General features: G+C 56.8%; 53 protein-coding genes and 3 tRNA genes (1 of these 56 running past the window's edge). 38 read left to right on the forward strand and 18 right to left on the reverse strand.

Annotation, left to right across the window (positions count from 1 at the left end; genetic code table 11):
• Nucleotides 1-31 precede the first annotated feature (31 nt).
• The gene (gene yjeM / locus BN3796_RS07205) at nt 32-1534 is read left to right on the forward strand and encodes a glutamate/gamma-aminobutyrate family transporter YjeM (RefSeq protein ID WP_061707703.1); all 1503 of its coding nucleotides are present in this window, start codon (nt 32-34) and stop codon (nt 1532-1534) included.
• Nucleotides 1535-1616: 82 nt separating this feature from the next.
• On the opposite strand, the gene mscM is transcribed toward yjeM, so the two are convergent.
• The 3 genes from mscM to rsgA all read right to left on the reverse strand — a co-directional run bounded on the left by mscM (nt 1617) and on the right by rsgA (nt 7078).
• Nucleotides 1617-4940, reverse strand: a complete 3324-nt coding sequence (gene mscM, locus BN3796_RS07210) for a miniconductance mechanosensitive channel MscM (protein WP_061707704.1) — start codon at nt 4938-4940, stop codon at nt 1617-1619.
• A 16-nt stretch (nt 4941-4956) separates the two neighbouring features.
• Nucleotides 4957-5928: an archaetidylserine decarboxylase gene (asd, locus tag BN3796_RS07215; RefSeq protein WP_061707705.1), complete on the reverse strand. Its 972-nt coding sequence runs from the start codon at nt 5926-5928 to the stop codon at nt 4957-4959.
• A gap of 97 nt (nt 5929-6025) precedes the next feature.
• Nucleotides 6026-7078 carry a small ribosomal subunit biogenesis GTPase RsgA gene (gene rsgA, locus BN3796_RS07220; RefSeq protein WP_061707706.1) on the reverse strand — a complete coding sequence of 351 codons (1053 nt, stop codon included), beginning with the start codon at nt 7076-7078 and terminating at the stop codon, nt 6026-6028.
• 107 nt (nt 7079-7185) lie between these two features.
• Here rsgA and orn point away from each other — a divergent pair, with 107 nt between their 5' ends.
• From orn to BN3796_RS07240, 4 genes are all read left to right on the forward strand, one after another.
• Entirely contained in the window at nt 7186-7731 is a 546-nt protein-coding gene (gene orn, locus BN3796_RS07225) for an oligoribonuclease (protein ID WP_061707707.1), read from the forward strand.
• Between the two features lie 203 nt (nt 7732-7934).
• Nucleotides 7935-8010: transfer RNA gene (locus tag BN3796_RS07230), tRNA-Gly, on the forward strand.
• Between the two features lie 50 nt (nt 8011-8060).
• A tRNA-Gly gene (locus BN3796_RS07235) sits at nt 8061-8136 on the forward strand.
• 50 nt (nt 8137-8186) lie between these two features.
• Nucleotides 8187-8262 (forward strand) — tRNA-Gly (locus BN3796_RS07240).
• A 269-nt stretch (nt 8263-8531) separates the two neighbouring features.
• Here the strand turns inward: BN3796_RS07240 and queG are convergent.
• Nucleotides 8532-9671, reverse strand: coding sequence for a tRNA epoxyqueuosine(34) reductase QueG (gene queG, locus BN3796_RS07245; protein ID WP_061707708.1), 1140 nt, complete (start codon nt 9669-9671; stop codon nt 8532-8534).
• Between queG and nnr the strand changes: the two genes are divergently transcribed.
• The 14 genes from nnr to rlmB all read left to right on the forward strand — a co-directional run bounded on the left by nnr (nt 9670) and on the right by rlmB (nt 25452).
• Nucleotides 9670-11220 carry a bifunctional ADP-dependent NAD(P)H-hydrate dehydratase/NAD(P)H-hydrate epimerase gene (gene nnr, locus BN3796_RS07250; protein WP_061707709.1) on the forward strand — a complete coding sequence of 517 codons (1551 nt, stop codon included), beginning with the start codon at nt 9670-9672 and terminating at the stop codon, nt 11218-11220. The two genes, queG and nnr, sit on opposite strands and share 2 nt — an antisense overlap.
• A complete protein-coding gene (gene tsaE, locus BN3796_RS07255; RefSeq protein ID WP_061707710.1) occupies nt 11189-11650 on the forward strand; it encodes a tRNA (adenosine(37)-N6)-threonylcarbamoyltransferase complex ATPase subunit type 1 TsaE in 462 nt (153 codons plus the stop codon). The genes nnr and tsaE overlap by 32 nt, the downstream gene beginning before the upstream one ends.
• A 16-nt stretch (nt 11651-11666) precedes the next feature.
• Nucleotides 11667-13010, forward strand: coding sequence for an N-acetylmuramoyl-L-alanine amidase AmiB (amiB, locus tag BN3796_RS07260; protein WP_061707711.1), 1344 nt, complete (start codon nt 11667-11669; stop codon nt 13008-13010).
• A gap of 9 nt (nt 13011-13019) precedes the next feature.
• Nucleotides 13020-14861 (forward strand): DNA mismatch repair endonuclease MutL, encoded by a 1842-nt coding sequence (gene mutL / locus BN3796_RS07265; RefSeq protein ID WP_061707712.1) that lies wholly within the window; start codon nt 13020-13022, stop codon nt 14859-14861.
• Nucleotides 14854-15804 carry a tRNA (adenosine(37)-N6)-dimethylallyltransferase MiaA gene (gene miaA, locus BN3796_RS07270; protein ID WP_061707713.1) on the forward strand — a complete coding sequence of 317 codons (951 nt, stop codon included), beginning with the start codon at nt 14854-14856 and terminating at the stop codon, nt 15802-15804. The genes mutL and miaA overlap by 8 nt, the downstream gene beginning before the upstream one ends.
• An 89-nt stretch (nt 15805-15893) precedes the next feature.
• A complete protein-coding gene (gene hfq, locus BN3796_RS07275; RefSeq protein WP_061707714.1) occupies nt 15894-16202 on the forward strand; it encodes an RNA chaperone Hfq in 309 nt (102 codons plus the stop codon).
• 72 nt (nt 16203-16274) lie between these two features.
• A complete protein-coding gene (gene hflX / locus BN3796_RS07280) occupies nt 16275-17555 on the forward strand; it encodes a ribosome rescue GTPase HflX (RefSeq protein ID WP_061707715.1) in 1281 nt (426 codons plus the stop codon).
• A gap of 64 nt (nt 17556-17619) precedes the next feature.
• Nucleotides 17620-18879, forward strand: coding sequence for an FtsH protease activity modulator HflK (gene hflK / locus BN3796_RS07285; RefSeq protein ID WP_061707716.1), 1260 nt, complete (start codon nt 17620-17622; stop codon nt 18877-18879).
• Between the two features lie 2 nt (nt 18880-18881).
• On the forward strand, nt 18882-19886 hold the full coding sequence (hflC, locus tag BN3796_RS07290) for a protease modulator HflC (protein WP_061707717.1): 1005 nt from the start codon (nt 18882-18884) through the stop codon (nt 19884-19886).
• A gap of 70 nt (nt 19887-19956) precedes the next feature.
• Complete coding sequence (locus BN3796_RS07295; RefSeq protein ID WP_061707718.1) at nt 19957-20154, forward strand: DUF2065 domain-containing protein; 198 nt, start codon at nt 19957-19959, stop codon at nt 20152-20154.
• A 103-nt stretch (nt 20155-20257) separates the two neighbouring features.
• Nucleotides 20258-21556 (forward strand): adenylosuccinate synthase, encoded by a 1299-nt coding sequence (locus tag BN3796_RS07300; RefSeq protein WP_061707719.1) that lies wholly within the window; start codon nt 20258-20260, stop codon nt 21554-21556.
• Nucleotides 21557-21755: 199 nt separating this feature from the next.
• The gene (nsrR, locus tag BN3796_RS07305; RefSeq protein WP_061707720.1) at nt 21756-22181 is read left to right on the forward strand and encodes a nitric oxide-sensing transcriptional repressor NsrR; all 426 of its coding nucleotides are present in this window, start codon (nt 21756-21758) and stop codon (nt 22179-22181) included.
• 38 nt (nt 22182-22219) lie between these two features.
• Nucleotides 22220-24652 carry a ribonuclease R gene (gene rnr, locus BN3796_RS07310; RefSeq protein ID WP_061707721.1) on the forward strand — a complete coding sequence of 811 codons (2433 nt, stop codon included), beginning with the start codon at nt 22220-22222 and terminating at the stop codon, nt 24650-24652.
• Nucleotides 24653-24720: 68 nt separating this feature from the next.
• Nucleotides 24721-25452: a 23S rRNA (guanosine(2251)-2'-O)-methyltransferase RlmB gene (rlmB, locus tag BN3796_RS07315; protein ID WP_061707722.1), complete on the forward strand. Its 732-nt coding sequence runs from the start codon at nt 24721-24723 to the stop codon at nt 25450-25452.
• A 91-nt stretch (nt 25453-25543) separates the two neighbouring features.
• Here rlmB and BN3796_RS07320 read toward each other — a convergent pair whose 3' ends face one another.
• Nucleotides 25544-26833 (reverse strand): MFS transporter, encoded by a 1290-nt coding sequence (locus BN3796_RS07320; RefSeq protein ID WP_061707723.1) that lies wholly within the window; start codon nt 26831-26833, stop codon nt 25544-25546.
• Nucleotides 26834-27025: 192 nt separating this feature from the next.
• On the opposite strand from BN3796_RS07320, the gene BN3796_RS07325 reads away from it, so the two are divergent.
• Complete coding sequence (locus BN3796_RS07325; RefSeq protein ID WP_061707724.1) at nt 27026-28648, forward strand: isovaleryl-CoA dehydrogenase; 1623 nt, start codon at nt 27026-27028, stop codon at nt 28646-28648.
• Between the two features lie 45 nt (nt 28649-28693).
• On the opposite strand, the gene yjfN is transcribed toward BN3796_RS07325, so the two are convergent.
• Nucleotides 28694-28981 carry a DUF1471 family protease activator YjfN gene (gene yjfN, locus BN3796_RS07330; RefSeq protein WP_061707725.1) on the reverse strand — a complete coding sequence of 96 codons (288 nt, stop codon included), beginning with the start codon at nt 28979-28981 and terminating at the stop codon, nt 28694-28696.
• A 136-nt stretch (nt 28982-29117) separates the two neighbouring features.
• Nucleotides 29118-29426 carry a biofilm peroxide resistance protein BsmA gene (bsmA, locus tag BN3796_RS07335; RefSeq protein WP_061707726.1) on the reverse strand — a complete coding sequence of 103 codons (309 nt, stop codon included), beginning with the start codon at nt 29424-29426 and terminating at the stop codon, nt 29118-29120.
• Between the two features lie 158 nt (nt 29427-29584).
• On the opposite strand from bsmA, the gene yjfP reads away from it, so the two are divergent.
• The gene (gene yjfP / locus BN3796_RS07340) at nt 29585-30310 is read left to right on the forward strand and encodes an esterase (RefSeq protein WP_061707727.1); all 726 of its coding nucleotides are present in this window, start codon (nt 29585-29587) and stop codon (nt 30308-30310) included.
• Here the strand turns inward: yjfP and ulaR are convergent.
• Nucleotides 30307-31062, reverse strand: a complete 756-nt coding sequence (gene ulaR / locus BN3796_RS07345; protein ID WP_061707728.1) for an HTH-type transcriptional regulator UlaR — start codon at nt 31060-31062, stop codon at nt 30307-30309. The genes yjfP and ulaR overlap by 4 nt on opposite strands.
• A 109-nt stretch (nt 31063-31171) precedes the next feature.
• Nucleotides 31172-32236 (reverse strand): L-ascorbate 6-phosphate lactonase, encoded by a 1065-nt coding sequence (ulaG, locus tag BN3796_RS07350; protein WP_061707729.1) that lies wholly within the window; start codon nt 32234-32236, stop codon nt 31172-31174.
• A gap of 360 nt (nt 32237-32596) precedes the next feature.
• Between ulaG and ulaA the strand changes: the two genes are divergently transcribed.
• Genes ulaA through BN3796_RS07380 form a run of 6 tightly spaced genes read left to right on the forward strand, consistent with a single transcriptional unit; the run spans nt 32597 to nt 37006 of the window.
• A complete protein-coding gene (ulaA, locus tag BN3796_RS07355; protein WP_061707730.1) occupies nt 32597-33997 on the forward strand; it encodes a PTS ascorbate transporter subunit IIC in 1401 nt (466 codons plus the stop codon).
• Between the two features lie 11 nt (nt 33998-34008).
• A complete protein-coding gene (gene ulaB / locus BN3796_RS07360) occupies nt 34009-34314 on the forward strand; it encodes a PTS ascorbate transporter subunit IIB (protein ID WP_003856022.1) in 306 nt (101 codons plus the stop codon).
• A gap of 9 nt (nt 34315-34323) precedes the next feature.
• A complete protein-coding gene (gene ulaC, locus BN3796_RS07365; RefSeq protein ID WP_061707731.1) occupies nt 34324-34791 on the forward strand; it encodes a PTS ascorbate transporter subunit IIA in 468 nt (155 codons plus the stop codon).
• Nucleotides 34792-34803: 12 nt separating this feature from the next.
• A complete protein-coding gene (gene ulaD / locus BN3796_RS07370; RefSeq protein WP_073885149.1) occupies nt 34804-35457 on the forward strand; it encodes a 3-keto-L-gulonate-6-phosphate decarboxylase UlaD in 654 nt (217 codons plus the stop codon).
• Between the two features lie 9 nt (nt 35458-35466).
• Nucleotides 35467-36333: an L-ribulose-5-phosphate 3-epimerase gene (locus tag BN3796_RS07375; RefSeq protein WP_061707733.1), complete on the forward strand. Its 867-nt coding sequence runs from the start codon at nt 35467-35469 to the stop codon at nt 36331-36333.
• Complete coding sequence (locus tag BN3796_RS07380) at nt 36320-37006, forward strand: L-ribulose-5-phosphate 4-epimerase (RefSeq protein WP_061707734.1); 687 nt, start codon at nt 36320-36322, stop codon at nt 37004-37006. Before BN3796_RS07375 ends, BN3796_RS07380 begins: the two co-directional genes overlap by 14 nt.
• Nucleotides 37007-37141: 135 nt before the next feature.
• On the opposite strand, the gene yjfY is transcribed toward BN3796_RS07380, so the two are convergent.
• Entirely contained in the window at nt 37142-37417 is a 276-nt protein-coding gene (yjfY, locus tag BN3796_RS07385; RefSeq protein WP_061707735.1) for a DUF1471 family protein YjfY, read from the reverse strand.
• Between the two features lie 340 nt (nt 37418-37757).
• Here yjfY and rpsF point away from each other — a divergent pair, with 340 nt between their 5' ends.
• The 5 genes from rpsF to BN3796_RS07410 all read left to right on the forward strand — a co-directional run bounded on the left by rpsF (nt 37758) and on the right by BN3796_RS07410 (nt 40277).
• Nucleotides 37758-38153 carry a 30S ribosomal protein S6 gene (gene rpsF / locus BN3796_RS07390; protein WP_061707736.1) on the forward strand — a complete coding sequence of 132 codons (396 nt, stop codon included), beginning with the start codon at nt 37758-37760 and terminating at the stop codon, nt 38151-38153.
• Between the two features lie 6 nt (nt 38154-38159).
• Nucleotides 38160-38474: a primosomal replication protein N gene (gene priB, locus BN3796_RS07395; protein WP_061707737.1), complete on the forward strand. Its 315-nt coding sequence runs from the start codon at nt 38160-38162 to the stop codon at nt 38472-38474.
• 4 nt (nt 38475-38478) lie between these two features.
• The gene (rpsR, locus tag BN3796_RS07400) at nt 38479-38706 is read left to right on the forward strand and encodes a 30S ribosomal protein S18 (RefSeq protein ID WP_000135199.1); all 228 of its coding nucleotides are present in this window, start codon (nt 38479-38481) and stop codon (nt 38704-38706) included.
• A 41-nt stretch (nt 38707-38747) separates the two neighbouring features.
• Entirely contained in the window at nt 38748-39197 is a 450-nt protein-coding gene (gene rplI / locus BN3796_RS07405; protein ID WP_039077786.1) for a 50S ribosomal protein L9, read from the forward strand.
• A gap of 150 nt (nt 39198-39347) precedes the next feature.
• Nucleotides 39348-40277 (forward strand): DMT family transporter, encoded by a 930-nt coding sequence (locus BN3796_RS07410; protein WP_061707738.1) that lies wholly within the window; start codon nt 39348-39350, stop codon nt 40275-40277.
• Nucleotides 40278-40324: 47 nt separating this feature from the next.
• On the opposite strand, the gene BN3796_RS07415 is transcribed toward BN3796_RS07410, so the two are convergent.
• Entirely contained in the window at nt 40325-40951 is a 627-nt protein-coding gene (locus BN3796_RS07415) for an OapA family protein (protein ID WP_061707739.1), read from the reverse strand.
• A gap of 228 nt (nt 40952-41179) precedes the next feature.
• Here BN3796_RS07415 and fklB point away from each other — a divergent pair, with 228 nt between their 5' ends.
• Together fklB and cycA are read left to right on the forward strand one after the other, a co-directional pair.
• The gene (fklB, locus tag BN3796_RS07420) at nt 41180-41800 is read left to right on the forward strand and encodes an FKBP-type peptidyl-prolyl cis-trans isomerase (protein ID WP_061707740.1); all 621 of its coding nucleotides are present in this window, start codon (nt 41180-41182) and stop codon (nt 41798-41800) included.
• Between the two features lie 302 nt (nt 41801-42102).
• The gene (gene cycA / locus BN3796_RS07425) at nt 42103-43512 is read left to right on the forward strand and encodes a D-serine/D-alanine/glycine transporter (protein ID WP_061707741.1); all 1410 of its coding nucleotides are present in this window, start codon (nt 42103-42105) and stop codon (nt 43510-43512) included.
• Between the two features lie 87 nt (nt 43513-43599).
• Here the strand turns inward: cycA and ytfE are convergent, their stop codons facing one another.
• The gene (ytfE, locus tag BN3796_RS07430; RefSeq protein WP_061707742.1) at nt 43600-44262 is read right to left on the reverse strand and encodes an iron-sulfur cluster repair protein YtfE; all 663 of its coding nucleotides are present in this window, start codon (nt 44260-44262) and stop codon (nt 43600-43602) included.
• 239 nt (nt 44263-44501) lie between these two features.
• Between ytfE and BN3796_RS07435 the strand changes: the two genes are divergently transcribed.
• A complete protein-coding gene (locus BN3796_RS07435; protein ID WP_061707743.1) occupies nt 44502-46151 on the forward strand; it encodes a methyl-accepting chemotaxis protein in 1650 nt (549 codons plus the stop codon).
• A 323-nt stretch (nt 46152-46474) separates the two neighbouring features.
• Here the strand turns inward: BN3796_RS07435 and BN3796_RS07440 are convergent, their stop codons facing one another.
• The 3 genes from BN3796_RS07440 to BN3796_RS07450 form a co-directional block, all read right to left on the reverse strand.
• Complete coding sequence (locus tag BN3796_RS07440; RefSeq protein WP_061708817.1) at nt 46475-47440, reverse strand: DMT family transporter; 966 nt, start codon at nt 47438-47440, stop codon at nt 46475-46477.
• Nucleotides 47441-47515: 75 nt separating this feature from the next.
• Nucleotides 47516-48340 carry an AraC family transcriptional regulator gene (locus tag BN3796_RS07445; protein ID WP_061707744.1) on the reverse strand — a complete coding sequence of 275 codons (825 nt, stop codon included), beginning with the start codon at nt 48338-48340 and terminating at the stop codon, nt 47516-47518.
• Between the two features lie 84 nt (nt 48341-48424).
• Complete coding sequence (locus tag BN3796_RS07450; RefSeq protein ID WP_061707745.1) at nt 48425-50368, reverse strand: bifunctional 2',3'-cyclic-nucleotide 2'-phosphodiesterase/3'-nucleotidase; 1944 nt, start codon at nt 50366-50368, stop codon at nt 48425-48427.
• Between the two features lie 179 nt (nt 50369-50547).
• Here BN3796_RS07450 and cysQ point away from each other — a divergent pair, with 179 nt between their 5' ends.
• Nucleotides 50548-51288 carry a 3'(2'),5'-bisphosphate nucleotidase CysQ gene (cysQ, locus tag BN3796_RS07455; protein ID WP_061707746.1) on the forward strand — a complete coding sequence of 247 codons (741 nt, stop codon included), beginning with the start codon at nt 50548-50550 and terminating at the stop codon, nt 51286-51288.
• Here cysQ and BN3796_RS07460 read toward each other — a convergent pair.
• Complete coding sequence (locus tag BN3796_RS07460; protein ID WP_061707747.1) at nt 51282-51839, reverse strand: YtfJ family protein; 558 nt, start codon at nt 51837-51839, stop codon at nt 51282-51284. The two genes, cysQ and BN3796_RS07460, sit on opposite strands and share 7 nt — an antisense overlap.
• 323 nt (nt 51840-52162) lie before the next feature.
• Between BN3796_RS07460 and BN3796_RS07465 the strand changes: the two genes are divergently transcribed.
• Nucleotides 52163-52369, forward strand: a complete 207-nt coding sequence (locus BN3796_RS07465) for a DUF1107 domain-containing protein (protein WP_004387562.1) — start codon at nt 52163-52165, stop codon at nt 52367-52369.
• A gap of 170 nt (nt 52370-52539) precedes the next feature.
• Here the strand turns inward: BN3796_RS07465 and BN3796_RS07470 are convergent, their stop codons facing one another.
• A complete protein-coding gene (locus BN3796_RS07470; protein WP_061707748.1) occupies nt 52540-53877 on the reverse strand; it encodes a hemolysin family protein in 1338 nt (445 codons plus the stop codon).
• Nucleotides 53878-54076: 199 nt separating this feature from the next.
• Nucleotides 54077-54718 carry a peptide-methionine (S)-S-oxide reductase MsrA gene (gene msrA / locus BN3796_RS07475; protein ID WP_061707749.1) on the reverse strand — a complete coding sequence of 214 codons (642 nt, stop codon included), beginning with the start codon at nt 54716-54718 and terminating at the stop codon, nt 54077-54079.
• Between the two features lie 223 nt (nt 54719-54941).
• Between msrA and tamA the strand changes: the two genes are divergently transcribed.
• On the forward strand, nt 54942-56595 hold the 5' portion of the coding sequence (gene tamA, locus BN3796_RS07480; RefSeq protein ID WP_061707750.1) for an autotransporter assembly complex protein TamA. 80 nt of this gene lie beyond the right edge of the window; the window shows 1654 of its 1734 coding nt (coding positions 1-1654); its start codon is at nt 54942-54944; its stop codon lies off the right edge, out of view.

Below are 56595 nucleotides of genomic sequence, written 5' to 3' on the forward strand. Positions count from 1 at the left end.
CGCGGCGGCTACACACCTAACGGATAGTACTATGAACCAGTCACTAAAAAAGATGACCCTGACCGGGCTCATCCTGATGATATTTACTTCAGTTTTTGGCTTTGCCAACAGCCCCTCCGCGTTTTATCTGATGGGCTACAGCGCCACGCCGTTCTATATCGTTTCCGCCGTGCTCTTTTTTATCCCCTTTGCCCTGATGATGGCGGAAATGGGGTCGGCGTACCGCAAGGAAGAGGGCGGGATTTACTCCTGGATGAATAACAGCGTGGGACCACGTTACGCCTTTATCGGCACCTTTATGTGGTTCTCCTCCTACATCGTCTGGATGGTAAGCACCGCGGCGAAAGTCTGGGTGCCTTTTTCCACCTTCCTGTTTGGCTCTGACCAGACGCAGGTCTGGTCGCTGGCAGGGCTCAGTTCAACGCAGGTTGTCGGTATTCTGGCCGTCTGCTGGATGCTGGTGGTGACGGCGGTGGCTTCTAAAGGCATCAACAAAATCGCCCGCGTCACGGCGGTAGGCGGAATTTCGGTGATGTGTCTTAACCTGGTTCTGCTGCTGGCGAGCATCGCGATCCTCTGTCTGAACGGCGGTCATTTTGCCGAAGAGGTCAACTTTGCCGTCTCGCCGAATCCGGGCTACCAGTCTGGTCTGGCGATGCTGTCGTTTGTGGTCTTCGCCATCTTTGCCTATGGCGGGATTGAAGCGGTCGGCGGACTGGTGGATAAAACCGAGAAGCCAGAGAAGAATTTTGCCAAAGGCATTATCTTTGCGGCGATTGTGATTTCTGTCGGTTACTCGCTGGCGATCTTCCTGTGGGGCGTGAGTACGAACTGGCAACAGGTGCTCGGCAACAGCACCACCAACCTTGGCAATATCACCTATGTGCTGATGAAAAGCCTGGGGATGACGCTGGGGCAGGCGATGCACCTTTCTCCAAACGCGGCGACCACGACGGGCATCTGGTTTGCACGTATCACCGGGCTTTCCATGTTCCTCGCCTATACCGGAGCCTTTTTTACGCTGATCTACTCTCCGTTGAAGGCGATTATTCAGGGGACGCCGAAAGCGCTCTGGCCCGCGTCGATGACGCGTCTGAACAGCGCCGGAATGCCAGCCAACGCCATGTGGATGCAGTGCCTGCTGGTCTGCCTGTTTATCCTGCTGGTATCGTTTGGCGGTGATACCGCGTCGGCGTTTTATAATAAGCTGACGCTGATGGCGAACGTCTCCATGACGCTGCCCTATCTGTTCCTGACCATCGCGTTCCCGTTCTTCAAGGCGAAAGCAGATCTGGAGCGTCCCTTTGTGATCTTCAAAACCCGCGCCTCGACGCTGGTTGCCACCACGCTGGTGGTGTTGCTGGTCACTTTTGCCAACATCTTCACCGTTATTCAACCGGTGATTGAGGCGGGCGACTGGAACAGCGCCCTCTGGATGGTCGGCGGGCCGGTCTTCTTCTCCCTGCTGGCGATGGGAATTTATGAGAATTACCGCCGTCGTTTAGCCCAGCAGCCGCAGTGGGCGATGGAGTAACTATCAGCTTCTGATATGTCACCCGAATTTGTTCGAGTGACGGGTGAAGGAGAAAAAAGCCGGTCATCTGACCGGCTTTTTACTATAAGCTTCCTGCCGGGCGACTTTTCGCCGCAGAGGTGAGGGTTCTCCCCGTTTTCTTTCCATCCAGCGTCTCCAGCCGCATCTGGAACGGCGGGAACGGCATATCGATACCGTGCTCGCGGAAGCCTGCCAGAATCAGCTGATGGATCTCATGACGCAGCGGCATACGGTGGACCATTTCGGCGGCGTAAATACGCAGTTCGAAGATCTGGATCCCCTGTTGCAGATCCACCAGGAAGACCTCCGGCGGCGGGTTATCAATCACCAGCGAGCAGCGTTCCGCAGCGGTATAGAGAATCTGCGTGACCTCTTCGCTATTGGCATCCGAAGGCGCCGGAACGGTCAGTACCACGCGCGTGACGGAGTCAGAGAGCGACCAGTTGATAAACTGCTCGGTAATAAAGGCCTTGTTGGGCACGATAATCTCTTTCCGGTCCCAGTCGCTGATAGTGGTGGCGCGCGTGTTGATTTTGGTGATGCTGCCGGTGAGATCGCGGATCGTTACCGTATCGCCAATACGAATCGGCTTCTCAAAGAGAATAATCAGGCCCGAAATAAAGTTGGCGAAGATCTCCTGTAAACCAAAACCAAGCCCCACACCGAGCGCGGCGACCAGCCACTGCAGCTTCGACCATTCGATACCAATCATCGAGAAGCCCACCAGGCCGCCAAACATCAGGATCAGGTACTTGGTGATGGTGGTAATGGCATAGCCGGTACCAGGCGTGAGATCCAGATGCTGTAACAGCGCCAGCTCCAGCAGGGCAGGGAAGTTACGCACCAGCTGGGTCGTAATAATCAGCACCAGAATGGCGATTAGCACCGCGCCGAGGGTGATCGGCTCCAGGCTTTCTACCCCCTGAACCGTCGAGGTAACGTCCCACAGGGTAATGTTTTCCAGAAAGCCGAAGGCGGAATGAATTTCTGACCAGAGGAAGATCACTGACAGCAGAGCAATCAGCATCAGGATAGAGCGTACCAGCCGCAGCGACTGGGTACTGATGGCGTCGAGATCCAGCTCCACATCGTCCACCTCCGCGGCGCCTTCCGTACTGCTGGTGCTGTGTGGCTCCTCCTCGCCGCGCGCTCGCTGGGCAAGAATTTCAGCCCGGCGGTGTTTAGCGCGGTCAAATGCCAGACGGCGACGCTGAATCAGCATCCAGCGGCGGATAATGTGATAGACCACCAGCAGCAGGAACCAGATTGCGACCGAGGTCTCCAGACGCGCCAGCAGCGCCTGGGCGGTAGCCAGATAGCCGACCGCCGCCGCCAGGATCGCCGCCAGCGGGGCGCTGAGCAGCAGGTTCCAGAGCATGTGGTTCGCCATGTTATCGCCGCTGCCTGTTTTATCGAGATAGAGGGGGATTCCCGCTTTCTTCAGGCTCAGCGTCACCACTGCCAGGGCGCCGCAAATCAGGATAAAGCAGAGGCGGCCCAGCGAGCCGGAAAATTCTCGATCGTTGAGGTTATCAAACATGATGAGCGCCATGATCAGCGGCACAATAAGCCCGATACTCATCAGGTAGTAGCGCATCGCCCGTGCCACGCGATGGCGCGGCCAGCCGAAATGGGCGATAAACAGGCCGTTGGGGCGGGCAAAGGTGGCTAAAATCATCACCACCCACAGCAGCGGCACGGTGGCGGTGACGCCATCGCCAATCGCTACCGCCAGCGGCCAGGGCCAGGCTTCCCGTAAACCGTAACCCAGCGTCATCCACAGTACCGGCAGCGGCGAGGCGACCAGAATCGACCAGAAAACGGTGCGCAGAGTCAGCCAGAAGTGATCCTGGGTGACTTTGCCAACGCGGGCGCTGGAACGCTCCAGAAACTGGGTAAAGTGGCGGCGCGAGTAGATACTGAATCCGACCAGAATTAACGCCCCCAGCAGCGGGAAAATGGTCTCTTTGCTGGTGAGCATCATCACGCTGGCCCGGCCAAGCTGGCTGAAGGTATCCAGCGAAATCAGGCGGCGCAGATCCTGCACGATATCAATCGGCCAGGAGATGGTCATCGGCCGTACGTCGGAGGTCCAGAAGAGGTAACGATGCGTCGCCTCGTTGACCTCGTTAAGCGCATCCTCAAGCTGGCTGTTGGAAACTTTCAGCTTGGTCAGCTCCAGGATCAGCGTATCGCCACCCTGGAGCAGCGTGGTGAGCAGTTCGCGTTGGGTACGCAGCTGCGCCTCCAGAATGCGGTTTTGCTCACTGCTTAACGGTTTGCCGTCCGCCTGACGGATCTGGCGAAGCTGCGGCTGTTTGTTGAGTAAATCTTCATAACGCAGGCGCTGCACGCGCAGCTGCGCCATTTCGGTATCCAGCTGCTGCGGTTTTGGCATCTCCGGCAGTCGCGCGACCTGAGCACGAAGCGCTTCGCCCAGCAGATTAGAGGAGCCAAGCCACTGGGACTGTTCGCGCAGGGTATTGAGCGCCTGACGAACCTGAAGCGTCTGATTGGTCGCCTGCCGCTGCTGCGAGGCGACCAGATCCATACGCTGGGCCTGCTGGTTGAGCGCGGCGGAGAGTTCACGGTTGATTCTGAACTGTTCGACAATCCCTGCCGGCAGGTTGGCGCTGCTCTCTGCCAGCAGCTCGGTGCTCTCCAGCGCCCGTTCCGCCTCACGCTGGCGCTGGCTGTTGAGCTGGTTACGCAGCGCCTGCAGATAGGCATCAAGCTGTTCGCTCTGCTTCTGCGCCAGTTCCGAACGCATACGCGCCAGCTCCTGACGGTTATTGGCAGAGAGCTGAGCCAGCTCAAGCTCATCCACCAGCGCTTTGAGTTTAGCGGACTCCGCCTGAATACTCAGGCTTTGCGCCTGGGTCAGCGGCGTGTTGCCCGCCTGCGCGCCTGCGCGGCGCTCCACCTCGTTGAGCTGGCGGCGAGCCTCTGTCTGCTGCTGGGGAAGCTGGCTTAAGGAGTCGGCGATTTCCCGCGCGCGCTCCTGCTCCTGCTGCGCCAGGCGGCTCTTCTCCAGCAGTTGGCTGCTGACCTGCAACATCTCCTGGTTCAGGGCATCGGAGCTCATGCCCTCCGGTATCTGGCGCGGCTCGTCGCGCAGGTTGCTGAGCTGCGTGCGCAGCGTCTGGGAAAGTTTAGGGAAGTTGTCGATAACCTGCTGATACTGGCGGGCGCGCTCAAGGGAGCCTTTTCGCTCCTCAAGCGCGTTCAGGGCGGCCTGGAGAGACTCGACAACCTCCGGCTGTGCCGGTTTCGCCGCCTTTGCCTGCTCCAGCTCCTGGGTGATCTGTTTAGCGTCGGGCGCCGTCGCAGCAAGCGCCCCCATGCTGAGGCACCAGGCCATCAGAACAATGATAATCGGGCGCACGTCAGCGATCCTTTCGTTAAACTTCGTCTTTTTTGTCGTCTACCAGCGGGCTGGCATCGTGTTCCGCTTCGATCTCCTCGACCGGCAGCGGCGCAGGCTCTGCGGCGGCAGGGGCCACGAACGTATCGGTAGAGATCGCCAGCGGCTGGCCGATCCTGGTGACCGACAGGCTCTCAAGCTGCCCGACAAGATCCACTTTACCCGGAGCAAAGAGGTTAATAACGGTCGAGCCAAGCTTGAAGCGGCCCATCTCCTGACCTTTCAGCAGCGCCACGGAACCGTCGCTCTCCCCGGCAGGCCAGGTCCAGCGTTTAATTACCCCTTCACGCGGCGGCGTAATGGTACCCGCCCAGACGGTTTCGATGCTGCCTACGATGGTGGCGCCCACCAGAATTTGCGCCATCGGACCAAATTCCGTATCAAACAGGCAGATAACACGCTCGTTACGGGCGAACAGGTTCGGTACATTTCGCGCAGTCAGATGGTTCACGGAGAAAAGATCGCCAGGCACGTAGATCATCTCGCGCAGAATGCCGTTGCAGGGCATATGCACACGGTGATAGTCGCGAGGTGAAAGGTAAGTGGTCACAAAAGTGCCGTTGCGGAATTTATCCGCCATCAGGTAATTACCGGCCAGCAGCGCTTCCAGGCTGTAGTTGTGGCCTTTAGCCTGCAGGATCTTATCCTCTCCGATTTTACCGAGCTGGCTGATAACGCCGTCGGCGGGCATCACCAGCACGTTCGGATCGGTGTTGAGCGGACGCACTTCGTCACGCAGGGGACGCACGAAGAAGTCGTTAAAGGTGCGATAGCTGGCGGTATCGGGCTTCTGCGCCTCTTTCATATCGACCTTGTAGTATTTCACGAACAGGTCGATGACCAGTTTGGTCAGCCAGCCTGCTCGTTTGCTTGCGCCCCAGCCCGCCAGGCGAGTGAGCCACAGTTTCGGCAGAATGTATTGAAGCGAAAGTTTAAATGAGTTTAACAAGGTAGCCTCCAGGCCAATTTATGTCGTTCCTGATCCGGCTGAAAACAGCCGGAACCTGAAAAAAAGGGGACGATTTTAGCGATGCTTAGCTTAGATGTCAGTCGTCAGATTCAGAAAAGCTTTTACGCGTTTTTACCTGCGCCATGCTCTCGAGAATGCGGTGATAATTTTCAAAACGGGTTTCCGCAATTTCACCGTTTTCAACCGCTTCGCGGATGGCGCAGCCTGGATCTGTATCGTGTTTACAGTCACGATATTTGCAAGCCCCTAAATAGTCATGAAATTCGACAAATCCATTGAAGATTTGTTCCGGTTCCAGGTGCCAGAGCCCAAATTCCCGAACGCCCGGAGAATCAATCACATCGCCGCCGTGCGGGAAGTGATAGAGCCGCGAGGCGGTGGTGGTGTGTTGACCCAGCCCGGAGTTGTCCGATACGTCGTTGGTCAGGATCTCCTCCTGCAGGCCGAGCAGCTTATTCAACAGGCTCGATTTACCCACCCCGGACTGCCCGGCAAAGATACTGACGCGGCCGGTCAGCGCCTCTTCCAGCGGCTTAAGGCCGTCCTGGCTGTAGCTGGAAACCATCAGCACGCGATAACCAATATCGCGATAGATATCCATCTGCTCGTTAACGAACGCCATCCCTTCATTGTCCAGCAGGTCGATTTTGTTCAGCACAATCAGTGGCTCGACGTGGAGCGTTTCGCAGGCAACGAGGTAACGGTCGATAATATTGAGCGAAAGCTCGGGCAAAATAGCGGAAACGATCACGATCTGATCGATATTCGCGGCAATCGGTTTTACGCCGTCGTAGAAGTCAGGGCGGGTCAGTACCGAGGCGCGCTCGTGCACCGCTTCCACGATCCCCTTGACCGCTACCCCTTCCGCCGCCGCTTTACCGGGGCGCCAGACCACGCGATCGCCGGTGACCAGCGAACGGATGGTGCGACGAATATTGCAGCGGTGTACGCCGCCGTCAGCGGATTCCACGTCGGCATGCATGCCGAAACGGCTAATCACCACTCCTTCAGCCGGATCGCCAAACAGGTTATCGTCGTAGTCGGCCTTCTCCGCAGTGGTTTTAAGGCGGCGCTGATGGTTGGCTTTCACGCGGCGCTGCTGCCCTTTGGAGAGTTTATTTTTACTCAATCGTGCTGGCTCCTGGTCGCCCGTAACGGGCAAAACCTCTATGATACACACTAATTAATACTAGTTAACCTGCCGAGGCGGGTTAAGCGAGAAGGGGGGAAAATAGCATGAGTGCAGATGAAAACAACCTGATTTGGATCGATCTGGAGATGACGGGCCTGGATCCCGAGCGCGATCGCATTATTGAAATCGCCACCCTGGTGACCGATGCCAACCTCAATGTGCTGGCCGAGGGGCCAACCATTGCGGTCCATCAGTCCGATGCGCAGCTGGCGCTGATGGATGAGTGGAACGTGCGTACCCACACCGGCAGCGGGTTGGTGGAGCGGGTGAAGGCAAGCACAATGGGCGACCGCGAGGCGGAGCTGGCGACCCTCGCGTTTCTCAGAGAATGGGTTCCTCAGGGGAAATCCCCGATCTGCGGTAACAGCATCGGGCAGGATCGCCGCTTCCTCTTCAAATACATGCCGGAACTGGAGGCCTATTTCCATTACCGCTATCTGGATGTCAGCACTCTGAAAGAGCTGGCGCGCCGCTGGAAGCCGGAAATCCTGGCGGATTTTAAGAAGCAGGGAACGCATCAGGCGATGGACGATATCCGCGAATCGGTGGCGGAGCTGGCTTATTACCGCGAGCATTTTATTAAGCTGTAATTTTAGTTGGCCGGGTGGCACCTTTGCCTTACCCGGCCTACAGTCATGGATGTGATGCGAAAATGCGCAAGGCGATGAATATTTCGTCGGTTGAACGAAATTTTTAAAAAATCGCTTTGCAGGGGGTTGCAGCTAAAAGGATTTCTCGTATAATGCGCCTCCCGTAACGACGCAGAAATGCGAATTACGACAGCAACAAATTTGCGGGAATAGCTCAGTTGGTAGAGCACGACCTTGCCAAGGTCGGGGTCGCGAGTTCGAGTCTCGTTTCCCGCTCCAAAATTTGACCGAAGTTTAAAAAGTATCGCAAGATACGCAGCATCACCTAAGCGGGAATAGCTCAGTTGGTAGAGCACGACCTTGCCAAGGTCGGGGTCGCGAGTTCGAGTCTCGTTTCCCGCTCCAAAATTTGACCAAAATTTGAAAAGTATCGCAAGATACTTAGCGTCACCTAAGCGGGAATAGCTCAGTTGGTAGAGCACGACCTTGCCAAGGTCGGGGTCGCGAGTTCGAGTCTCGTTTCCCGCTCCAAATTCTCTCCTCTCTAAATTATCCACAGCAGAAATGCGCTGGCTGGGTGATTTTGTGTCGTTTCAGACATACTCTTTTAAACAGAGTTATCCACAGGTTAATACTTTTTACCCACCCCTAAAAAAACTTCGAAGGGTGAATGAAGTTTGCGTAACCAATTGAAATAACTATATATAATTAATCCAAAAAATGACGGCACGATCGCTTGATTCCGCTGTAAACCCCGATACTGCCTGAGTTTCTAATTTTATTCACAGCCTGTGAATATATTACGCATCGCGCACAAGCCCTTTTTCCACCACCCGTACCAGACGCTGTTTCTTCGGCAATTGCACCTCTACTACACAAGCATTTCGCTTCTCAATTTGCTGAGCAATCGCCCATTCTATGTGTTCATCGAGAAGTGGGTGCTCACCCCGACGGCTTTCCAGCGCCTGAATATTGGCTTCGCTCCAGGGGGCGTTCCCAAGGGCGACCGCGATATTGCGCAGCCAGCGTAAATGGCCGATACGGCGAATGGCGGACCCTTCAGTCACTTTCAGAAACCGGGCTTCGGTCCAGGCGAAAAGCTCAATAAGCGGCGGCGAGTGCAGCGCGGCGCGCGGGCTAAAATCTTCTTCGTCGGTCAGCTGTGAATAGCGATTCCATGGACAGATGAGCTGGCAGTCGTCGCAGCCATAGATACGGTTGCCGATGAGAGGGCGAAACTCCTCGGGAATTGCCCCTTCCAGCTCGATTGTCAGATAGGAGATACAGCGGCGCGCGTCAACGACATACGGCTCAACAATGGCGCCGGTCGGGCAGATGGTCATGCAGGCCACGCAGCGCCCACAGCCTTCCTCTACCGGGCCATCCACCGGCAGGGGGAGATCGATCAGCAGCTCTCCCAGGAAGAAAAACGAGCCTGCGTCGCGGCTAAGAATAAGTGAGTGCTTACCTGTCCAGCCCAGTCCCGCTTTTTCAGCGATCGGCCTTTCCAGAAGAGGCGCGGAATCGACAAAGGGTCTAAAATTCAGCGAAACGCAGTGCTGCTGTATCTTCTCGCCCAGCTTTTTTAGCCGGTTTCGCAGAAGCTTATGATAATCGCGCCCCAGCGCATAACGGCTGACATAGCCGAGCTCAGGGTCTTTTAGCGTGCGGGCAAAAGCCGCGTTGGCGGGGAGATAGTTCATCCGCACGCTGATCACGCGCAGCGTACCGGGAAGCAGTTCGTGCGGACGGGCGCGCATCATGCCGTGGCGGGCCATCCACTCCATCTCGCCGTGGTATTGTTTATCCAGCCATGCCTGCAGTTTCGGCTCGCTGGCGGAAAGATCGGTATCAGTGATACCTACTTTCTGAAAGCCAAGCTCGGCGCCCCATTGTTTAATGTTTTGCGCTAACTGATTGAGATCGAGGGGCTGTGACATGACGGACCATACTGTGAAGAGAAACCCTGCCAGTATACCACACTCCATCTGGCCTGCGGATGCTCTCCGCCAGGCCGAGAAAGAGGCGGCTGACACGCTGGGTGTTACCCTTTATGAACTGATGCAGCGTGCGGGCGAGGCGGCTTTTCGCGTGGCGCGCGACGCTTATCCCGATGCGCAGCGCTGGCTGATCCTCTGCGGGCATGGCAACAACGGCGGCGATGGCTACGTTGTCGCGCGTCTGGCCGTGGCGGCGGGTCTTCAGGTCACGCTGCTGGCGCTGGAGAGCGAGAAGCCGTTGCCGGAGGAGGCGCAGGCAGCGCGTGACGCCTGGCTTAACGCCGGCGGTGAGATTCACTCTTCTGGCAGCGTCTGGCCGGAAGAGGTGGATCTGATTATCGACGGCCTGCTCGGCACCGGGCTGCAAAACGCTCCCCGCGACCCGGTTGCCGCCCTGATCGCCCGCGCCAACCAGCATCCGGCCCCTATCGTTGCCCTTGATATCCCCTCCGGCCTGATTGCGCAGACAGGCGCGACGCCCGGCGAGGCGATCGCTGCCGCCCATACGGTAACCTTTATCGCGCTTAAGCCCGGCCTTATCACCGGTAAGGCGCGGGATTTTGTGGGTAAGCTGTACTATGATGCGCTCGGTCTGGAGAGCTGGCTGGCTGGCCAGGAAACGGTGATTTCACGCTTCGATGCTTCGCAACTGGCGCAATGGTTCCCCCCGCGCCGCCCTACCTCCCATAAAGGCGATAACGGAAAGCTGGTCATTATCGGCGGCGACCACGGTACAGCCGGCGCGATTCGTATGACGGGCGAAGCGGCTTTGCGTGCAGGCGCAGGCCTGGTGCGAGTACTCACTCGCATAGAGAACATCGGCCCTATTATTACCGCCCGTCCGGAGTTGATGGTGCATGAGCTGACGCCGGAAACGCTGGAAGAGAGCCTGAACTGGGCGGATGCCGTGGTAATTGGCCCCGGTCTGGGGCAAGGTTCATGGGGTAAACAGGCGCTGCAAAAGGTGGAGAATTTCCGTAAACCGATGCTCTGGGACGCCGACGCGCTGAACCTTCTGGCATTCAATCCTGATAAACGTCACAATCGCATTCTGACGCCGCATCCCGGCGAAGCGGCACGCCTGCTGAACTGCAGCGTGGCAGAAATTGAGAAGGATCGCTTACTTTCTGCGCAGCGTCTGGTAAAACGTTATGGTGGCGTGGTGGTCCTTAAGGGGGCTGGCACGGTGGTCGCGTCGGAGTCGGGCGCGACAGGCATTGTGGATGCCGGCAACGCGGGGATGGGCAGCGGCGGGATGGGCGATGTGCTCTCCGGTATTATCGGCGCATTGCCTGGACAGAATCTTAACCTTTATGATGCAGCCTGCGCTGGCTGTGTCGCCCATGGCGCGGCGGCAGACAGGCTGGCGGCGCTGTACGGTACGCGCGGTATGCTGGCGACCGATCTTTTTGACGCGCTACGGCGCGTTGTTAACCCGGATGTAGTTGACGTAGACGATGACAAACAGAGTGATTCCCTTAGCCGATGAGCAGGCAACCTTAGATCTTGGTAAGCGCGTGGCGCAGGCCTGTGAAGGCGCAACCGTCATTTATCTTTATGGCGATCTGGGTGCCGGAAAGACCACCTTCAGCCGCGGCTTTTTGCAGGCGCTCGGCCACAACGGGAACGTAAAAAGCCCGACTTATACTCTGGTTGAGCCTTATACGCTCGATTCATTAATGGTGTATCACTTCGACCTCTATCGTCTTGCGGACCCGGAAGAGCTGGAATTTATGGGGATCCGCGACTATTTTGCCCACAACGCCATTTGTCTGGTGGAGTGGCCGCAGCAGGGGGCGGGGGTTCTGCCTGAGCCGGATGTCGAAATTCATTTAGACTATCAGGCCCAGGGGCGTGAGGCGCGCGTCAGCGCGGTTTCTCCTCTGGGTAACGCCTTACTGGCGCGTTTAGCAGATTAAGCTACAGGATGACGGGATGATCACTCGCGTAAAAAAATGGTTGCTTGCGGCAACGGTGTTGCTGTGCGCGCAGGCTGGCGCAGCAAATTTATCCGATATTCAGGTTTCCAATGGCGACAGTCAGGCCCGTATCACCTTCAGCTTTATGGGCGATCCTGACTACGCCTTTTCGCAGCTCGATAAGCGCAGCGTCGCGCTGGATATTAAACAGACCGGCGTAATTCAGGGACTGCCGCTGCAGTTCAGCGGCAACAACCTGGTGAAAAGCATCCGTTCCGGCACGCCTAAAGATGCACAGTCGCTGCGTCTGGTGGTCGACCTGACGGAAAACGGCAAAACGCGCGCCGTGAAGCAGCAGAACGGCGCGAACTATACCGTGACGTTCACTATCAACGCCGATGCGCCACCTCCGCCACCGCCGCCGCCCGTCGTGGCCAAACGCGTGGAGAGGCCGGTAGTTGCCCCGGCGCCGCGTCCCGCTGAACCCGCGCGTAATCCGTTTAAATCGCAAAACGATCGTCTTACCAGCGTAACCAGCAGCAATACGACGATCCGTCCGGCGGCGCGTAGCCGTACGGTCAGTTCAGGGGACAAAGTGATTATCGCGATCGATGCCGGGCATGGCGGGCAGGATCCCGGCGCGATTGGTCCCGGCGGTATTCGGGAGAAAAATGTTACCATCGCTATCGCCCGTAAGCTGCGTACGCTGCTTAACGACGATCCGATGTTTAAAGGGGTGATGACCCGCGATGGCGACTATTTTATTTCCGTCATGGGCCGCTCCGACGTCGCCCGTAAGCAGAACGCCAATTTCCTGGTTTCCATTCACGCTGACGCCGCGCCGAATCGCAGCGCCACCGGCGCCTCGGTGTGGGTCCTCTCTAACCGCCGCGCGAACAGCGAGATGGCGAACTGGCTCGAAGAGCATGAGAAGCAGTCGGAACTGCTGGGCGGAGCAGGCGATGTGCTGGCGAACAGCCAGTCCGATCCCTATCTCAGCCAGGCGGTACTCGATTTACAATTCGGTCATTCCCAGCGCGTCGGGTATGATGTGGCCACGAACGTACTGAGCCAGCTTCAGGGCATTGGTTCCCTGCATAAGCGCCGCCCGGAACATGCCAGCCTTGGCGTACTGCGCTCGCCGGATATTCCGTCGATCCTGGTGGAGACCGGCTTTATCAGTAACCATGGCGAGGAGCGCCTGCTGGCCAGCGACAGCTATCAGCAGGAGATTGCCGAAGCGATTTACAACGGCCTGCGTAACTACTTTACGGCGCATCCATTGCAGTCTGCGCCACAGGGCGGGGCGGCTCAGACCGCCAGCGCCGCGCAGCCGGGCGAGCTGATCGCCACTAACTAAGGAGATTTCATGCCGATTCAGGTTCTGCCGCCGCAGCTTGCGAACCAGATCGCCGCCGGCGAGGTGGTGGAACGTCCTGCGTCGGTGGTGAAAGAGCTGGTCGAAAACAGTCTTGATGCGGGGGCGACCCGCATCGATATTGATATTGAGCGCGGCGGCGCAAAGCTTATCCGCATTCGCGATAACGGCTGCGGCATCAAAAAAGAGGAGCTGGCGCTGGCGCTGGCCCGTCACGCCACTAGTAAAATCGCTTCGCTTGACGATCTGGAGGCGATTATCAGCCTTGGCTTTCGCGGCGAAGCGCTGGCCAGTATCAGCTCTGTTTCCCGCTTAACCCTCACCTCTCGCACCGCGGAGCAGCAGGAAGCCTGGCAAGCCTATGCGGAAGGGCGCGATATGGCTGTGACGGTAAAACCTGCCGCTCACCCTGTCGGCACCACCCTTGAGGTGCTGGATCTCTTCTATAACACGCCGGCGCGCCGCAAGTTTATGCGCACGGAGAAAACCGAGTTTGGCCATATTGACGAGGTGATTCGCCGCATCGCGCTGGCGCGTTTTGATGTCACCATTAATTTAAGCCACAACGGTAAAGCGATCCGCCAGTACCGCGCGGTGACGCAGGGGGGGCAAAAAGAGCGTCGGCTCGCCGCTATCTGTAGTCCGGCGTTTCTGGAACATGCGCTGGAGATCGAGTGGCAGCACGGCGATCTCTCCCTGCGTGGCTGGGTGGTCGATCCGCGTGTACCTTATCCAACGCTTGCCGAAATCCAGTACTGCTATGTGAATAACCGTATGATGCGCGATCGCCTGATCAACCACGCGATCCGCCAGGCGTGCGAAGAGAAGCTGGGGGCCGAGCGGCAGCCCGCTTTTGTGCTCTATCTGGAGATCGATCCCCATCAGGTGGATGTCAACGTCCATCCGGCCAAGCACGAAGTGCGTTTTCACCAGTCAAGGCTGGTACACGACTTTATCTATCAGGGCGTTCTGAGCGTTTTACAGCAGCAGGCGGAGCCGACCCTTCCGCTGGCAACTGAGCAGCCCGCACCGCGCACCCTGCCGGAAAACCGCGTGGCGGCGGGGCGCAACCAGTTTGCGGAACCGACCCGTGTTCAGGAGCCTGCCGCGCCGCGCTTCTCCTCCGGCGGCGGCGCGCCGCGCCCGACCGGGGCGAATTATCCCCATGCGCCCGCCTACCAGAAGCGAGAGGGTGCGCTGTATGGTAAATTGCTGGAAACTCCTGCCGTTGAACGCAAAACGCCAAACGCCGTGGCCTCTCCGGCGCTGGAAGGGCACGCCCAAAGTTTTGGCCGCGTGCTGACCATTGTCGCCCCGGATGCCGCGCTGCTGGAGCGCGACGGCAAGCTGGCATTGCTGGCGTTACCGGTGGCGGAACGCTGTCTGAAAGAGGCGCAGCTGACGCCGGGTGAAAACGCCGCCTGCGCGCAGCCGTTGCTCATTCCGGTGCGGATTAAAATTTCAGCAGATGAGACGGCGACCCTTAATCAGGCAAAGACGCTGCTGGCTGAAATGGGCATTGATTTTCTGGTAGAAGCGCAGCATGTGACCGTCCGCGCGGTGCCTTTACCCTTGCGACAACAAAATTTACAAATCTTGATTCCTGAACTGATAGGCTACCTCGCGCAGCAAACGACGTTCAACGCGGCAGATGTCGCCAGGTGGATTGCCCGTCAGCTAACGAGCGATCGCGCGCCGTGGAGTATGGCGCAGGCCATATCGATGCTGGCGGACGTAGAACGTCTTTGCCCGCAGCTGGTTAACGCACCGCCGGGTAGCTTATTACAACCTGTTGATTTAAAACCGGCGATGAACGCCCTGAAAGATGATTGAAGTGAGTAAGGCAGGCCTGCCGAAGGCCATATTTTTGATGGGGCCGACCGCCTCGGGCAAAACGGCGCTGGCCATTGAATTACGTAAAGTTTTGCCAGTGGAGTTGATTAGCGTCGATTCCGCCCTCATTTATCGAGGGATGGACATCGGTACGGCGAAGCCGGACGCAGAAGAACTGCGTGCAGCGCCGCACCGTTTGCTGGATATTCTCGACCCGGCGCAGGCTTACTCCGCAGCAGATTTTCGCCGCGATGCGCTTGCCGCGATGGCCGAGATTACCGCCGCGGGACGTATCCCGCTATTGGTTGGCGGAACCATGCTCTACTTTAAGGCGCTGCTGGAGGGGTTATCGCCTCTGCCATCGGCGGACCCTGAAGTCAGAGCCAGGATTGAGCAGCAGGCAGCAGAGCAGGGATGGGAGTCGTTACACAGGCAATTGGCCGGGATCGATCCGGTTGCCGCCGGGCGAATCCATCCTAACGATCCGCAAAGGCTTTCCCGGGCACTGGAAGTTTTTTTCATTTCGGGTAAAACTTTAACGGAACTGACGCAAACGTCAGGAGACGCTCTGCCGTATCAGGTGCATCAGTTCGCTATCGCCCCGGCGAGCCGTGAACTGCTCCATCAACGAATTGAGCAGCGTTTTCATCAGATGTTGGCTTCAGGTTTTGAAGCAGAAGTGCGGGCGCTTTTTGCCCGGGGAGATTTGCATACGGATATGCCTTCCATTCGTTGCGTGGGTTATCGCCAGATGTGGTCATATCTGCAAGGCGAAATCTCATACGATGAGATGGTTTATCGAGGTATTTGCGCCACGAGACAGCTGGCGAAACGCCAGATTACCTGGTTGCGCGGTTGGGAAGGCGTTCACTGGTTAGAGAGTGAAAACCCCCAGCAGGCGTTCAACGAAGTTTTAAAGGTAGTGGGTGATATCGCACACTGAATGTGTACAATTAAAGCGTATCGTGCGTAATTTTTCAGAATCGAAAGGTTCTAAGTACAAACAAAACAAGCATATAAGGAAAAGATAGAATGGCTAAGGGGCAATCTTTACAAGATCCGTTCCTGAACGCACTGCGTCGGGAACGTGTTCCGGTTTCTATTTATTTGGTGAATGGTATTAAGCTGCAAGGCCAGATTGAGTCTTTCGATCAGTTCGTTATCCTGTTGAAAAACACGGTCAGTCAGATGGTGTACAAGCACGCGATCTCAACTGTCGTGCCGTCTCGTCCGGTTTCTCATCACAGTAACAATGCGGGTGGCGGTTCCAGCAACTACCATCACGGCAACAACGCGCAGGCTTCTTCTTCTCCTGCGCAGGACAGTGAAGAAACCGAATAAGGTTACGGACTGTTTATCCATACGGGGAGCCAGGATCCTGTGTTCCCCGCTGATTTTTTGAGGGTTTAACGCTTGTTTGACCGTTATGACGCCGGTGAGCAGGCGGTACTGGTACACATCTATTTTTCGCAAGACAAAGATATGGAAGATCTCCAGGAGTTTGAATCTCTGGTCTCTTCCGCCGGTGTCGAAGCAATGCAGGTGATTACCGGTAGCCGTAAAGCACCGCACCCAAAGTATTTTGTCGGTGAAGGTAAAGCAGTTGAAATTGCGGATGCCGTTAAAGCCACTGGCGCTTCGGTTGTGCTCTTCGATCACGCCCTTACTCCGGCCCAGGAACGTAACCTGGAACGACTTTGCGAATGCCGTGTGATTGACCGCACGGGTTTGATTTTAGACATTTTTGCTCAACGTGCCCGTACCCATGAAGGGAAACTGCAGGTTGAGCTGGCGCAGCTGCGCCATCTGGCTACGCGCCTCGTGCGCGGCTGGACCCACCTTGAACGGCAAAAGGGCGGGATCGGTTTGCGCGGTCCGGGTGAAACCCAGCTCGAAACCGACCGTCGTTTGTTGCGTGGCCGTATAACCCAGATCCTCTCACGGCTGGAAAGAGTCGAAAAGCAGCGTGAGCAAGGACGTCGTTCCCGAACGAAAGCCGACATTCCGACGGTGTCGCTGGTGGGTTATACCAACGCCGGTAAATCTACCCTGTTTAACCAGATCACCGAGGCCGAGGTCTACGCTGCCAACCAGCTGTTTGCGACCCTGGACCCGACCCTGCGCCGCATCGATGTGGCGGACGTAGGAGAAACCGTGCTGGCGGATACCGTCGGGTTTATCCGTCATCTGCCGCACGATCTGGTCGCCGCGTTTAAAGCAACGCTGCAGGAGACGCGTCAGGCGACGCTGCTGCTGCACGTGGTGGACGCCGCGGACCTGCGCGTGCAGGAAAATATTGACGCAGTGAATACGGTGCTGGAAGAGATCGACGCACTGGAGATCCCGACGCTGCTGGTAATGAACAAGATCGATATGCTCGAGGATTTCGAACCGCGTATCGACAGAGATGAAGAGAACAAACCGACCCGGGTCTGGCTTTCAGCACAGACCGGGGTCGGTGTGCCACTGCTTTTCCAGGCTTTGACAGAACGTCTTTCCGGTGAGGTCGCCCAGCATACGCTGCGTCTGCCGCCCGAGGAAGGCAGGCTGCGCAGCCGGTTTTATCAGCTTCAGGCGATAGAAAAAGAGTGGATGGAGGATGACGGCAGCGTGGGGATGCAGGTGCGTATGCCGATCGTTGACTGGCGTCGCCTCTGTAAACAAGAACCTGCGCTGGAAGACTACGTAGTCTGACCAGAAAAGGTTTACACAAGGCCTGAAAAAATTCGCCCTTGCATAACAAATATGGAGCATATACATGGCGTGGAATCAGCCCGGTAATAACGGACAAGACCGCGACCCGTGGGGAAGCAGCAAACCTGGCGGCAACTCTGAGGGAAATGGCAATAAAGGTGGTCGCGAGCAGGGGCCGCCAGATCTGGATGATATCTTCCGTAAGCTGAGCAAAAAGCTTGGTGGTTTTGGTGGAGGTAAGGGAACAGGCTCGGGTGGCGGCGCCACTCAGGGACCGCGCCCGCACATGGGTGGTCGTGTCGTGACCATCGTGGCCGCTGCCGTCGTCATTATCTGGGCAGCCAGCGGGTTCTACACCATCAAAGAAGCGGAGCGCGGGGTCGTTACGCGCTTTGGTAAATTCAGTCACCTGGTAGAGCCGGGCCTGAACTGGAAGCCGACCTTTATCGACGACGTGACCGCGGTTAACGTGGAATCGGTACGCGAACTGGCCGCTTCCGGCGTCATGCTGACCTCTGACGAAAACGTCGTGCGCGTTGAGATGAACGTGCAGTACCGCGTCACCGATCCGCAGCGTTATCTGTTCAGCGTGACCAGCGCCGACGACAGCCTGCGTCAGGCGACCGACAGCGCCCTGCGCGGCGTTATCGGTAAATACACCATGGACCGTATCCTCACCGAAGGCCGTACCGTTATTCGTAGCGATACCCAGCGCGAGCTGGAAGAGACCATTCGTCCTTACAACATGGGGATTACCCTGCTGGACGTCAACTTCCAGGCCGCACGTCCGCCGGAAGAGGTGAAAGCCGCGTTTGATGACGCCATTGCCGCGCGTGAAAACGAGCAGCAATACATCCGTGAAGCGGAAGCGTATACCAACGAAGTGCAGCCGCGTGCAAACGGTCAGGCGCAGCGTGTTCTTGAAGAGGCGCGCGCTTATAAGACCCAGACCATCCTGGAAGCGCAGGGTGAAGTGGCTCGCTTTGCGCGTATCCTGCCGGAATATAAAGCCGCGCCGGAAATTACCCGCGAGCGTCTCTACATCGAGACGATGGAGAAAGTCTTAAGCCATACCCGCAAGGTACTGGTTAATGACAGTAAAAACGGCAACCTGATGGTGCTGCCGCTGGATCAGATGCTGAAGGGCGGTAACGCGCCTGCGGCGAAGCAGGATAACAGCGGGGCGAACAACCTGCTGCGCCTGCCGCCTGCCTCGACCAGCAACACCGGCGCGACAAGCAACTCTACGTCAGGCGAGGGTGACATTATGGACCAACGCCGCGCTAACGCGCAGCGTAACGACTACCAGCGTCAGGGGGAATAACGATGCGTAAGTCAGTTATCGCGATTATCATCATCGTGCTGGTAGTGCTTTACACCTCGATTTTTGTGGTGAAAGAGGGTGAACGTGGGATCAAATTCCAGTTCAGCAGCGTCGTGCGTGACGGCGACAAGCGTCCGGTGATCTATGAGCCGGGCCTGCACTTTAAAGTTCCTTTTATTCAGTCGGTAAAAACGCTCGACGCCCGTATCCAGACTATGGATAACCAGGCCGATCGCTTTGTGACCAAAGAGAAAAAAGATCTGATCGTCGACTCTTACATTAAGTGGCGGATCAGCGATTTCAGCCGTTACTTCCTGGCGACCGGCGGCGGCGACGTCTCCCAGGCCGAAGTGCTGCTGAAACGTAAGTTCTCTGACCGTCTGCGTTCTGAGATTGGTCGTCTGGACGTGAAGGATATCGTTACCGATTCCCGCGGCCGTCTGACGCTGGAGGTGCGTGACGCGCTCAACTCCGGTTCTGCTGGCACCCCGGATGAGGTGGCGACGCCAGCCGCTGATGACGCCATCGCGAAAGCGGCTGAACGTGTTCAGGCTGAAACCAATGGCAAAGTGCCGGTAATCAACCCGAACAGTATGGCCGCGCTGGGTATCGAAGTGGTGGATGTGCGTATCAAGCAGATCAACCTGCCGACCGAAGTCTCCGAGGCGATCTACAACCGTATGCGCGCCGAGCGTGAAGCGGTAGCGCGTCGTCATCGTTCTCAGGGTCAGGAAGAGGCGGAAAAACTGCGTGCCGCAGCGGATTACGAAGTGACCAAAACGCTGGCGGAAGCCGAGCGTCAGGGCCGTATTCTGCGCGGTGAAGGCGATGCGGAAGCGGCGAAGCTCTTTGCCGACGCGTTCAGCCAGGATCCCGATTTTTACGCCTTTATCCGTAGCCTGCGTGCTTACGAAAATAGCTTCAAGAGCAACCAGGATGTGATGGTGCTCAGCCCGGACAGCGATTTCTTCCGTTATATGAAGACGCCGGGTAACGTCGCGCGATAAACGTCACGCGTCTGATGCTTCAAACCACCGCTCTCACCGGAGCGGTGGTTTTCTTTTATAAGGATTGAAAATGAATGCAACAGTTTGGCTGGCGCTGGCGTTAGTCCTGGTACTGGAAGGGCTGGGGCCGATGCTCTATCCACGCGCCTGGCGAAGAATGGTCGCTGCGTTAAGCCAGTTACCCGATACGCTTTTACGCCGCTTCGGCGGTGGTCTTGTGGTTGCGGGCATTGTGATCTACTACATGTTGAGGAAAACGATTGGCTGACTATTTAGTAGACGAATCTGGGCCAATTTTGGGGCAAAAAGTGCTGTAACTCTGAAAAAGCGGTGGTAGAATCCATTTTTAAGCAAACGGTGATTTTGAAAAAATGGGTAACAACGTCGTCGTACTGGGCACCCAATGGGGTGACGAAGGTAAAGGGAAGATTGTCGATCTTCTGACTGAACGGGCTAAATATGTTGTGCGCTATCAGGGCGGTCACAACGCGGGCCATACTCTCGTAATCAACGGTGAAAAAACCGTCCTCCATCTTATTCCATCAGGTATTCTGCGTGACAATGTGACCAGCATCATCGGTAACGGTGTTGTGCTCTCTCCTGCCGCGCTGATGAAAGAGATGAAAGAACTGGAAGACCGTGGTATCCCGGTTCGCGAACGTCTGCTGCTCTCTGAAGCCTGCCCGCTGATCCTCGACTATCACGTCGCGCTGGACGTGGCGCGTGAAAAAGCGCGCGGCGCGAAAGCGATCGGCACCACCGGTCGCGGTATCGGCCCGGCTTATGAAGATAAAGTGGCCCGTCGCGGTCTGCGCGTTGGCGACCTGTTCGACAAAGCGACCTTCGCTGAAAAACTGAAAGAGGTGATGGAATATCACAACTTCCAGCTGGTGAACTTCTACAAAGCCGATGCGGTTGACTACCAGAAAGTGCTGGACGATGTGATGGCGATTGCCGACATCCTGACCGCGATGGTGGTTGACGTTTCTGACCTGCTGGATCAGGCGCGTAAGCGTGGTGATTTCGTGATGTTCGAAGGGGCACAGGGTACGCTGCTGGATATCGACCACGGTACCTATCCGTACGTGACCTCCTCTAACACCACCGCAGGCGGCGTGGCGACCGGCTCCGGCCTGGGTCCGCGTTATGTGGATTACGTGCTGGGGATCATCAAAGCCTACTCTACCCGCGTGGGCGCAGGTCCGTTCCCGACCGAGCTGTTTGATGAAACCGGCGAGTTCCTCTGCAAGCAGGGCAACGAGTATGGCGCCACCACTGGCCGTCGCCGTCGTACCGGCTGGCTGGACGCGGTTGCGGTACGTCGCGCGGTGCAGATCAACTCCCTGTCGGGCTTCTGCCTGACCAAGCTGGACGTGCTGGACGGCCTGAAAGAGGTTAAAATCTGCGTAGGTTATCGCATGCCGGATGGCCGCGAAGTGACCACCACGCCGCTGGCTGCCGATGACTGGGAAGGTATCGAGCCGATCTATGAAACCATGCCGGGCTGGTCTGAAACCACCTTCGGCGTGAAAGATCGTAGCGGCCTGCCACAGGCAGCCCTGAACTACATCAAACGTATTGAAGAACTGACCGAAGTGCCGATCGATATTATCTCTACCGGCCCGGATCGTACTGAAACGATGATCCTGCGCGACCCGTTCGACGCATAATGATGGTTTCGCCCGGCGGCGCTGTGCTTGCCGGGCCTACAGAACCCATCTCAGGCCGGAAAGCCATGCGCATCCGGCTTTTTCGTTCTCCTTCCCCCTTTCAGTTCAAATAAATTAGCCGCCAACTATCTGGCTGGTTTATCATCAGTATTGAATATCTCTGCGGTTTAGCCGCGTTTTCCCTTTTCCTGAGGTTGATGTGCAGTTAACAAGTTTCACCGATTACGGCTTACGTGCGCTGATTTATATGGCGTCGTTGCCAGCAGGACAGATGACCAGTATCTCTGAGGTGACAGAGGTCTACGGCGTGTCCCGTAATCATATGGTTAAAATAATCAATCAGTTGAGCCGTGCCGGGTATGTGGCTGCCGTCCGGGGGAAGAATGGGGGAATACGTCTCGGTAAACCGGCGAATGCGATTCGCATCGGGGATGTGGTACGCGAGCTGGAGCCGTTATCTCTGGTGAATTGCAGTAGCGCATTCTGCCACATTACCCCCGCCTGCCGCCTGAAACAGGCGCTTTCTAAGGCCGTGCAAAGTTTTCTCATGGAGCTGGATAACTACACCCTGGCCGATTTGGTTGAAGAGAATCAACCGCTTTATAAATTATTGCTGGTGGAATGAAGAAAATTTCCACCGGAGCTGACAACGGAGGAACCGATATGTCACAAGATCCTTTTCAGGAACGCGAAGCCGAAAAATACGCGAATCCTATCCCCAGCCGTGAGTTCATTCTCGAACATTTAACAAAACGCGAGAAACCCGCTAATCGAGAAGAGCTGGCTGCTGAACTGAACATTGAAGGCGAAGAGCAAACAGAAGCGCTTCGCCGCCGCCTGCGCGCGATGGAGCGCGACGGGCAGCTGGTCTTTACCCGCCGCCAGTGCTACGCGCTGCCGGAGCGTCTCGACCTGCTGAAAGGCATCGTGATTGGCCACCGCGACGGCTATGGTTTTCTGCGCGTCGAAGGCCGTAAGGACGATCTCTACTTATCGTCCGAACAGATGAAAATGTGTATTCATGGCGATCAGATCCTCGCCCAGCCGCTGGGTGCCGATCGCAAAGGGCGCCGCGAAGCGCGCGTGGTGCGCGTGCTGGTGCCCAAAACCAGCCAGATCGTGGGCCGCTACTTTACCGAGGCGGGCGTGGGTTTTGTCGTGCCGGACGACAGTCGTCTGAGCTTTGACATCCTCATTCCGCCGGAAGAGGTGATGGGCGCCCGCATGGGCTTCGTGGTTGTCGTGGAGCTGACCCAGCGTCCCACCCGCCGTACCAAAGCGATCGGTAAGATCGTGGAAGTGCTGGGCGATAACATGGGGACCGGCATGGCTGTCGATATGGCGCTGCGCACCCATGAGATCCCCTACATCTGGCCAAAAGCGGTAGAGGAGCAGATCAAAGGGCTGAAAGAAGAGGTGCCGGAAGAGGCGAAAGCGGGTCGCGTGGATTTGCGCTCCCTGCCGCTGGTCACCATCGACGGAGAAGATGCCCGCGACTTTGATGATGCCGTTTTCTGTGAGAAAAAACGCGGCGGCGGCTGGCGTCTGTGGGTCGCTATCGCTGACGTGAGCTATTACGTGCGTCCGCATACCCCGCTCGACAACGAGGCCCGTAGCCGCGGCACCTCGGTCTACTTCCCGTCGCAGGTCGTCCCCATGCTGCCGGAAGTGCTCTCGAACGGTCTCTGCTCGCTCAACCCGCAGGTGGATCGCTTGTGTATGGTCTGCGAAATGACTATTTCGGCGAAAGGGCGTTTAACCGGCTTTAAATTCTATGAAGCGGTGATGAGTTCCCATGCGCGCCTGACCTATACCAAAGTCTGGCATATGCTGCAGGGCGATCGCGATCTGCGCGAGCAGTATGCGCCGCTGGTGCCGCATATCGAAGAGTTACACCGTCTCTACAAAACGCTGGAACAGGCGCGCGAGGAGCGCGGCGGGATCTCCTTTGAGAGCGAAGAGGCGAAGTTTATCTTCAACGCCGAGCGTCGCATCGAGCGCATCGAGCAGACACAGCGTAACGATGCCCACAAGCTGATCGAAGAGTGCATGATTCTGGCCAATATCTCGGCGGCGCGTTTCGTTGAGAAGGCGAAAGAGCCGGCGCTGTTCCGTATTCACGATAAGCCGACGACGGAGGCCATTACGTCGTTCCGTTCCGTACTGGCTGAGCTGGGTCTGGAATTGCCTGGCGGTAATAAGCCGGAGCCGCGTGATTACGCCGAACTGCTGGAATCTATCAGCGATCGCCCCGATGCAGAAATGCTGCAAACCATGCTGCTGCGCTCCATGAAGCAGGCGATTTATGACCCGGAAAACCGTGGTCACTTTGGTCTGTCCCTGCAATCCTACGCCCATTTTACGTCGCCTATCCGTCGTTACCCGGATCTCTCTTTGCACCGCGCCATCAAGTATCTGCTGGCGCATGAGCAGGGGCATAAGGGCAATACCACCGAGACGGGCGGCTACCATTACAACATGGATGAAGTGCTCCAGCTGGGCCAGCACTGCTCCATGGCCGAGCGCCGCGCTGACGAAGCCACGCGCGAAGTTTCTGACTGGCTGAAGTGCGACTTTATGCTGGATCAGGTTGGCAACGTCTTTAAGGGAGTGATCGCCAGCGTGACCGGCTTTGGCTTCTTTGTGCGCCTGGACGAGCTCTTTATCGATGGCCTGGTGCATGTCTCCAGCCTCGATAACGACTACTACCGCTTTGACCAGGTTGGCCAGCGGCTGATTGGCGAATCGGGCGGGCAGACCTATCGTCTGGGCGACCGTGTTGAAGTTCGTGTAGAAGCCGTTAACATGGACGAACGCAAAATCGACTTTAGCCTGATCTCCAGCGAACGCGCGCCGCGCAACGTGGGCAAAACCGCGCGTGAAAAGGCGAAACGCGGCGAAAACGGGAAAAATGGCGGCAAACGTCGTCAGGTTGGCAAAAAGGTTAACTTTGAGCCGGACAGCGCCTTCCGTGGCGATAAAGGCAAAGGTAAGGCGAAGAAAGAAAATAACGCCAAAAAGCCGTCGGCTAAAACGCAGAAAATCGCAGCGGCGACTAAAGCGAAGCGTGCGGCGAAGAAGAAGTCGGCGGAGTAACGCTCCCCCTTCAAACTGACCCTCTCCCTGCCGGGAGAGGGAAGAAAAAGTGATAACGAGAACTATCAATGAGTGAAATGATTTACGGCATCCACGCGGTGCAGGCTCTGCTTGAGCGGGCGCCGGAGCGCTTTCAGGAAGTCTTTATTCTTAAAGGCCGCGAAGATAAACGTTTGATGCCGCTGATCCACGCGCTGGAAGCGCAGGGCGTGGTGATCCAGCTGGCGAACCGTCAGTTTCTGGATGAGAAAAGCGATGGTGCAGTGCATCAGGGCATTATCGCGCGCGTGAAGCCGGGACGTCAGTACCAGGAAAACGATCTACCCGATCTGATCGCCGGGCTGGAGAATCCCTTCTTCCTGATCCTGGATGGCGTTACCGATCCGCATAACCTCGGCGCCTGCCTGCGCAGCGCGGACGCGGCGGGCGTACATGCGGTTATCGTTCCTAAAGATCGCTCTGCACAGCTGAACGCGACGGCGAAAAAGGTTGCCTGCGGCGCGGCGGAGAGCGTTCCGCTGATCCGCGTCACTAACCTGGCGCGTACCATGCGTCTGCTGCAGGAAGAGAATATCTGGATCGTCGGTACCGCCGGAGAGGCAGATCATACCCTTTATCAGAGCAAAATGACCGGCCGCCTGGCGCTGGTTATGGGGGCCGAAGGGGAAGGGATGCGCCGTCTCACCCGCGAGCATTGCGACGAGCTGATCAGTATTCCGATGGCGGGCAGCGTGTCGTCCCTGAACGTCTCTGTGGCAACGGGCATCTGCCTGTTCGAAGCGGTACGTCAGCGCGGGTAGCCAGTTGTGCCGGGTGGCGGTTTCGCCTTACCCGGCCTGCAAAGTAACGGTACCGTAGGCCCGGTAAGCGCAGCGCCACCGGGCATTAACCTCACTCCTCTAACGACCGTAAATGGTCATCCTTCCTGAGCGTCATAAGCGCGAACAGACTGACCACCGCCGTCGCCATAACGTAATACGCCGGGATATCCAGATTTCCCGTCTCTTTGATAAGCCCGGTGATAATCAACCCCGCGCAGCCCGAGAAGATGGCGTTCGACAGGGAGTAGGCCAGCCCAAGGCCAGTGTAGCGTACCCGCGTCGGGAACATTTCCGACAGCATCGCCGGGCCGGGGCCCGCCAGCATACCCACCAGCCCGCCCGCAATCAGCACGCACAGCGCTTTCACCGCCAGGGTACTGCTCCCGGCCTGCAGTAAATTCAGCAGCGGCAGGGCGAGGATCAGCAGCAGGAGAGTCGCGATCACCATCACTTTCCTTCGCCCGATTCGGTCACTGACGATACCCGCCGGAATGATGGTCAGCGCGAAGCCGACGTTTGAGATCACCGCGATCAGCAGCGCCTGGTTAAAACCGGTGTGCAGCGCCGACTGCAGATAGGCAGGCATAATGACCAGATAGGTATAGCCTGCGGCGGACCAGACCATAACCCTGGCGATACCGGCGGCGATTGCCTTCAGGGTATCGCCAGCCCTCGCCCTGACCGCGACAGGCTCTGTTTGTTGCTTAACGAAGCTGGGCGTCTCCTCCATGCTCACCCGCAGCCACAGCGCCACCGCGCCCATCGGCAGCGCCAGGAAAAAGGGGATGCGCCAGCCCCAGTCATGCAGCGCCTGCGGCGTCAGCAGGGCGGAGAGCAGCGCCACGATCCCGGCGCCCGCCAGCAGGCCCAGCGCGACGGTAAAAGATTGCCATGCGCCATAAAGACCGCGTTTCCCGCGCGGGGCAAACTCCGTCATCAGCGAAACGGCGCCGCCATACTCCCCCCCGGCAAACAGTCCCTGCAGGATGCGCAGCAGCGTAATAAGCAACGGGGCGGCAATGCCGATACTGGCATAGACCGGCACCACGCCGATGGCGGCGGTGGCAAGCGTCATCAGGATCAGCACCACGATCAGCGTCGGTTTACGGCCAATACGGTCGCCAAGATGACCAAAAATGACCGCCCCCAGCGGGCGGAAGAAAAAGGCGACGGCAAACGAGGCATAGGTCAGAATCAGGCTTGTTAGCCCCGCCTCTTCCTCCAGCTGGAAAAAATTTTTCGCAATAACGGTGGCGAGAAAACCATACACCGCAAATTCATACCACTCGATAAAGTTGCCAATTGAGCCCGCAATCAGGGCGCGCTTGTGCGCCTCCGGGGCAAGCTGGTGCGATCGCATAAGGTATCTCTTCTCAATAGTGAGAATAAATTATTCAACATAATCCCGGAGTTGTAATAGTTTATTCGTATGTTGTGTGAGCTGATTCACGATTGATTTCAACAGGATCGCATAGCTGTGACGTTACTCCCAGGCAGCAGGAGGGCAGCGTGTCCATACTTACTCTCATTGCCACTGAAGGAGGGAGACGTCATGCACTGGCAAACGCATACTGTGTTTAATCAACCATTACCGCTTTCTAACAGCAATCTTTTCCTCTCGGATTCCGCCCTGCGCGAGGCCGTTGTGCGGGAGGGGGCGGAGTGGGACGTGGAGCTGCTCGCCAGCATCGGCCAACAGCTGGGAACCGCGGAGTCGCTGGAGCTGGGCAGGCTCGCGAACGCGAATCCGCCTGAGCTTTTACGTTACGACGCGACGGGCGCGCGGCTGGATGATGTGCGCTTTCATCCGGCGTGGCATTTGCTGATGCAGGGGTTATACGCCAACCGGGTGCATAACCTGCCGTGGGAAGAGGAGGCGCGCAAAGGCGCGTTCGTCGCCCGGGCTGCGCGGTTTATCCTGCATGCGCAGGTGGAGGCCGGCACGCTCTGTCCCATCACCATGACCTTTGCCGCTACGCCGCTGCTGCAACAGAGCCTGCCGGCACCTTACCGCAACTGGCTCACGCCGCTGCAAAGCGATCGCTACGATCCGCATCTGGTGCCCGGCGGACAGAAGCGTGGACTGCTTATCGGCATGGGAATGACCGAGAAGCAGGGCGGCTCGGACGTGCTCAGTAATACCACCCGCGCGGAAAAATGCAGCGACGGCAGCTACCGGCTGGTGGGGCATAAATGGTTCTTTTCGGTTCCGCAAAGCGATGCCCATCTGGTGCTGGCGCAGGCTAAAGGGGGCTTATCCTGCTTTTTCGTGCCGCGCTTCCTGCCCGACGGGCAACGCAACCCGGTGCGCCTGGAGCGGCTCAAGGATAAGCTCGGCAACCGCTCTAACGCCAGCAGCGAGGCGGAGTTTATGGATGCATCCGGCTGGCTGCTGGGAGAAGAGGGTGAAGGGGTGCGGCAAATCCTCAGGATGGGCGGCATGACGCGCCTCGACTGCGCGCTGGGTAGTCATGGCCTGATGCGCCGCGCCCTCTCCGTTGCGCTCTATCACGCCCATCAGCGGCAGGTGTTCGGCAAAAATCTGATCGACCAACCGCTGATGCGCGAACTATTAAGCCGGATGGCGCTTCAGCTCGAAGGGCAGACCGCCTTCCTTTTCCGGCTGACGCGCGCCTGGGATCGGCGTGATAACCCGCAGGAGGCCGCCTGGGCGCGCCTGTTCACGCCCGCCGCCAAACTGAATATTTGTAAGGCAGGGATCCCGTTTGTGGCGGAAGCGATGGAGGTGCTCGGCGGCGTGGGCTATTGCGAAGAGAGCGAACTGCCGCGGCTCTACCGTGAAATGCCGGTGAACAGCATCTGGGAAGGCTCAGGCAATATTATGGCGCTGGACGTGCTGCGCGTGCTGGCTAAACAGGCGGGTATTCTGGAGGTCTTGAGTGACGATTTTGCTCAGGTCAAAGGGCAGGATCGCCATTTTGACCGCTGCTGGCGGCAGCTACAGCAGAAGCTGCGTAAGCCGCAGGAGGCGCAGGGACGGGAGATTGCCGGGCTGATCTATTTGCTGGGAACCGGCGCGCAAATGTTGCGTCACGCTTCCCCGCCGGTGGCTCAGGCATGGTGTCGTATGATGCTGGATCCGCGCGGAGAGATCGCGCTGCCCGCGCAGGTCCAGAGCGATCTGCTGCTTCGCGCAACGGGCGGCGTGGCATAAACCCCAGGTAAAAGCCGCCGTACAGGTGGCTTTTACACAACGGTATCAGGCATAGAGAATCGCCTGAACCTGCCAGCGATCGATGTGCACATCCTCCCGCATATGAATAATGCGGTACCATGAGGCGCCCTGCTCATCCGCTTTTAGCGCAATAAGGCGCTCAACATCCTGCGGGCTTCCGGAAATATCGTTAACGGAGATAAGCCCTATTTCATTCAGGCCTGTGACGCAGTCGGCGCTCGCAAACTCTGCCGACTGAGCGGAGGTACGCAACAGCCCCACTGAAAGAAGCAGTGAGTTAAAAGCAAGAGATCGTTTCATAGCCAGCTCCATTTCACGTTTTTCCGGTATCCGCCGGGCAATCCTTCGCGAATAAACTCACTTCCTTTGTCACAGGCATTGAGTTTATTCTGAACAGGAAAACGTCTATGGACGCAAAGCAGTGTAAATGTCGTTTAAATGCTGACAGTTACTTCCGATACAAAATCGCCTGCGAGTACCACTGAGCGGGCACGATCGTTTCGTCAATCATGATAATGACGTAATAATCTGCGTTTGCGGCGACCGCTTTTGCGCGTATGGCCTCTTCCGCATCCGCGGGGGAGCCGTACACCAGCGCGGTAACGCTACCCATTCGCTGCAAGCCTTCCGTCTGGTCACGACGGATCTCCTGCGGCTTGTCGGTTAACGGCGGTGGCGGTTGCGGTGTCCCCTGCAGGACGCTACAGCCAGTCAACAGTAATACCGGTAATAACGCCTTAAGCCTTCGCATAACCATAGCTCGTTTCCTGTTAGTGATAGTGTAGAAGCCATTGCGTTTCATTTTGGGGGAATGTTCCCAAATTGATACCTGTGACGTAAATTTCGAATGAAAATGTTCAGAAAGCGTAATCCAGTTCTCAACATTATGAATCATCCCGGATAAGAGGCACAAAAATGATAGAACTCAGGACAAAGCGGCTGGGCAGGCATGAGGTTTTACACGCCGCGCCTGCAGGTAAAACAGGCGAACCGCTGCCGGTTATTCTCTTTTATCACGGGTTCACTTCCTCGAAGCTGGTTTATAGCTATTTTGCCGTGGCGCTGGCCCAGGCGGGTTTTCGCGTGGTGATGCCAGACGCGCCCGATCATGGCGCTCGCTTTTCCGGTGATGAGCAGGCGCGCCTGGGGGCGTTCTGGCAAATCCTGCACGGCAATCTGGAGGAATTTACCGGGCTGCGCGATGCGGTCTGTGAGGCGGGTCTGGTACAGGAGGGGCGACTGGCGGTGGCGGGGGCCTCTATGGGCGGTATGACGGCGCTGGGCATCATGCGCAACCACCCGGAGGTGAAATGTGTGGCAAGCCTGATGGGCTCGGGCTACTTTACCACGCTCGCGCGAACGCTCTTTCCGCCGCAGGCAGAGCCAGAGGCGGTGCTCGCCCCGCTGAAACAGTGGGAGGTGATCGACGCGCTGCCGCGCCTTGCCGATCGGCCGCTGCTGCTGTGGCACGGCGAGGCGGATGATGTTGTGCCTGCGGCAGAGACGTTTCGCTTACAGCAGGCGCTGCGCCGCGAAGGGCTGGATAAGAACCTGACCTGCCTGTGGGAAGCGGGTGTGCGGCATCGCATCACGCCAACGGCGCTGGATGCGACAACCGCTTTTTTCCGCCAATACCTTTAGACCCGCAGCACCTTAACGCCCTGATCCTCCAGCTTCTGGAGGATCTGCGGATCGGCAGTTTTGCCGGTAATAACCATATGGATCTGCTCCGCGCGGCTGAACAGCATGCCGGCGCGTTCGCCCACCTTGCTGCTGTCGACCAGCACGACCAGTTTACCCACCACGTTCAGCATGTTCTGTTCCGCCATGGCGGTGAGCATGTCGGTCTTGTATAGCCCGTCAGCCGTCAGCCCCTTGCCGCTGGTAAACATCCAGTGTCCCGCGTAGAGGCTATTTTCGCTGTCCTGCGGACTTAAGGTGATGGACTGGCTCTTGTTGTACTGGCCGCCCATGATTACCACGCTCTCATGCTCCTGATCGATGAGGTAGTTCGCCAGGGGCAGATAGTTGGTAATTATCTGGACCGGCTTGCCGCAAATCTCACGGCCAAGCAGAAACGCCGTAGAGCCGCAGTTAATCACCACGCTTTCACCGGGATTAACCAGCTGCGACGCGGCCCGGGCAATACGTACCTTTTCGTCGTGATTCATCGCCTGATGAATATTCATCGGCGTCCAGCGCGGGCGCTGCTGGCTAACCGCCTCTGCGCCGTTGCGTACTTTTTTAAGTTTGCCGTTTTCATCAAGTTTATTTATATCGCGACGGGCCGTTGCCGGGGAGATCCCCAGACGGTCGATAACCTGGTCGACAGTGACAAAGCCCGTCTGCGCCAGATGTTCAAGCAATATTTGGTGCCGTTGCGCTTCAGTCATGAGCTATTCCGATGCAAAATGAAATAAAAAGATGATATTTGAAATAGCCTGAAATTACTAAGCAAAAATAGCATCGCCAGGTTGCTGACCCGGCGATGTAATCGGTCTATTACAGGAACGATTTGAACGGTAGATCCGGTTCAATCGTAAAGCAATCGTCGAAGCCGCGAGGATAATGATATTCCAGATTGTCTTTGTCCAGAGGCCAGGTGAATTTGCCGCCAACCTGCCAGATAAACGGCTTAAAGCCATATTTCAGACGATCTTTTTTCATCTCCCACAGCACGCGGATCTCCTGCGGATCGGCCTGGAAGTTTGACCAGATATCATGGTGGAACGGGATCACCACTTTGGTGTTCAGGGCTTCCGCCATGCGCAGCATATCCGCGCTGGTCATCTTATCGGTGATACCGCGCGGGTTCTCGCCGTAAGAGCCTAACGCTACGTCGATCTGATGCTCATTGCCATGTTTGGCATAGTAGTTGGAGTAGTGGGAGTCGCCGCTGTGATAGAGCGAACCGCCGGGTGTTTTGAACAGATAGTTCACCGCGCGCTGGTCCATGCCGTCCGGCAGCACGCCTGCGGCTTTTTGGTCGGCTGGCAGAGTGATCAGGGCGGTACGGTCAAATGCGTCCAGCGCATGGATCTCGATATCTTTAATTTTCACCACGTCGCCTGGTTTCACAACAATGCAGCGTTCTTTCGGCACGCCCCAGCCTACCCACAGGTCGACACAGGTCTGCGGCCCGATGAACGGTACGGTATCCGGGCAGTTCTGCATTACCGCCGCGGCCACGTTCACGTCGATATGATCGTTATGATCGTGAGTGGAGAGCACCGCATCGATCTGGCGAATGGCGAACGGATCCAGTACGAAAGGGGTGGTACGCAGGTTTGGCTGAAGCTTTTCGACGCCAGCCATACGTTGCATCTGGTGCCCTTTTTTCATTAGCGGGTTGCCGTGGCTCTGCTTGCCGGTTCCACACCAGAAGTCGACGCAGACGTTAGCGCCCCCTTCCGATTTCAGCCAGATCCCCGTGCAGCCCAGCCACCACATCGCGAACGTGCCGGGAGCGACCTGCTCCTGTTCGATCTCTTCGTTGAGCCAGCTGCCCCATTCCGGGAAAGTGCTCAGAATCCAGGATTCACGGGTGATGGTGTTCACTTTACTCATCGGTTTACTCCCTGCGCGTAATCAAAAGTAGTCATTTGGTGATTTGTTATGATTGATATTATCACCGTTTCATCACCAATGCAATGCAAAAAATGCAGATTATTTTGCCTCATCCTGCCCTTGACTTCTAATTACAGCAGGCGTATGGAGCAACTGATTTCTGATAATTTTATGAAATTTAACAGTTTATTTAGTAAGTGGTGAGGAGAATGAAAATCACTATTGATTACATGGAAATAATTTGCGTGATGCGTCACAAATAATCAAATGCAATCTTGTGGTGATTATTTCTGATTAATAGAGTGAACAGCACCAACCACACGGGGACTGCCCCTTTGTGTTTCACTTCTGGAGAGAGTTATGGAGATCCTCTACAACGTCTTTACCGTCTTTTTTAACCAGGTAATGACTAATGCTCCGCTACTGCTGGGCATCGTGACATGTTTGGGCTATATCCTGCTGCGCAAAAGCGTGAGCGTCATTATTAAAGGCACCATCAAAACCATTATCGGTTTCATGCTGCTGCAGGCAGGTTCAGGAATCTTAACCAGCACCTTTAAACCCGTGGTGGCGAAGATGTCCGAAGTTTACGGTATCAACGGCGCCATTTCTGATACCTACGCTTCCATGATGGCGACTATCGATCGTATGGGTGACGCGTATAGCTGGGTCGGTTATGCCGTACTGCTGGCGCTGGCGCTTAACATCTGTTACGTCCTGCTGCGCCGGATCACTGGCATTCGCACCATTATGCTGACCGGGCACATCATGTTCCAGCAGGCGGGGCTGATTGCGGTCTCCCTCTATATTTTCGGCTATTCGATGTGGACGACCATCATCTGTACGGCGATTCTGGTCTCTCTCTACTGGGGCATCACCTCCAATATGATGTTCAAGCCGACCCAGATCGTGACCGACGGCTGCGGCTTCTCCATTGGTCACCAGCAGCAGTTTACCTCATGGATTGCGTATAAAGTTGCCCCCTACCTGGGCAAAAAAGAAGAGAGCGTTGAGGATCTTAAGCTGCCCGGCTGGCTGAATATCTTCCACGACAACATCGTTTCTACGGCGATTGTGATGACGATCTTCTTTGGCGCGATCCTACTCTCCTTTGGCATCGACACCGTGCAGGCGATGGCGGGCAAAACCCACTGGACGGTCTACATCCTGCAAACCGGCTTCTCCTTTGCCGTGGCGATTTTCATCATTACTCAGGGCGTGCGTATGTTCGTTGCTGAGCTGTCCGAAGCGTTCAACGGTATCTCCCAGCGTCTGATCCCTGGCGCAGTACTGGCGATTGACTGTGCGGCGATTTACAGCTTCGCGCCGAACGCCGTGGTCTGGGGCTTTATGTGGGGCACCATCGGCCAGCTGATTGCCGTCGGCATTCTGGTGGGCTGCGGCTCTTCCATCCTGATTATCCCGGGCTTTATCCCGATGTTCTTCTCCAACGCCACCATCGGCGTTTTTGCTAACCACTTCGGCGGCTGGCGCGCGGCGCTCAAGATTTGCCTGGTCATGGGGATGGTTGAAATCTTCGGCTGCGTATGGGCGATTAAGCTCACCGGCATGAGCGCCTGGATGGGGATGGCGGACTGGTCAATTCTGGCGCCGCCAATGATGCAAGGCTTCTTCTCCATCGGCATTGCATTTATGGCCGTCATCATTCTGATTGCACTGATTTATATGTTCTTCGCAGGACGCGCGCTGCGTGCTGAAGAAGATGCAGAAAAACAACTGGCAGAAGTGTCTGCTCAATAAGGAGTTTGATTATGACCGTACGTATCCTGGCTGTGTGTGGTAACGGGCAAGGCAGTTCCATGATTATGAAAATGAAAGTGGACCAGTTTTTAACCCAGTCAAATATTGACCACACGGTAAATAGCTGCGCGGTAGGGGAATACAAAAGCGAGCTGAATGGCGCGGACATCATCATTGCCTCCACGCACATCGCGGGCGAAATCAGCGTCAGCGGCAACAAATATGTGGTGGGCGTACGCAACATGCTGTCGCCTGCGGATTTTGGTCCAAAACTGCTGGAAGTGATCAAAGAACATTTTCCGCAGGACGTGAAGTAAGGACGCGACATGAAATTACGTGATTCGCTGGTTGAGAACCGCTCTATCTGTCTGCAGGCCGAGGCGGAAACCTGGCAGGAAGCCGTCAAAATCGGCGTGGATTTGCTGGTGGCTGCTGACGTTGTCGAGCCGCGCTATTACCAGGCCATTCTGGATGCCGTTGCCCAGCATGGGCCGTACTTTGTGCTTGCCCCGGGCCTGGCGATGCCGCACGGCCGCCCGGAAGAGGGGGTAAAGAAAACCGGTTTTGCGCTGGTCACGCTGAAAAAGCCGCTGGCGTTCAACCATGAAGATAACGATCCCGTCGATATCCTGATCACCATGGCGGCGGTGGACGCCACGACCCATCAGGAAGTGGGCATCATGCAGATCGTTAACCTCTTCGAAGATGAAGAAAATTTTGACCGTTTACGCGCCTGCCGCACCGAGCAGGAAGTACTGGATTTAATCGATCACGCCACAGCGGCGGCAGTTTAAGAGGAATTTCGCATGTCTCAGTTACCAATGTTGCAGGTCGCCCTGGATAACCAAACCATGGATAGCGCGTATAAAACGACGCGTCTGATCGCGGAAGAGGTCGACATTATCGAAGTGGGCACCATTCTTTGTGTTGGCGAAGGTGTACGCGCTGTGCGCGATCTGAAAGCGCTTTATCCGCACAAGATCGTGCTGGCGGACGCCAAAATCGCCGATGCAGGCAAAATCCTCTCCCGTATGTGCTTTGAAGCCAACGCCGACTGGGTCACCGTGATCTGCTGCGCAGATATCAATACCGCCAAAGGGGCGCTGGACGTGGCAAAAGAGTTTAACGGCGACGTACAGATCGAACTGACAGGCTTCTGGACCTGGGAGCAGGCCCAGCAGTGGCGTGATGCGGGCATCGAGCAGGTGGTTTATCACCGTAGCCGCGATGCGCAGGCTGCAGGTGTTGCCTGGGGCGAGGCGGATATCAGCGCCATTAAACGCCTGGCGGATATGGGCTTTAAGGTCACCGTAACCGGCGGTCTGGCGCTGGAAGATCTGCCGCTGTTTGCGGGCATTCCGGTTCACGTCTTTATTGCAGGTCGTAGCATCCGTGATGCCGCCGATCCGGTTGAAGCCGCGCGTCAGTTCAAACGCTCAATTGCCCAGCTTTGGGGCTAAGGAGCGGGTATGTTGTCTAAACAGATCCCGCTTGGCATTTATGAAAAAGCGCTCCCCGCCGGGGAGTGCTGGTTCAGGCGGTTACAGCTGGCAAAAACGCTGGGCTTCGATTTTGTCGAGATGTCGGTGGATGAGACTGACGAACGACTGGCCCGCCTTGACTGGAGCCGCGAGCAGCGCCTGGCGCTGGTAAGCGCCGTGGCGGAAACCGGTGTACGCGTCCCCTCCATGTGCCTGAGCGCCCATCGCCGCTTCCCGCTGGGGAGCGAGGATGATGCCGTTCGCGCGCAGGGGCTGGAGATCATGCGTAAAGCGATTCAGTTCGCGCAGGATGTCGGGATTCGCGTGATTCAGCTCGCCGGGTATGACGTCTACTACCAGGAAGCCAACGACGAAACGCGCCGCCGCTTCCGCGATGGCTTAAAAGAGAGCGTCAAAATGGCGAGCCGCGCGCAGGTGACGCTGGCGATGGAGATCATGGACTATCCGCTGATGAACTCTATCAGCAAAGCGCTGGGCTATGCCCACTATCTGAATAATCCGTGGTTCCAGCTCTACCCCGATATCGGCAACCTTTCTGCGTGGGATAACGACGTGCAGATGGAGCTGCAGGCGGGCATGGGCCATATCGTGGCGGTGCATGTCAAAGATACCCGCCCGGGCGTATTCAAGAATGTACCGTTCGGCACCGGGGTGGTGGAGTTCGAACGCTGTTTCCAGACGCTCAAAGAGAGTGGTTATTGCGGGCCATACCTGATTGAAATGTGGAGTGAAACCGCTGAAGATCCTGCGGCAGAAGTGGCCAAAGCCCGCGACTGGGTGCGCGAGCGTATGGCAAAGGCGGGGCTGATGGAGGTGGTGCATGAAGCCGCTTAAGCAGCAGGTTTTTGAAGCCAACATGGATCTGCCTCGCTATGGTCTTGTGACCTTTACCTGGGGCAATGTCAGCGCAATCGACCGCGAGCGTGGGCTGGTGGCGATCAAGCCAAGCGGCGTCGCCTATGATGTGATGACCGCCGACGACATGGTTGTGGTCGACATGGAAGGCAATGTGGTGGAGGGCAAATGGCGTCCGTCATCCGATACGGCGACCCATCTGGCGCTCTATCAGCGTTACCCCTCGATCGGCGGCGTGGTACATACCCACTCCACGCACGCTACCGCCTGGGCGCAGGCGGGGCTGGCTATCCCCGCGCTGGGAACGACCCACGCGGACTATTTCTTTGGCGATATCCCCTGTACGCGGGCGCTAACCGAAGAAGAGGTGCAGGGGCAGTATGAACTCAATACCGGAAATGTGATCATCGAGACGCTGGGCGAAAGCGAGCCGCTGCATACGCCGGGAATAGTGGTCTATCAGCACGGGCCGTTTGCCTGGGGTAAGGATGCGCACGACGCGGTGCACAACGCGGTGGTGATGGAAGAGGTGGCGAAAATGGCGTGGATTGCGCGCGGCATTAATCCTCATCTGCGCAACATCGATAATTACCTGATGAACAAACATTTCATGCGTAAGCATGGCCCGAACGCCTACTACGGGCAGAAGTAAAACGCGCTTCGGAATACCAAAACAGTTGTAACCGGGGGTATTCCGGAGCCACCCATAAAAAAGCCCCCTGCAAAGGGGGCTAATCTCACAAAGTCATGTTCTCGTTGTGTGCTTGCCTGGTGTCAGCCTAAGTGCTTACTTATAAATTTTCGCACTGGCGTGGATATTGCCGTTGCTGCCGGGTTCACGCATCAGTATCGACTGATAGTAACGTGCGTGCCGGGCATCGGCTTCCTGTGCAAGGGCTTGATCTGCTTCGCTTTCGGTGGCGACGTTATGGTTAATATAAATCACACCTAAGCTCTGCACATCGTCCATATTTCTGGCCTGTCGGCCGTCTATCTTGATGGCTGCTATCGCGTTTGCGCTGAGCAAAAGCGCAGCCAGAACAGCAATTGCGATGTTTTTCATGATATGCGCTCCACGACTGCGTACTGCGTAACGGTTGAGTCTCTCCTTCTTGACGGTTGGGTTTCTAATTTAAGTGTAATCGTTCCTGATGAGGGTGATGGCGACCATTTCTGATGCTGTTGTTCAAAAAAATGGCGCGTCTGAAGTTGGTTAATTTTAAACCATCGATTCAGGGGCACTTCGCGGTTTGTGCGAATCTTTTGCACAATCGACTTGAGTTATTTGGGGGGCGCAAGTAGAATGACGCGTCATTTTTCAGCCGACCTTTAACACGTTCCTTGCCTCCCCGGGCCTCGGCTGACCCAGACAGGAGGCTGAATAATCCGTAAGGAGCAATTCGATGCGTCATTACGAAATCGTTTTTATGGTCCACCCTGACCAGAGCGAACAGGTTCCGGGCATGATCGAGCGTTACTCTGCTGCCATCACTGGTGCAGAAGGCACGATCCACCGTCTGGAAGACTGGGGCCGCCGTCAGCTGGCTTACCCGATCAACAAGCTGCACAAAGCTCACTACGTTCTGATGAACGTTGAAGCTCCGCAGGAAGTGATCGATGAGCTGGAAACTACCTTCCGCTTCAACGATGCCGTTATCCGCAGCATGGTTATGCGTACTAAGCACGCTGTTACCGAAGCATCTCCGATGGTTAAAGCGAAAGACGAGCGTCGTGAGCGTCGCGATGATTTCGCAAACGAAACCGCAGATGATGCTGAAGCTGGGGATTCTGAAGAGTAATTTCTGATGACCAACCGTCTGGCGTTGTCCGGCATCGTATGCAGGGCTCCCCTTCGAAAGGTCAGTCCATCAGGAATTCCGCATTGCCAGTTCGTGCTTGAGCATCGTTCTGTGCAAGAGGAAGCCGGGTTTCACCGGCAGGCGTGGTGCCAAATGCCCGTTATTATTAGCGGACACGAAAACCAGGCCATTACTCACAGTATAACGGTCGGCAGTCGCATAACCGTTCAGGGGTTCATCTCTTGCCACAAGGCAAAGAACGGTCTGAGCAAAATGGTTCTGCATGCCGAGCAGATTGAATTGATAGATTCTGGAGACTAGCCAAATGGCACGTTATTTCCGTCGTCGCAAGTTCTGCCGTTTCACCGCGGAAGGCGTTCAAGAGATCGACTATAAAGATATCGCTACGCTGAAAAACTACATCACCGAAAGCGGTAAGATTGTCCCAAGCCGTATCACCGGTACCCGTGCAAAATACCAGCGTCAGCTGGCTCGCGCTATCAAACGCGCTCGCTACCTGTCCCTGCTGCCGTACACTGATCGTCATCAGTAATCGGTCACGGTCCATTAATACGACTTTGAGAGGATAAGGTAATGCAAGTTATTCTGCTTGATAAAGTAGCAAACCTGGGCAGCCTGGGTGATCAGGTTAACGTTAAAGCGGGCTACGCTCGTAACTTCCTGGTTCCGCAGGGCAAAGCTGTTCCGGCTACCAAGAAAAACGTTGAATTTTTCGAAGCACGTCGCGCTGAACTGGAAGCCAAACTGGCTGACGTTCTGGCTGCTGCTAACGCTCGCGCTGAAGCAATCAACGCACTGGGCACCGTTACCATCGCGTCTAAATCTGGCGACGAAGGTAAACTGTTCGGTTCCATCGGTACTCGCGACATCGCTGACGCTGTAACTGCAGCTGGCGTTGAAGTGGCTAAGAGCGAAGTTCGTCTGCCGAACGGCGTTCTGCGTACCACTGGTGAGCACGAAGTGGACTTCCAGGTTCACAGCGAAGTGTTTGCTAAGCTGATCGTAAACGTGGTTGCTGAGTAATTTTTTACTCTGTTCACGTCGAAACGCCGGCCTTGTGCCGGCGTTTTGCTTTTCTGCCCAGACAGAAACGGTTCCTTCCCTTGTATCTCCGCCTTGCCTGTCGCATTCTCTGCTATAAAATGAAACGCAATTTTATCTTTGAGATTCGATATGGATACCGCCTCCTCATTCTCCGTTTTTGCCCGTAAAAAGGTTGCTTACGCCTGCGCTACGCTCTGTTGCCTGCTGTGGGGAAGCTCCTATCCGGCTATTAAAAGCGGTTATGAACTCTTTCAGATCGCCGCCGATGATATCCCGTCGAAGCTGGTATTTGCCGGCTATCGTTTTTTGTTTGCCGGTCTGTTGCTGCTGCTGTTCGCTTTTATTCAGCGCAAGCCGCTTGCCCGGCTCACGCCGCGTCAGTTTGGCCAGCTCACGGCGCTGGGGCTGACTCAGACCGCCCTGCAGTATCTCTTCTTCTATATCGGGCTGGCGTATACGACCGGCGTTAAAGGGTCGATCATGAATGCGACCGGCACCTTTTTTAGCGTGCTACTGGCGCACTTTATCTACCAGAACGATCGCCTGAGCTATAACAAAACGCTCGGCTGTATCCTTGGCTTTGCGGGCGTCATGCTGGTCAACTTTAACAGCGGACTAAAGGATGTAAGCTTTATCTGGAACGGCGACGGTTTTATCGTGCTAGCCGCCTTTATTCTCTCTGCCGCCACGCTCTACGGGAAACGCATTTCCCAGACCGTTGACCCGACGGTGATGACAGGCTGGCAGCTGGCGATAGGCGGGGCGGCATTGGTAGCGGGAGGCTATGCCACGGGCGGGACGCTGGAGGTGCACAGCATGAAGGCCGTTGCCGTGCTGGGGTATCTGACGCTGCTCTCATCCGTGGCGTTCGCCCTGTGGAGCGCGCTGCTGAAAGTGAACCGCGTTAGTATGATTGCCCCGTTCAACTTTGTCATTCCTGTCGCAGGGACGGTGCTTTCCGCCATCTTCCTCGGCGAAAACATTCTGGATATCAAATACGCGATTGCGCTGGTGCTGGTCTGCTCGGGGATCTGGTGGGTGAACAAGCGGAGCGCCTGAGAAGTGAAGTGCCGGGTGGCGGCTTCGCCTTACCCGGCCTACAGGAACTAGCGTGCCCGGATAAAACTGCCGTCGGGTTGACGGGTAAACAGCACCTGCTGACCGTTCCCCGTGTCAATCGTTAACCCGGTCACTACGCCGTTGGCATTCTGGCGAATTTGCACCATCTGGCCATTTTGCAGATTGCTCAGCGGTTTGCCTTCGCCCTCCACGCGCGCCATCGCATAGACATCCGTGGGCGGCAGGCGGTGGTCGCGGAAGAGCTGCGCCAGCGTTTTGCCAGGCTCAACCCGATAGGAGCGCCACTGCTGATCGATGCCGGAAGGCTGCTGAGCCTGGGGCTCGGCGGGCGCCGTCTGCGCCTGCGGCTCTTCCTCCTGAACGGGCTCTGGCTCGACCGGCGCGACCTGCTCGTCACTGTTCGGCGTGACCAGCTGTGCCTGCATTGGCCGTTCGTTGGCCTGCGGCTGAATATCCAGCTGCGCGTCACGGCTTACCGGGGCTGCGGTGTCGGTCTCATTGCCAGACGGAAGCAGAAAGCCCACGATCACCAGCAGGGCGGCAATAATAATGCCCCTGCGGTGTAAAGGCGGCAGCGGATCCATGATGCGAAAGTTGTCCGGCGCTTGCCAGATTTTCGCCAGGGTTGGTTTAAGTTCAAATCGCCCGGGCATGGCTCTCCTCCTGCTCCGCGTCATTCCTCTGTACCGAAGTATAGTTTGCTAACTGCCTGATGGGTGTAGCAAAGTCCGCTTCCGTGATATCCGTTCGGGATTCATCCTGGTTATTCCTATTGTTTCTGTTTCATCGCAATTTGTCATCTTTCCTTCAGACAAAGTTTTACCCGTCAGGGCGTGGCTGATATGCTGCCCGCTACTTTAAATGTGATGGAAGGAAATCCCATGACCACCCCGACGTTTGATACCATCGAAGCGCAGGCAAGCTACGGCATCGGTTTGCAGGTAGGCCAGCAGCTGAGCGAATCCGGCCTGGAAGGACTGATCCCCGAGGCGCTGGTGGCGGGTATCGCTGACGCGCTGGAAGGCAAACATCCTGCCGTGCCGGTAGACGTTGTGCATCGCGCGCTGCGTGAAATCCACGAACGCGCTGACGCCGTTCGCCGCGCGCGTTTTGAAGAGATGGCTGCCGAAGGCGTGAAATATCTGGAAGAGAACCGCGAGCGCGAAGGCGTGAACAGCACCGAATCGGGCCTGCAGTTCCGCGTGATCAACCAGGGCGAGGGTCCAATCCCGGCGCGTACCGACCGCGTTCGCGTTCACTACACCGGCAAGCTTATCGACGGCACTGTGTTTGACAGCTCCGTGGCGCGCGGCGAACCGGCAGAGTTTCCGGTAAATGGCGTGATTGGCGGCTGGATTGAAGCGCTGACCCTGATGCCGGTCGGCTCTAAATGGGAACTGACCATCCCGCACAACCTTGCCTATGGCGAGCGCGGTGCAGGCGCTTCTATTCCGCCGTTCAGCACCCTGGTTTTTGAAGTCGAACTGCTGGAAATCCTCTGACGGTCTCGTCTCTTCCTCTCCCTCCCGGGAGAGGAAAATAGCGGCATATCCTCTTGTTACGCCTGAATCAACATTTTATCTTGCAAATGTAGCTGTTACGTGTATTTTTGTGAGCTGTTTCGCGTTGTATGAGTGATATGCCACTCACTTTCAACATATAATTAACATTATATTCAAATCATAGTATTCATCCCGCCGATTCTTACCTAATATCGATGAGTCTTTACATAAGACCGTCTCATGACGAAATGAAGGGCCAGCAGAGCCTTAACAACACAGACAGGTACAACAGGAAAAAACACATGGTAGATCAGGTTAAAGTCGCCGCCGACGAAGAGGCGTCGTCTGAACAGTCGCTACGGCGCAATCTTACAAACCGTCATATTCAGCTTATCGCTATTGGGGGCGCCATTGGCACCGGGCTGTTTATGGGGTCAGGTAAAACCATCAGCCTCGCCGGGCCGTCGATTATTTTCGTCTATATGATCATCGGCTTTATGCTCTTTTTCGTGATGCGCGCAATGGGTGAACTGCTGCTGTCGAATCTCGAATATAAATCCTTTAGCGACTTCGCGTCCGATCTGCTCGGCCCCTGGGCCGGCTATTTTACCGGCTGGACCTACTGGTTCTGCTGGGTAGTGACCGGCATGGCGGACGTGGTGGCAATTACCGCCTACGCGCAGTTCTGGTTCCCCGGCCTCTCTGACTGGGTCGCTTCGCTGGCGGTGGTGATCCTGCTGCTGAGCCTTAACCTCGCCACCGTGAAGATGTTCGGTGAGATGGAGTTCTGGTTCGCGATGATCAAAATCGTCGCCATTGTGGCGCTGATTGTGGTCGGGCTGGTGATGGTGCTGACGCACTTTACCTCGCCGTCAGGGGTTCAGGCCTCGTTTGACCATCTGTGGAATGACGGCGGCTGGTTCCCGAAAGGGATTAGCGGCTTCTTTGCCGGCTTCCAGATTGCGGTCTTTGCCTTCGTCGGTATCGAGCTGGTCGGCACCACGGCGGCGGAAACCAAAGATCCGGAGAAATCCCTGCCGCGCGCCATTAACTCGATTCCGATTCGCATCATCATGTTCTACGTTTTTGCGCTGATCTTGATTATGTCCGTTACACCGTGGAGCTCGGTTGTTCCGACCAAGAGCCCGTTTGTTGAGCTGTTTGTGCTGGTGGGTCTGCCCGCTGCCGCCAGCCTGATTAACTTCGTGGTGCTCACTTCCGCCGCCTCTTCCGCCAACAGCGGCGTCTTCTCCACCAGCCGTATGCTGTTCGGGCTGGCGCAGGAAGGGGTAGCGCCGAAGGCGTTCGCCAAGCTCTCTAAGCGTGCGGTACCGGCGAAAGGGCTGACCTTCTCCTGCATCTGCCTGCTGGGTGGAGTGGTGATGCTCTACGTTAATCCGAGCGTGATTGGCGCGTTCACGATGATCACCACCGTGTCGGCGATCCTCTTCATGTTCGTCTGGACCATCATTCTCTGCTCTTATCTGGTCTACCGGAAGCAACGCCCGCAGCTGCACGCGGCCTCAAAATACAAAATGCCGCTCGGCAAACTCATGTGCTGGGTCTGCATGGCGTTCTTTGTCTTTGTGCTGGTGCTGCTGACGCTGGAAGATGACACCCGTCAGGCGCTTATCGTCACGCCGCTGTGGTTCATCGCGCTGGGGCTGGGCTGGCTGTTTATTGGCAAGAAACGTATGGCGGGAATGCGTTAAGCATGTTGCCGGGTGGCGCTGACGCTTACCCGGCCTACGTTCGCGGACGTTGTAGGCCCGGTAAGCGCGAGCGCCATCGGGCTTTTTTTATTCCCCGGCCAGTGCGCGCGGGAAGAGTACGTTGTTCTCAAGACTGATGTGTTCCATCAGATCGTCAATCATCTCGTTAATGCCGTTGTACATCGCTTTCCAGGTCGTGCACGCTTCCGGCGGTGGTGTAACGTTGTTGGTTGTGTGTTTGATCACCTCCAGCAGCTCGCCCGCGTCGTCGTGTTCGCTCTCCATCACGCTAATCGGGCCCATCGCCTGGCTGCCCATTCCCTGTTTGATCATCGGGAAGAGGATCTGCTCCTCTTTCATCAGGTGGCTGGAGAGCTCTTCGTGCAGCATGGTCAGGTATTTGGCCAGCCCGCGCGGTACGGAGGTTTTGTCGGCGTGAACGCGCTCCACTTTGGTCGCCTGCAGGATCAGTTCCGGCAGCTGCTCACGGTGACGATCATGGTAGCGCACAATGATATGGTCGATGATCTCCGCCAGCGGCGCGGTACGCCAGTCTTTGTCGATAGTCTGTTCAGCCAGTCGCGCCAGCTCCGCTTCAATCTCTTCCACGTTCAGCTCTTTACGCGCCGCCGCGCGCGCCAGCGTCTGTTTGCCGCCGCAGCAGTAGTCCATGTCATATTTACGGAACAGTGCGGATGCGCGTGGAATGGAGAGCGCCAGCTCACCTAAAGGTTGGTCACGAAAGGCCATAACAGTTACCTCATCAATAATAATATAAAGTGCATTTTAAATGCATCTTTAAAGTGAAGCTATAACCCTTTCGGATGAAGGGTGAAAATGAGATCTAAATCACAAATATTTCTTGATGGATAACCTGCTGATACATAATTAAAAAATCACGAAAACAGACGGGCAACATGAACGGAACATTAAACAAGCGGAGCGGGGTGCCGATAGATACACGTTCACTACCCTTGTTAAGGCCTGTCATGTTTAAACGTATCAAAGTTATTACCTTATTAATTATGGTGTTAATCGTGTTGGGGGCGATGCAGCTTATCACCGCCGCCATCTCTATAACCGCCCTGAATAACGACAAACACCACTTCAACGTCTCCCGGCTCGCCAGCAAGAACGTGGCGGAATTTACCGATGCGTGGATAAGCCTCAATCAGGCGCGCGTCACCCTTAACCGCGGCATGTTACGCCTGCAAAGCAGCATGGCGAGTCAGATCAACGGCGGTCAGCTAAACGAGCTGGTTAACAGCGCGAAAACGCTGCTGGCAGACGCGCAGACGCATTACGACAAATACTACGTCCTGCCGGAAACGCCGGGTTTTGACGAACGGCTCGCGGATCGGCTGGAGGCGCAGTATCGCAACTACTCCGCCACCCTGACGCGGATGAACTCTTTCCTGGCGCAGGGCAACCTGGAGGAGATGTTCAGGCAGAACGCCGAGCAGCAGCAGGTGGCGATGCAGAAGGTCTACCGCGAATGGCGCGAGGCGCAGTCTGAGCTGGCGGACGCCGGCATCCGCGATAATGAGAACGACTACCGGCGTATCCTCTGGATCCTCTCGGCGGCCATGCTGGTGGTTATCGCTGTGATTATCGCCAGCTGGATAGCGATGCGCCGCGTGCTGCTGCTGCCGCTTCATGAGGTGATGGAGCATATCCGCGCTATCGCGCGGGGCGATCTGACGCAGCCGATAGAGACTCACGGCAAAAACGAGATGGCGCTGCTGGCTAAAAACGTCCACGAGATGCAGCAGGCGCTGGCGAATACCGTGGGCGTGGTACGCGACGGGGCCGATACCATCTTCACCGGCGCGGGCGAGATTTCGGCGGGGAGTAACGATCTCTCTTCCCGTACCGAGCAGCAGGCCGCCTCGCTGGAGGAGACCGCCGCGAGCATGGAGCAGCTGACCGCCACCGTGAAGCAGAATACCGATAACGCGCGGCAGGCCTCCCGTCTGGCGCTGGAAGCCTCCACAACCGCGACAAAAGGCGGAGCCGTGGTGGAGGGGGTGGTGCGCACGATGGATGAGATTGCCGCCAGCTCCAGCAAAATTGCGCAGATCACCAATGTGATCGACGGCATCGCCTTCCAGACCAACATTCTGGCGCTCAACGCCGCCGTGGAAGCGGCGCGCGCGGGTGAGCAGGGGCGCGGTTTTGCGGTGGTGGCAGGGGAGGTGCGTACGCTGGCGAGCCGTAGCGCCCAGGCCGCGAAAGAGATCAAAGTGCTTATCGACGACGCGGGCGAGCGCGTCAGCGCAGGCTCGCAGCTGGTGAATGACGCGGGGACAACAATGGCGGAGATCGTCAGCGCCGTCACGCGCGTCACCGATATTATGGGTGAGATCGCCTCCGCCTCTGATGAGCAGAGCCGGGGCATCGATCAGGTCGGCCAGGCGGTAGCCGAGATGGATCGCGTGACCCAGCAGAATGCCTCGCTGGTGGAGGAGTCGGCCGCCGCCGCGTTGGCGCTGGAGGAGCAGGCCGCTCGTCTGACCGAGGCGGTCGCGGTATTTAAAATTACGCGGAAACAGGCGGTGAAAGCGGCGCCAGTGAAAACGTATGTTGCAAAAGCGCAGCCTCTCGCAGCCACGTCTGAAGCGAACTGGGAAACGTTTTAAAAACCTGCCCGGTGGCGCTTCGCTTACCGGGCCAGCGGGTTTGCAGTTGTAATGCAGGCCGGGTAAGGCGCAGCCGCCACCCGGCTTTTTTACGACGTGAAGTTTATCGCTCGTCGTAATTTGCCCGGTGGCGCTTCGCTTACCGGGCCTACGGGTTCGCAGTTGTAATGCAGGCCGGGTAAGGCGCAGCCGCCACCCGGCTTTTTTACGACGTGAAGTTTATCGCTCGTCGTAATTTGCCCGGTGGCGCTTCGCTTACCGGGCCTACAGGTTCGCAGTTATAATGTAGGCCGGGTAAGGCGCAGCCGCCACCCGGCAAAATTTTACAGCTCCGACGCCGACGCTACCCTCGGCTTTTCCGGCTTCGCCCGCACGGCAATCGCCACGCCAGCTACGAGCAGCGCTATGCCGCAGGCGGTTAACAGGGGCGGCAGGCTCTGGCGTAGCAGGAAGGTATAAAGCAGTCCCGCCAGCGTCTCAAAGACAATAAGCGGGCCTAAAATCACCGTCGGCAGCTTCTGGCTGGCGATATTCCAGCACAGCGCCCCTACCCATGAACAGAGCACCGCGATAGCGATCATCAGCCCGACAAAAAACCACGGGCGCGGGCCGAACGGTAGCGCAAACGCGGGCTGCTGCATGCTAAGCCATCCGCAGGCGGCCGCGTACCCCAGCAGGGAGACCGGCAGCGTCACCAGCGCCTGGGCGGTGGCCCACATCATAGGATGTTTGTTCGGATTCTCCCGCAGCCAGCGCGCGTTGCGCAGGGCGTACCACGCCCAGCAGGCGACGGAGACCAGCGCCAGCAGAATGCCTGAACCGTAGCGCCAGAGGCTCACCTCCGCCAGACCGTGGCGCAGCTCGGCGATATTGACGCAGAACAGACCCAGAGCGATACAGACCAGCGCGGGCGCCATCGTCGACCAGGCGAGCCGGCCATCCCGCTGGCTATAAAAGAGGTTGGCAAAGACCGGAATCACCACCGGCAGGGTGCCGATAATCATCGTGGTGACCGGCGCGCCGGTGCGCTGTATGGCGCTTGCCAGGCAGGCGTAATAGATAAGATTACCCGTCAGGGTAAGGGCCAGCGCCGTTCGCCAGTCCTGGCGCGTAAGCTGGCGCAGGCGAACACGCCCGAGCCACGCCAGCGGGAGCGCAATCAGCCCCAGCGCCAGGTAACGCCCCATTGACTGCAACACCGCCGGGTAGTCAGGAACCAGTAACGGCCCGACAAAAATCAATCCCCACATCAGCCCCGCCAGGAGGGCATAGAGCACGCCGCTAACCATTTTTCTGTCCATATGGTGAATACCTGCGGGCAGTGTAGGGAGGGGGAGGGGCGAAATATTGTATGAGATTGCGCATTAGCGTCGCACAACCTGTTTCTGGTAGCGGACGGGCGTAATGCCGTAACGGCGGGCAAAGGTGCGGGTCAGATGCGACTGATCGGTCAGCCCTGCGGCGGCGGCCACTTCGGCGGCGGGCATACCGTGGGTGAGAAACGCTTTGGCACGCCACAGGCGGATCGCCATCAGCATCTGATGCGGGGTAACGTGAAAATGGGCTTTAAACTGGCGCTGAAAATGGTACGGGCTCAGGGAGGCCACGTTCGCCAGCTCGTCAAGGGTGACGGGGCGCATATAGTTGTCGTGCAGATAGTCGCGCACCCGTTCAAAGCGGTGCCCCCCTTCGCGCAGGGCGGGCGCATGGCGCGCCAGCGGCCGGAAAGTGTCGATCAGATCGAGCAGTAAACCCTGCTGCGCCAGCGGATCGTCGGTATGCCAAAGCCCATAGATTAGCTGGCAGAGCTGCTGCGAGCGGAGGGGATCGTGGCGGGTGACATCCTTGAACCACCAGTGGCGTACGCCGGTGATCTGTTCCAGCAGATCCGGCTCCAGATAGATCATCCGGTAGCGCCAGCCGTCGGCGGTCTCCGCCTGGCCGGTGTGGATCTCGTCAGGGTTCATGGTCACCACGGAGTAAGCCGGAGCGACATGCTGCGTGCCGCGATAGCGAAAGCGTTCGGCGCCCGATTCAATCGCGCCGATGCCGAACGCTTCGTGGGTATGCGGCTCGAAGGCGTAGCGGGAGATATGGGCGTGGTATAACTCCACGCCCGGAAGCTGCGGCAGATGCCGGAATCGCGCGCTGTCTCTTTCGTCGATAAAGCTCTCAGGTACGCCCTGCACGGTCAGCCTCCTTGTGAATCATCCCTTCATTATCTGAGATGCTCCCCGGGGATGCCACAAAAATTAACCAACCATTAACAAGGGCTATTTACTCAAATCCACCTGATAAAGGGCAAAACCGATCTCGTCGTTCCCGACCTTATGCATCGGGTACTGCGCCTTATCTTTGATAAACGTTGCCGCCTTGTCGGACGGAGAGGTTTCAAAGCGGATGTCCAGCTTCGTCGCGCTGTGAATGGGCGCCAGACGCCAGTTGTTGTCTGCCGCCGGATGGATCTCCCCCTCTTTTTTCGACATTTCGCCAATCCATGCCGCCACCACCGAACGGTTCTCATCCGGGGAAGCAAAGGCGATATGGCTGTCGCCGGTGCCGGCAAACTTACCGCCGTAGGCGCGATAGTTATTGGTGGCGACCAGGAAGGTGGCATTCGGATCGATCGGTTTACCGTTAAAGGTCAGGTTCTTAATGCGCTCCGCCTGCGGATTCACCGTCTGGCACTCCCCGTCATATTTCGCGGGCTGGGTGACGTCGATCTGGTAATTCACCCCGTCAATCACGTCGAAGTTGTAGGTGCGGAAACCGTCCCAGTTGATGAGCGACTGCGGCTGGCTGCGGGTAGGATCGATCTGGTTGAACTGCCCGGCGGAGCACTCCAGCCACTCTTTCACCTCTTTGCCCGTGGCTTTCACCACCACCAGGGTATTCGGGTAGAGATAGAGATCCGCCGCGTTACGGAAGGTGAGCTGGCCTTTTTCCACCTCCACGTAGCTGGCCGGATCGTTTTTACGTCCGCCCACCTTAAAGGGCGCGGCGGCGGAGAGCACCGGCAGCGCGGCCAGATCCGGGTCGCCCTGAATAAAGTGCTCCACATAGGCTTTCTGCGCCATGTTGACGACCTGAACGGTCGGATCGTCCTGCACCAGCGCCAGGAAGCTGTACATGTTGTCGGCGGATTTGCCGATCGGCTTGCTGACAAATTCACGGGTGGCGTCGTGATCGTGTTTCAGGACGTCCACCAGCGATTTATCCTCCGCAGCCAGCGATTTTTTAGCGGCCGCATCGTAAATAGGGCGCGCCTCGGCCTTCGACTGGGTTACCTGCCACTGACCGCCGTCGTTACTGAGCACTAAATCCACCACGCCAAGATGGTCGCCCCACATACCCGGCATCACCGACGGCACGCCGTTCAGCGTCCCTTTCTCGATATCCGCCCCTTTGATACTGGCAAAATCTTTGCCGGGGAACACCGCGTGGGCGTGGCCGAAGAGAATGGCGTCGACGCCCGGCACCTGGCTCAGGTAGTAGACCGAATTTTCCGCCATCGCCTGGTAGGGATCGGCGGAGAGGCCGGAGTGGGCCACCACCACCACCAGATCCGCGCCCTCTTTACGCATCTCCGGCACATATTTGCGGGCGGTTTCGGTGATGTCGTTCACGGTCACTTTGCCGGTCAGATTAGCCTTATCCCAAGTCATGATCTGCGGCGGCACAAAGCCGATATAGCCGATTTTCAGCGTCTGCGATTTGCCGTCCCGATCGGTAACCGTGGTCTCTTTAATCAGATAGGGGGTGAAGAGCGGTTTTTGCGTCTTCACGTCGATGATATTGGCGTTAACGTAGGGGAATTTTGCTCCCGCCAGCGCCTTATGCAGATAGTCGAGGCCGTAGTTAAATTCGTGGTTACCCAAGTTGCCGACCGCGTAGTCGAGGGTGTTGAGCGCCTTATAGACCGGATGGATCTCTCCCGCCTTCAGCCCTTTCGCCGCCATGTAGTCCCCGAGCGGGCTGCCCTGAATCAGATCGCCATTATCCACCAGCACGCTGTTTTTCGCCTCCTGGCGGGCGGCGTTGATTAAACTTGCCGTACGTACCAGCCCGAATTTCTCGGTAGGGGTATCTTTGTAGTAGTCGAAGTCCATCATGTTACTGTGGAGGTCGGTGGTTTCCAGAATACGCAGATCCACCGTGGCCGCCTGTACGCTCGCCGCAATCAGCGTCGCCAGGAGCGTTGCGCTAAACTTAATCATCAGAGGGGTCCTTAATTCGATCCAGGGCACAAAAGAGATATGAATATCATTTATGTTGCTTAAAGAATTGTGAATCGTGCCAGAAAAAGCAGACGTGAAACCGGAATTGCTTCACAGATAGTGATTACGATATAAGTAAAACAAACAGTTATGCCACTGTGATAACAAAGAGGTGGAAGATGCTCGATAAAATTTGTCAGCTTGCACGGGACGCGGGCGAAGCCATCATGCAGGTCTACGAGGGAGCAAAACCCATGGAAATTATCAGCAAGTCTGATGATTCCCCGGTGACCGCCGCCGATATCGCAGCGCATGCGATTATTGTTAACGGGCTGACGGCGCTGACGCCGGAGGTGCCGGTGCTATCGGAAGAGGATCCCCCCGCCTGGGACGTTCGCCAGGGGTGGCAGCGCTACTGGCTGGTCGACCCGCTGGACGGTACTAAAGAGTTCATCAAGCGTAACGGGGAGTTTACCGTCAACATCGCCTTGATTGACCACGGTAAGCCGGTGCTGGGCGTGGTCTACGCACCCGCGCTGAAGGTGCTCTATAGCGCCGCCGAAGGCAAAGCGTGGAAAGAGGAGTGTGGCGTACGCAAGCAGATTCAGGTGCGCGAGGCGCGCCCGCCGCTGGTGGTGATTAGCCGCTCGCATACCGATAACGAGCTGGAGGAGTACCTGCAACAGCTGGGGGATCACCAGACCACGTCTATCGGCTCCTCCCTGAAGTTTTGCCTGGTGGCGGAAGGGGAGGCGCAGCTCTATCCGCGCTTCGGGCCGACCAACATCTGGGATACGGCGGCGGGACACGCCGTCGCCGCCGCTGCCGGGGCGCACGTTCACGACTGGCAGGGTAAGCCGCTGGATTACACCCCGCGTGAATCGTTCCTCAACCCCGGCTTCAGGGTTTCGCTCTACTGACCGAGCAGCTTGTGCAGCAGGGCAACTACCTGCTGCACCTCCTCCTGCGTCAGCGCCCCGTCTTTCACCCACTCCACGCGTCCCTCTTTATTGAGGACAATCACCGCCGAGCTCTCCTCCTCCAGCCCCCAGGCTTTACGCGTTACGCCGTTACTGTCGACGATGAACTGTGACCAGGGATAGAGCTTTTTATTACTTTCAAGACTGCTGCGTACAAACATGCCGGAGCCGGGGATGGCGTCATCGGTGTTAACAATGGTGGTGGTCTGGTAGACCTCATGGGACAATTTTGCGGACTTGATCGCTTCCACCAGGGTGGCGTTTTTCTCTTTTGCCGAGGTTCGGCCAGCAATATGTTGCACCACTCGCACTTTTCCTGCGAGCTGCGCGCTATTCCAGGCTTTATAGCTAAACTCATCATTGTTGAGAATCAATTCTCCTCTGTCGGCAATACCGACCGGCGGCAGACGTTGTCCTTTTTCAATGTTATGTGCGGAGGCCAGCAGCGGCATTAACAGGCATGCTGCGGCAAAGAGGTTACGAAAGGTCATAATGTTTCCTTTTTGATGGCAGGTGATCCGACCACTAGGTCTTACTTTTTAATGATAAGTGCGATCAATGGTCTTTTCCCGCAATCCTGATGCCAGTTTGCGGGCTAACGCACATATATTCATAAAAACGATGACTTATACTGCCTGCTCCGAGGGACCGCAGAGAATATTCTGAATAATTGTAATCATACGGTAAATAAACTTAGGCAAACTGGGTAACCAGGTTGTTCTGGTCTATAGTCATTGGGCAGCAAAATTTGCGCTCAGACGAGTCGGGCCGATTGTGGCACCGCAAGAGCGTATGATTCGCAGGAGAAACAAGAATGAAAATTTTCCAACGCTACAACCCGCTTCAGGTAGCGAAGTACGTAAAAATACTTTTCCGTGGACGGTTGTATATCAAGGACGTAGGCGCTTTTGAGTTTGATAAGGGTAAGATCCTTGTCCCGAAAGTGAAGGACAAACAGCACTATTCCGTTATGTCCGAAGTCAACCGTCAGGTTATGCGTCTGCAGACTGAGATGGCTTAACCAACGTGCTATGCAATAGACAAACGGCTCCCGAAGGGAGCCGTTGTTGTTTATGTCATACTTCAAGTTGCCTGTGCGTTGGCTCCCTGGTCACGTACTTATGTACGCTCCCGGGGATTCACTGCGTCGCCGCCTTCATGCAACTTGAATTTTTTAGGGAACAGGAGGTTTTACGCCGACACCTTCTCTTCCGCGTCCGGCAGCCTCGGCGTCAGGACGGTTGGTTTGTTATCAATGCGCGTCACCAGCAGCTGGTCGATGCGGTAGTTATCAATATCCACCACTTCGAACTTATAGCCGGAGAACTTCACCGAATCGGTGCGTTTCGGGATTTTACGCAGCATAAACATCATAAAGCCGCCGATGGTTTCGTAGTTGCCCGACTGGGGGAACTCGTCGATATCCAGCACGCGCATCACGTCATCAATCGGCGTACCGCCGTCAATCAGCCATGAGTTCTCGTCACGCGCGACGATCTGCTCCTCCAGCCCCTGGCCCACCAGGTCGCCCATCAGGGTGGTCATCACGTCGTTCAGGGTGATAATACCTACCACCAGCGCATACTCGTTCATGATCACCGCGAAATCTTCGCCAGCGCTTTTAAAGCTTTCCAGCGCTTCGGAGAGGGTGAGGGTGTCCGGCACAATCAGCGTATTGCGGATCTGTACGCCGCTGTTCAGCGTCAGGCTCTGGTTCGCCAGCACGCGGTTCAGCAGATCCTTGGAGTCCACATAGCCGATGATATGGTCAATATCTTCGTTACAGACCAGGAATTTCGAGTGCGGATGCTGCGCCACCTTGTTCTTCAGGCTTTGCTCATCTTCATGCAGATCGAACCAGATAACATTTTCGCGCGAGGTCATCGAGGAGGGGACGGTGCGCGATTCCAGTTCAAAGACGTTCTCGATCAGCTCGTGCTCCTGCTTACGCAGCACGCCCGCCAGCGCGCCCGCTTCAAATACCGCATAGATATCATCCGTCGTGATGTCATCTTTACGCACCATCGGCAGCTTAAAGAGGCGGAAGATGGTGTTCGCCAGACCGTTAAAGAACCACACCAGCGGACGAAAAATAAACAGGCAGAAGCGCATCGGGTTGATGATACGCAAAGCCACGGCTTCAGGCGCAATCATACCGATGCGTTTCGGAGTCAGGTCAGCAATGAGGATGAACAGACCGGTCACCACGGTGAAGGAGAGAATAAAGCTCAGCTGTTCGGCAAGCTCTGCGGACATATAGGGGCTGAAGAGACTGTAGAACGCCGGTGAGAAGGCTGCATCGCCGACAATACCCCCCAGGATCGCCACCGCATTCAGGCCAATCTGTACAACGGTGAAGAACATACCGGGGTTTTCCTGCATTTTCAGAACGCGTTGCGCATTCATATTGCCTTCGTCGGCAAGCAGTTTAAGTTTTATTTTACGGGACGCGGCCAACGATATCTCCGATATCGAAAAAAAGGCGCTGACGGCAATAAGACAAAGTATTACTAAAATACTGTTTAACATAGTTTATCCGGCTTCTCGCCAGATCCTCGGAAGGGAAGTTAATGACATTTGTGTGAATACACTTTGAACACCCGCTCGTAGCGGTGAGCCGATATTTTCAGCGGCTAGTATAGCGTAAAGGGGTGTAAATCTGCCAGAGGTCACATTTTGCTCGTTTTATCGACAAAAAACGCGCGCCTTTTTGGCGCGCGCTTCATTATTATGCCTGCTGTGGCGGCAGGCAAACGCCAATGCCGCCGATGCCGCAATAGCCGTACGGATTCTTGTGCAGATACTGCTGGTGATCGTCCTCGGCATAGTAGAACGGCGTGGCGGTAGCGATTTCGGTCGTCACGGTTCGGGTGTCGCCCGCCTCGCGCATGGCGCTCTGGAAGCGTTCAAGGCTGGCGCGGGCGGCGGCATCCTGCTCGGGCGTCAGGGGATAAATCCCCGAACGGTACTGGGTACCGTGATCGTTGCCCTGACGCATACCCTGCGCCGGGTCATGATTCTCCCAGAAGACCTGCAGGAGCTGGTCGTAGCTAATGACCGCTGGATCATAGACCACGCGTACCGCTTCCGCGTGGCCGGTTTCGCCGGAGCACACTTCACGGTAGGTCGGATTAGGGGTATAGCCGCCGGTATAGCCCGCGGCGGTACTGTAGACGCCAGGCAGTTGCCAGAAGAGGCGTTCAACGCCCCAGAAGCAGCCCATCGCGAAGAGGGCAATCTCCATCCCTTCCGGGACGTGCGTCATGGAGCGGCCATTAACGGCATGCAACGTTGCGACTGGCATCGGCGTATTGCGTCCCGGTAATGCATCTGACGGGGAAACAAGATGCTTTTTGTCAAATAAACTCACGGTGTGACCTCCCGGGGTACAAAGCTTCAGTTAAGGTTGTAACGAAGCGTTTAATTGAACACAATAAACGCACTGAATGAGTCTAGATTTAAACATAAGAAATATTAGGGCTCTGATCGACTTTTCAACCCACTGTACGGGTTTTGGGCATTATGCCGTGATGTACTGCGGAGCAGTACTTGAGATGCTTCCAGGGTGGATACAAGGATATTCAGGAGAAAACGTGCCAAAAATCCGCCAGTTATGTGCCGTCAGCCTTCTGCTGACCAGCGGGGTTGCCAGCGCGGCGAATGTCCGTTTGCAGGTTGAGGGGCTTTCCGGAGAGTTGCAAAAAAATGTCCGTGCGCAGCTCTCGACGATCCAGAGTGACGAAGTAACGCCGGACCGGCGCTTTCGCGCCCGCGTGGACGATGCGATCCGCAATGGGCTTAAGGCGCTGGGTTACTACCAGCCGACCATCGATTTTGAGCTGCGACCACCGCCGGCTAAAGGGCGCCAGGTGCTGATTGCCCGCGTCTCGCCGGGGCAGCCGGTGCTGCTTGCCGGGACTGACGTGGTGCTGCGCGGCGAGGCGCGTAACGACCGGGACTATCTCGATCTGCTCAACACCCGTCCGAAGGTGGGCACCATCCTGAACCACGGCGACTACGATCGGTTTAAAAAAGGGCTGACGAAGGTCGCGCTGAACAAAGGCTATTTCGACAGCGAGTATAATAAGAGCCAGCTCGGCGTCGCGGTGCAGAGACGGCAGGCCTTCTGGGATATCGACTACGACAGCGGTCAACGTTACCGCTTTGGCGATGTCACCTTCGAGGGATCGCAAATCCGCGACGAATATCTGCAGAACCTGATCCCCTTTAAGAAGGGCGACTATTACGAGTCGAAAGATCTGGCGGAGCTGAACCGCCGCCTCTCCGCCACCGGCTGGTTTAATTCGGTGGTGGTGGCGCCTGAGTTTGAGAAATCCCGCAAAACCAAAATATTGCCGCTGCATGGCGTGATTTCGCCACGCACCGAGAACACCATTGAAACCGGTGTCGGCTATTCCACCGACGTCGGCCCGCGGTTGAAAGCGACCTGGCGAAAGCCGTGGATCAACTCTTACGGCCACAGCCTGACAACCAGCGCCAGTCTCTCCGCGCCGGAACAGCAGCTCGACTTCAGCTATAAAGTGCCGCTGCTGAAAAATCCGCTGGAGCAGTACTACCTGGTGCAGGGGGGCTTCAAGCGCACCGACCTGAACGATACCGAAGCGGACTCCACCACGCTTGCCCTGTCGCGCTACTGGGATCTCTCCAGCGGCTGGCAGCGGGCGATCAACCTGCGCTGGAGCCTCGACCACTTTACCCAGGCCAACGTGACCAATACCACCATGCTGTTATATCCCGGTGTGATGATTAGCCGCACCCGCTCGCGCGGTGGCCTGATGCCAACCTGGGGTGACTCCCAGCGTTATTCCATCGACTACTCCAACACCGCCTGGGGTTCGGACGTCGACTTTACGGTCCTGCAGGCGCAAAACGTCTGGATCCGTACCCTCTATGACCGCCACCGTTTCGTGGTGCGCGGCAATCTCGGCTGGATCGAGACCGGTGACTTTGAAAAAGTGCCGCCGGATCTGCGCTTCTTCGCCGGGGGCGATCGCAGCATTCGCGGTTACAAATACAAATCCATCGCGCCAAAAGATGATGACGGCAAGCTGATCGGCGCCTCGAAGCTGGCGACCGGCTCGCTGGAGTATCAATACAACGTCACCGGAAAATGGTGGGGGGCGATGTTTGTCGACAGCGGCGAGGCGGTCAGCGATATCCGCCGCAGCGACTTTAAAACCGGCGCGGGCGTCGGCGTGCGCTGGCAGTCGCCGGTCGGGCCGATCA

The sequence above is a fragment of the Pseudenterobacter timonensis genome, assembly GCF_900021175.1.
Taxonomy (GTDB): domain Bacteria; phylum Pseudomonadota; class Gammaproteobacteria; order Enterobacterales; family Enterobacteriaceae; genus Enterobacter; species Enterobacter timonensis.

Bases quoted from the DNA above. Each gene is read 5' to 3' on its own strand.
- BN3796_RS07465 (WP_004387562.1), top strand. From the start codon at position 52,163: ATGAAAATTTTCCAACGCTACAACCCGCTTCAGGTAGCGAAGTACGTA.
- ulaD (WP_073885149.1), top strand. From the start codon at position 34,804: ATGTCTCAGTTACCAATGTTGCAGGTCGCCCTGGATAACCAAACCATG.
- ulaG (WP_061707729.1), bottom strand. From the start codon at position 32,236: ATGAGTAAAGTGAACACCATCACCCGTGAATCCTGGATTCTGAGCACT.
- rplI (WP_039077786.1), top strand. From the start codon at position 38,748: ATGCAAGTTATTCTGCTTGATAAAGTAGCAAACCTGGGCAGCCTGGGT.
- hfq (WP_061707714.1), top strand. From the start codon at position 15,894: ATGGCTAAGGGGCAATCTTTACAAGATCCGTTCCTGAACGCACTGCGT.
- ulaC (WP_061707731.1), top strand. From the start codon at position 34,324: ATGAAATTACGTGATTCGCTGGTTGAGAACCGCTCTATCTGTCTGCAG.
- cysQ (WP_061707746.1), top strand. From the start codon at position 50,548: ATGCTCGATAAAATTTGTCAGCTTGCACGGGACGCGGGCGAAGCCATC.
- yjfY (WP_061707735.1), bottom strand. From the start codon at position 37,417: ATGAAAAACATCGCAATTGCTGTTCTGGCTGCGCTTTTGCTCAGCGCA.
- rpsR (WP_000135199.1), top strand. From the start codon at position 38,479: ATGGCACGTTATTTCCGTCGTCGCAAGTTCTGCCGTTTCACCGCGGAA.
- BN3796_RS07300 (WP_061707719.1), top strand. From the start codon at position 20,258: ATGGGTAACAACGTCGTCGTACTGGGCACCCAATGGGGTGACGAAGGT.
- BN3796_RS07375 (WP_061707733.1), top strand. From the start codon at position 35,467: ATGTTGTCTAAACAGATCCCGCTTGGCATTTATGAAAAAGCGCTCCCC.
- queG (WP_061707708.1), bottom strand. From the start codon at position 9,671: ATGTCACAGCCCCTCGATCTCAATCAGTTAGCGCAAAACATTAAACAA.
- ulaR (WP_061707728.1), bottom strand. From the start codon at position 31,062: ATGACTGAAGCGCAACGGCACCAAATATTGCTTGAACATCTGGCGCAG.
- rnr (WP_061707721.1), top strand. From the start codon at position 22,220: ATGTCACAAGATCCTTTTCAGGAACGCGAAGCCGAAAAATACGCGAAT.
- BN3796_RS07450 (WP_061707745.1), bottom strand. From the start codon at position 50,368: ATGATTAAGTTTAGCGCAACGCTCCTGGCGACGCTGATTGCGGCGAGC.
- yjfP (WP_061707727.1), top strand. From the start codon at position 29,585: ATGATAGAACTCAGGACAAAGCGGCTGGGCAGGCATGAGGTTTTACAC.
- yjeM (WP_061707703.1), top strand. From the start codon at position 32: ATGAACCAGTCACTAAAAAAGATGACCCTGACCGGGCTCATCCTGATG.
- BN3796_RS07440 (WP_061708817.1), bottom strand. From the start codon at position 47,440: ATGGTTAGCGGCGTGCTCTATGCCCTCCTGGCGGGGCTGATGTGGGGA.
- miaA (WP_061707713.1), top strand. From the start codon at position 14,854: ATGATTGAAGTGAGTAAGGCAGGCCTGCCGAAGGCCATATTTTTGATG.
- cycA (WP_061707741.1), top strand. From the start codon at position 42,103: ATGGTAGATCAGGTTAAAGTCGCCGCCGACGAAGAGGCGTCGTCTGAA.
- BN3796_RS07320 (WP_061707723.1), bottom strand. From the start codon at position 26,833: ATGCGATCGCACCAGCTTGCCCCGGAGGCGCACAAGCGCGCCCTGATT.
- BN3796_RS07380 (WP_061707734.1), top strand. From the start codon at position 36,320: ATGAAGCCGCTTAAGCAGCAGGTTTTTGAAGCCAACATGGATCTGCCT.
- priB (WP_061707737.1), top strand. From the start codon at position 38,160: ATGACCAACCGTCTGGCGTTGTCCGGCATCGTATGCAGGGCTCCCCTT.
- rpsF (WP_061707736.1), top strand. From the start codon at position 37,758: ATGCGTCATTACGAAATCGTTTTTATGGTCCACCCTGACCAGAGCGAA.
- yjfN (WP_061707725.1), bottom strand. From the start codon at position 28,981: ATGGAGCTGGCTATGAAACGATCTCTTGCTTTTAACTCACTGCTTCTT.
- ulaB (WP_003856022.1), top strand. From the start codon at position 34,009: ATGACCGTACGTATCCTGGCTGTGTGTGGTAACGGGCAAGGCAGTTCC.
- fklB (WP_061707740.1), top strand. From the start codon at position 41,180: ATGACCACCCCGACGTTTGATACCATCGAAGCGCAGGCAAGCTACGGC.
- nnr (WP_061707709.1), top strand. From the start codon at position 9,670: ATGACGGACCATACTGTGAAGAGAAACCCTGCCAGTATACCACACTCC.
- hflK (WP_061707716.1), top strand. From the start codon at position 17,620: ATGGCGTGGAATCAGCCCGGTAATAACGGACAAGACCGCGACCCGTGG.
- BN3796_RS07435 (WP_061707743.1), top strand. From the start codon at position 44,502: ATGTTTAAACGTATCAAAGTTATTACCTTATTAATTATGGTGTTAATC.
- hflC (WP_061707717.1), top strand. From the start codon at position 18,882: ATGCGTAAGTCAGTTATCGCGATTATCATCATCGTGCTGGTAGTGCTT.
- BN3796_RS07410 (WP_061707738.1), top strand. From the start codon at position 39,348: ATGGATACCGCCTCCTCATTCTCCGTTTTTGCCCGTAAAAAGGTTGCT.
- BN3796_RS07460 (WP_061707747.1), bottom strand. From the start codon at position 51,839: ATGACCTTTCGTAACCTCTTTGCCGCAGCATGCCTGTTAATGCCGCTG.
- mutL (WP_061707712.1), top strand. From the start codon at position 13,020: ATGCCGATTCAGGTTCTGCCGCCGCAGCTTGCGAACCAGATCGCCGCC.
- rlmB (WP_061707722.1), top strand. From the start codon at position 24,721: ATGAGTGAAATGATTTACGGCATCCACGCGGTGCAGGCTCTGCTTGAG.
- amiB (WP_061707711.1), top strand. From the start codon at position 11,667: ATGATCACTCGCGTAAAAAAATGGTTGCTTGCGGCAACGGTGTTGCTG.
- BN3796_RS07325 (WP_061707724.1), top strand. From the start codon at position 27,026: ATGCACTGGCAAACGCATACTGTGTTTAATCAACCATTACCGCTTTCT.
- bsmA (WP_061707726.1), bottom strand. From the start codon at position 29,426: ATGGTTATGCGAAGGCTTAAGGCGTTATTACCGGTATTACTGTTGACT.
- BN3796_RS07470 (WP_061707748.1), bottom strand. From the start codon at position 53,877: ATGTTAAACAGTATTTTAGTAATACTTTGTCTTATTGCCGTCAGCGCC.
- orn (WP_061707707.1), top strand. From the start codon at position 7,186: ATGAGTGCAGATGAAAACAACCTGATTTGGATCGATCTGGAGATGACG.
- ytfE (WP_061707742.1), bottom strand. From the start codon at position 44,262: ATGGCCTTTCGTGACCAACCTTTAGGTGAGCTGGCGCTCTCCATTCCA.
- tsaE (WP_061707710.1), top strand. From the start codon at position 11,189: ATGACAAACAGAGTGATTCCCTTAGCCGATGAGCAGGCAACCTTAGAT.
- BN3796_RS07295 (WP_061707718.1), top strand. From the start codon at position 19,957: ATGAATGCAACAGTTTGGCTGGCGCTGGCGTTAGTCCTGGTACTGGAA.
- ulaA (WP_061707730.1), top strand. From the start codon at position 32,597: ATGGAGATCCTCTACAACGTCTTTACCGTCTTTTTTAACCAGGTAATG.
- BN3796_RS07415 (WP_061707739.1), bottom strand. From the start codon at position 40,951: ATGCCCGGGCGATTTGAACTTAAACCAACCCTGGCGAAAATCTGGCAA.